We start from the raw sequence: 55587 nt of genomic DNA on the forward strand, positions 1-55587 counted from the left end.
CGGATAAGAAGCTGTTTTTTGCACAGCCATGATAGTGCCAAACGTCGCAACCAATAAAATAACACTTAATGAAAACAAGCCGAAAACCAGTCCTGCCATTCCCCATCCCCCTTTTTAGTTAACATTATGCACAAATAACAACATATATGTACTGATTTCTGTAGAGGAGTGAAATGATGAATCGCACAAAATCTCTGATATTAGGTATTTTAACTGGAGGAATCATAGCCGGTGCGGGGGTCCTTCTATCAGCACCTTACTCCGGCAAAGAATTTCGCTCTCGTTTAGAAAATAAAAAAAGCAAGACCAATGGCTCAATTGCAGATTTCAAAGGGCATACGGCTGATGTCAAACAGCATATTCAAGAAGCGGCTAAAACAAGCAATATTATAGTAAAAAATGTTGTCCAAGACATCACTCAGTCTGTAAAAGAGTGGAAACAAAATACGGCCCCTCACCAGCAAGCCATTCAATCACATCTGAATGAAATTCAGGAGTCTTTAACAAGTCTCGAACAACAAGTACAAAATGTAAAAAATTAAAAAGAATAATAAACACAAAAGAGAAGGAAAATCCTCCTTCTCTTTTATAATTTAAAAATTTTGTAAATTTACATCTTTATAAATTTTTATTTTATTGGCATAATAGAAGATAATAATAATTGAGTAGACTAAAGTAGGTGGAGAGATGAAAAATAAAGAAGAAAAAGAGTTTAATTTAAAAGAAGCATTACTTTTTAGCCAGCGTATGGCTCAAATGAGTAAAGCGCTGTGGAAAACTGTTGAGAAAGATTGGCAGCAATGGATCAAACCTTATGATCTGAACATTAACGAGCACCACATCTTATGGATTGCCTATCATCTAAAAGGCGCCTCCATTTCTGAAATTGCAAAGTTTGGTGTAATGCATGTATCGACTGCCTTTAACTTCTCGAAGAAATTAGAGGAGCGGGGGTTATTGGAGTTTTCCAAAAAAGAAAGCGATAAACGTAACACTTACATCAAACTGACGGAAAAGGGAGAACAGATTTTACTAGACTTAATGGAAAATTACGACCCTTCCCAAAACTCTGTGTTTAGTGGATCTCTGCCTTTAAAAGACATTTATGGTAAGTTCCCCGACTTTATAGAGTTAATGTCTGTTATTCGTAAAATCTATGGTGAAGACTTTATGGATATTTTCGAGCGCTCGTTTCACAATATCGAGCAAGAGTTTACTGAAAAAGACGGAAAATTAGTAAAAAAAGAGGAAAAAACAGAGCTAGAAGAAGAGATTGTTTCCAATTAATCTCGTATCCGCTTAATAATTTCTGAAAATTCCCTCATCAACCCTTTGTATAGCCCTTGTTTGGAAAGTGCATCTACGGCTTCATCCGGGGCTATCTTAGGAGTGAGCATCCCCACAAATTGTATAAGCAGCGGAGTATAATCCAGCAATCCTTCCGCTTTTTGCTTATCATATTTTTTGCTCAGTTCTTCACAAATTTCAAAAATGTCATCGAATTCCTGCTTCGTTAATTCTTTTTTAACTACGAGCTCATAAAAGGGTTGGGAGTTTAAGGCAGTGCTTTCGAGCAAGAGTTGTATATAAAACTCAAGGCGAGCCAATCGAGATTCTAACGATTCCATCAAGCTATTCTTCTCCTTTGTTTACCAGAGCTGAATTTGATCTTGTTATCCGAAGTACTCTTTCTATTCCCCTTTTATCTTCCTTCTATCTATTTCGCAAAATATTTGGTATTGTTAATATAGTAAAGTACGTCTATTTTTAGACTCCTCTCTTTACAACCATTGAGATTGATATAGAACGATAGGAAACCTTTATTTCGATGTTGGGGGAATGTACTGAATGACCGCATTTTTTATAGCGTTTGCTTTATTTATTTTATTTTACATTAATACATTAACAAATACATTATGTATTCAAAAAGAAATTCCGGATGAAAAGCAGCCGAAAGTATTTCGGACGATTAATGTTCTTATTACGATTTTGCTTATTTCATCTTACGTTGAAGTGTTATTTAAATAAGACCTTATAAAAAGCGATGAAGCCGGGCTTCATCGCTTTTTGGGGATTGTCCATTTTCACGAGCCCCCGCAATTAGCAAATCCAACATGCGCCGATGATAATTAACAAAATAAACAATACCACAATCAACGCAAAGTTCTTGCCGTATCCTCCTGACATATCACTCATCCCGCCTTTCCTGAAAGTATACATAGCCGGCCGGCTTTTTTATCGGCTGGCTATGTAAAAGAGATTAGCAAATGTAAGCACAACCAACGATAATTAATAAAATGAACAATACAACGATTAACGCGAACCAGCTGCTATAACCGCATCCTCCAGACATAAAGAGCACCTCCTTTGTGGACTGATACTCCATCATATGCAAAAGTCTAAAAGTGCGACTAGGCGAATGTCTTAGATAGGGCTGAATTCCCTTAGGAACGGGCACCCGTACATGTGATTATTGAAATACTTTCATTTTTGGGACCTTTTCGTTAAAATGAGAGAATGTAATATATTAATTGTTGTCATATGGGCATACTGTCAGTAAAAATTGAAAGTAGGAGTTGTTTAAACAATGAAAAAAGGCTTAATCGCATTAACAACAGCAGCAAGTATGATTGCTCTTACAGCTTGTAACGGTGGAGGGGGCGACTCTGAAGTTGTCGTAGAAACAAAAGCCGGAGATATTACGAAAGATGAACTTTACAATGCATTAAAAGAACGTTTAGGTGACGAAACAATCCGCGATCTAGTAGATGAAAAAGTTCTAAGCGAAAAATATAAAGTATCTGACAAAGAAGTTAAACAAGAGCTTGAAAATTTAAGAAAGCAGTATGGCCAACAATTTGAAGCCGCTATCCAGCAAAACGGCGAAGATCAAGTAAAGCGTATGTTAAAAATCGATCTTCTTCGCGAAAAAGCGGCAACAGCTGACATTAAGGTTACAGATAAAGAATTAAAAGAAGCTTATGAGGCTAAAAAACCTGAAATTAAAGCAAGCCATATCTTAGTACAAGATGAAAAAACAGCAAAAGAAGTAAAGGCGAAATTAGATAAAGGAGAAGACTTTGCGAAGCTTGCAAAAGAATACTCACAAGACCCGGGTTCTGCCCAAAAAGGCGGCGACTTAGGATACTTTGGACCCGGAAAAATGGTCCCTGAGTTTGAAAAAGCGGCTTATAAGCTAAAAGTGGGCGAAGTAAGCGAACCAGTTAAGTCTTCATTCGGTTACCACATTATTAAAGTAACCGATAAAAAAGAAGTAAAACCGTTCAAAGAAATGAAGGGTGAGCTTGAGAAAGAAATTAAACGTTCAAAGCTTGATCCGGAAAAACTTCAAAAAGCAGTTGAAAAAGAAATTAAAGCCGCAAAAGTAGAAGTAAAAGACGAGGATTTGAAAGACGCTTTCGAAACGCCAAAAGCTCAAAAATGATAAAGAAAACTCGCTGATTCGCAAACCTGTAAATGCGAAGGTAGAGGCGTAGTTATACTTCCTAACGTACAACAAAAAGGATCGGAATTTCCGATCCTTTTTGTTTGTGATGAGCTTCGTTAAAATAAGATTGATGCTTCATATTCCTGAGTTATTGCTCTCAGGGTAAATTGAAAGCGAATGACTCCAAAGTTCACACTAAACTTTAACCCTGCTAAATGATCAAGTTACACAGGGCTGCTTTCTTTCATCCGCTTTTTCTTTTCCCGCTCTAGCTCGATGCGTTCCAAATAAACTTGCCCTTCTTTTTCAATATACACATCATCAATTTCACGTTCTTTTTGTCCTGTACGAATAGCCATAAAACCGCTAAAAAAGATTCCCATGACAACCAAATAGACCCAAAAAGGTAATGTAAACATATCGAACATCCCCCTGATTTCCATCTCTATTTACCATCACTATATGTAACAATAGATCTTTTTATGACAAGCTATTAGTCAATGATTGGCTTATAAAAAGCACGGTTGTCCAGAGCAAATACTCTTTCCGTAAACTCCCCCGGTTTCACCCTTTCAAGTGCACGATCAAGCATATTCATCTTCGCATCAATATTATCAATTAGGTGAAGCATTTCTGCCTCTTTAATAAGAGGGGGTTTAGGGCTGCCCCATTCCGCTTTCCCGTGGTGTGAGAGCACTAAATGCTGTAAAAGCATGACCTCTTCTCCGTAAATGTCCAACTCGTCTGCCATTTTCCCAATTTCGTTAACCATGATGGAGATATGCCCAAGCAAGTTTCCCTCAATCGTATAGCTTGCAGAAACCGGACCAGACAGTTCCATCACTTTTCCTAGATCATGCAAAATGATACCCGCATATAATAAATCCCGGTTCAAGGACGGATAAAGGTCGGCTATTGCTTTTGATAAACGAAGCATTGATACAACATGGTAAGCTAATCCAGAAACAAACTCATGATGATTTTTCGTTGCAGCAGGATATTCTAAAAAAGCTGCCTGATACTTATTTAAAAGTTGTCGGGTAATTCGCTGAATATTGGAATTCTTCATCTCAAAAATGAATTGAGTAATTACCTCAATCATTTCTTCTCTTTTCATCGGGGCAGTTTCTAAAAAATCTGACACCCGAACAGTTTCGTTCGGCTGTACAGGGCGGATATGACGGATTTTCAACTGATTTCTTCCACGATAACTCATAATCTCTCCTGCAACCCTTACAATGTTTTGAGCCCCGTAGTTATCTTCATCTTCCGGCGAAGCATCCCATAACTTCGCTTCAATCTCCCCTGTTTTATCTTGAAAAATCAAAGTTAAAAATGGTTTGCCGTTGCTTGCAATGCCTTTCGTTGATGACTTGACCAGCAAATGTAAATCAATTTGCTCGCCTACCTCATAATATACTATTCCTTTTTTCAAATTGGTCCCCTCCCTGCATTGATTCAATCGTTGTTTACTATTTATAGCATAACGCTTTTAGGGCAATTTACACAATATATGTGGGAAACTACTAAACATTTGCTTTAAAATACGAATATACGGATTCAGTTTTTTAACCTTTATTTACCATACATAATAACACTTACATAAATGATAAATAGCAGAATGTAGACAAGTTCCCTTGCCTGACATGGACGACCGGCTTTCCATGATGCATAATACAAAGACTTTCATACCTTTCTTCCTCTATGCTCCATCCGATGGCTGGAAAATATGATGGTGATCCCCTGTGCCTTTAAATCTAATAATCCTTCTTTCAACAATTCTACATTGATGGGATCCAGCCCGCTGAATGGTTCATCAAGGATGAGCAGCTGAAATGTTTCATAAAAATTTTAGCAGGAAAATGTCTAGTTAGTGAGAATAATGTATTGAACAACAGATGAAGGGGGATAGGGAATGGGAATTTACACATTGACGGTATTTGAAAAAGATGGGGAGAAGCTGCTCGATGAAACATTCGAAGCAGCAAACGATGCTGAAGCGAAAAAGCTGGGGGAAACTCGCTTGCACGAACTTCAGTTTGCGGATAAAACACATCGCTGCACATCCCCAAGCGGAAAACTGCTGCTGTTTCACCGCTAAAAAAACTTACTTATAAGTTCGGGTAAAGAGCTGTAATATTATTTTAAAATGAAAGGGGTTGTCCCCAAACGATAGGTATCATGTCGTTTGGGGACAACCCCTCAAATGAAGCGTTATGAAAAATCCACCAAAATCAAGGGTTTTCCTGACGCTTCATTTGCTTTAAAAACAGTTTATACTTCTAGGAGAGGACTTTTGAATCAGCTCCTTCATGTGTCTTATCTTCCTGCAAATGTTGGGAGACGTTTTTCCAAGAAAGCCTGTATGCCTTCCCGATGATCTTTCGTATCCCTCATTTTAGCTTGTCCCTTTGTTTCCATCTTTAAAATATGCTGAAGCTCTGCAGCCGTTTGCTGCATATAAAGCTGTTTTGTTTCTTTCATGGCAAGCACGGGCTTACGGGCCCATTCAGATAGCTTTTGCTGCAAAGCCTGCTCAAGGTCTGCCGTCGCCTCGTCTACAACCCCGATACGCTGCGCCTCTGCTCCTGACAGCACTTCTCCCTTCCAAATGAGATGCTTCGCTTGATGAGCACCTAAACGTTCCTTCAGAAAATAATGTCCTCCACCGTCCGGAATTAAGCCGATGCCGATGAAATTCATGGCTACCTTCGCCTGCTCTTCGGCAATGACATAATCGCAGGCAAGCGCCAGACTAAGGCCGAGTCCTGCCGCAGAGCCGTGAATGGCTGCAATTGTTAATTGAGGCATTGTATATAAAGTTAATACCATTGCGCCAATCGTTTCGAGAATTTGCGGGAACAGTTCCCCTGTTTCCGGCATTGTCATCATTTTAATATCTCCGCCTGCTGAAAAAGCCTTGCCGCTTCCCTTTAAAACAAGAAAATCAGCCGAACTCTTTTTGACCTCCTCCAACGCCTCAACCATTTCTTTTAACATTTCTTGATTCAAAGCGTTATAGGATTGCGGACGATTCAAGGTTAATGTTGCCACCCGGTCTGTAAATGCTAGCTCAACCAAACGATTGTTCATGTTGACGTTCACTCCCTTTTATTCTGATTGATAATGAGTCAATATTTGGTCACGCAATGTTCGCTTCAAAAATTTTCCTACAGATGTTTTAGGGATTTCATCTAAAAATAAAATATCATCCGGCAGCCACCATTTAGCAAATTGCGGTGCTAAGAACTGCATTAATTCCTCTTTTGTTACATGGTTTTTGGCGCTTTCCTTTAACACCACACAGGCAATCGGACGCTCTTGCCATTGTTCATGGGGTACAGGTACCACTGCCGCTTCAAACACCGATTCGTGTGCCATTAACGCATTTTCCAGATCGACTGAAGAAATCCACTCCCCTCCGCTTTTAATCAAATCTTTTGTTCGGTCCACAATTTTAATGAATCCCTCTTCATCCACCGTGACAACATCTCCCGTATAAAGCCAGCCATCACAAAAAGCGCCATGGCTGCGGTCGTCTTTGTGGTATTCAGAGGCAATCCATGGACCTCGTAATAGCAATTCACCCATTTCTTTTCCATCCCACTTCACTTCTCCGTCTTTTCCCATGACTTTCATTTCGACACCGGGAACAAGTAATCCTTGTTTCGCTTTATACTCGTATTTTTCTTCATCCGTTATATTAGATTGATAGCTTTTTAGGCGAGATAGCACAACAAGCGGACTTGTCTCGGTCATGCCGTATGCATGCACAAACGGGATGTTAAACTTCTTTTCAAACCGTTCAATGACTCCTTTCGGTGCAGCGGAACCGCCGCATAAAACTGCCCGCAAGCTGCTTGTGTCATATTCCTTTTCTTCTAACTCTTTCAACAAGCCCAGCCAGATGGTCGGTACCCCTGCAGCGATGGTCACTTTCTCACTTTCAATCAATTCTGCCAGCAGTTTTGGGGTAAAAAATGGTCCCGGCATCACCAGGGTAGTACCGAACCAGACCGCCGCAAATGGCAACCCCCAGGCGTTTACGTGAAACATCGGGACAACAGGCATAGCAATATCCGATTCTGATACCGCTGCATTATCGGCAAGGCCCAATGCCATGCTGTGCAGAACAATCGAGCGATGAGAATATAACACTCCTTTTGGATCGCCTGTAGTCGCAGACGTATAGCAAAGCCCGGCTGGTTCCTGCTCATTTATTTCTTTGTAAAACTCGTATGTGGGATTTCCTTGTTGAAGGATTTTCTCATAGTGGTGAACAGGATACAGGCTTGTTGGCGGAAGCTCTTCATTGTCAGTCATGATGATATAGGCTTTAACAGTTTTAAGGTCGTCTTTGATTTGTTCAAAAAGCGGTAAGAAGCAATCATCAATGAGAAGAACCCGATCTTCTGCATGATTAATGATATAGGCAATTTGGTTCGGATCAAGACGAATATTAATCGTATGTAAAACGGCGCCCATGCCGGGAATAGCGAAATAAGCTTCTAGATGGCGATGGTGATTCCACGCAAACGTTCCGACTTTATCTCCTTTTTCTACTCCGAAATCAACGAGTATGCTGGAAAGCTGTCTTGTTCTGCGGCCGATTTCACCATAAGACAACCGTTGAATTCCATTAGCTGTACGGGAAATCACTTTCTTTTTCGCGAAAAATTTCTCGGCCCGTTCCATCATGAGCGGGACGGTTAATTGAACATCCATCATCTCCTATCACCCCTTAAACATTTTGGCAAGCGCTTTCGAATTTAGTTGTCAAAATGACCATATATATTATTTCGACACACCTTTTTACATCCCTTTTCCCAGCCTTATCATCCAGAAAAAGTTTTTCTTGATATCGCGGCGTTTCCATACCTGTATTTTTGCCCTTTAGTCAAAGCAGCCGTCTGTTCCTCTCTCTATCAATAATGAAAAAGTATTCGTTAATCAATTTGTATGTATGGGAATGGCCAAAATCTCCAAAGATGCTAGTAAAACCAAAGTCTTTGCGTACAAAGCAAAATAGGAGGGGACGCATGGATTTAAATCAGGTAGTCAATAAGCGAAGAATCTATCAGCGGGATAACAAATGGTATGTATTAGATGAAGGGTTTTCATGGAATCTTTCCACTTTAAAGAAGGAAATATTCGCTTGTATGGAAAAGAAGTTTGATTTACCTGTCATTTTTTGCGATGCGTGTGAGGCAAACAAAATCGTTTCCGAGTTGGGAAAAGAAGAAACGGAATATTTACAGTATGCTTCCGGCGTTTACTGGAGAGAGGTAGGAATTGTTTTTATTTTTCGTTTCAATGAATATCTTCCTCTCCTTCAAACTTTATTTCATGAATTACGACATGTCATGCAGGAAGATATACCAGAGCTGGAAACACACTTTGAAACAGACAAAACATTACCTTATGAACAAAGAATGACAGAAAGAGATGCTTTTGACTATGCCAGGAGACACTTAGACAAATATATCAAGCAACACCGTTTGATTATGTAAACATGAAGAAGTAACAAAACGTTCTTCCTTAACAAAGGATAAATCAAGCAGAAACCGTCACAAAGAATTCTTAGTTTTAGCAGAATTCCCGTGACGGTTTCTTTTGGGAAAGAGGGCGCCCCAAGTACAAAGAACATACTTTTGGGACACCCTCCTATGATGGACCGCCATTAAAAACTCAGGAAAACCAAGCATTGCGATGAAGGCCCATCACAGAAAAAATGGATGATTGCCGTCATCTGGAGGCTTTTGAGTCAGCCCCTCCCTTTGAATAATTCGTTTAAAATGTTAATTTTTTCTTCTGTATAATGCTTAAATCCATCATTATATGATTTAGGATCTTTCGGATTGGCAAAACGCGTAATTTTCCCTGTTTTCGGATGAACAAATTTACTGGAAGCTCCGCAGCCTAACCCAATGATCGATTGTTGCTCTTCCATAATCATAATGTTATAGATGCTTTCTTGCCCCGGAAGTGAATAACCGACGTTTTCTAAATTTCCTAAAATGTTTTTCTGACGGTATAAATAGTACGGAACATAATCGTGCTCTTTCGTCCACTCTGTTGCCATATCCATCATTTTGCTTACTTCATCGCGGTCTGCCACTTTATATTTTTGCTTATTTTTTGTCATTTCGGACGCTCGTTTAAATGACAATGTGTGAACTGTCAAAGATTCCGGCATTAATTTTTCTGTTTCATCCAATGTGTGCTGAAACTCCGGTACTCCTTCACCCGGTAAGCCGATAATCAAGTCCATGTTAATATTGTTCATCCCCATTTCACGTGCCAAGTGGAATTTTGTCACGGTCTCTTCAACGGTATGATGACGCCCAATAGCTTTCAATGTTTCTTGAATATAAGACTGTGGGTTGATACTAATACGGTCAATATTCCATTTTTTCAAGACTTCCAACTTTTCCGGCGTAATCGTGTCAGGTCTGCCTGCTTCTACGGTAATTTCACGAACATTGGCTACATCCGGGAATGACTCATACATTTCCTCATATAACATGTCCATTTCTTCAGCCGTAATGCTTGTCGGTGTTCCTCCGCCATAATAAACTGTCGTGATTTTTATGCCATTTTCTTTGAGCCAGCGCCCGACTTCACGCATTTCGTAATGCAATCCTCCCAAGAAAGAATCCACTGAGCCCTGGCGTCCATTGATCGCATAAGCCGGGAATGTACAATACGCGCATTTCGTCGGACAGAATGGAATCCCTATATAAATACTTACTTCGTTTGATAAATCATATAAATCTGGCACGACTGCCAACTGGCGATCAACAATTTGCTGCATTAACTGGATTTTTTCATCTGTAATCAAATATTCTTCTTTTAATTGTTTGTGAGCTGCTTCCTGGATTTCCCCTGCATGCAGTTTCTTGTGAAGAAGCTTAGTCGGGCGCACCCCCGTCAAAATCCCCCACTTTTGTACAATTCCTGTAAAGTCCTGCAGCACGGTCAAATAGACATGTGACACCACGTTTTTCACTTGTTTAAAACGCTCTTTTTCCGTTTCCATGCCTAATAAATCCTTTTCAAATGAAGCAGTATGTGTAAGGCCTGTCTTCTTATCGGTTAATACAGCCTTGGCTGCCGCTTTTCCCTCTATGCTTAACTCGAATACTACCTCGATATTTGAATTTTCAATTGGTTGTTGTGACACAACGCTTTCTTCGAAAAACAAATCCGCGATTAGCTCCAACGGACGTTGAAAACGCTCATCACCTAAACCTTGAATATATATGTTCAATGATATCACCTTTCAAATTAGCGTATATGAAACTTCTATAAGTTTACAGAACATATATTATGAGGTCAATCTCTTAAAGGGATTCGCGGAGTTGCAGATTGTTCCATTTTAGGTGTCCTTTGTATAAAATTACTACACATTCTGATTGTATCGATGTAAACTTGAGATACATTCACCAATTTCTCATAACGGATGTCACGGTGACTAAAAATGAAAAGGTTAGGTTTTGTCAAATTAAATACAGTTCACTGCTTTTGTAGAGACTCACGTTATTTATTCTAAGTACTTCTTTCATTTTTGCTTGAGTTATATCGATGTTGTTAAACTAATAGTCACAAAAAATATTAAAATTGCCATTGGGAAGGTTAGACTTTGTAGTTATTTATTATTTAATTCCCAATAGCGTAAGTTATCATAACCATTTATAGCCTTCCAATGTGGATCATATATTCCAAAATGCAAATGTGGAACAAATTTCCCAGTGGTTCCTTGAGGACCGTATCCACTATCCCCAACATAACCAATCATTTGCCCTTTTTTCACAGAAACTCCAACACCTAAGCCGGTTGCATACTTACTCATGTGCGCATAGTATAAGGAGTATCCTTCATTTGTTTTTATTGTAATTCTCCAACCACCAAGTTGGTTCCAACCGTAACTTACAATTCTCCCATCTGTTGAAGAATAAATCGGCGTGCCCTTGGCCGCAAAAATATCTGTCCCTTCATGTACTCGATCTCCGCCGTATTGACGAGAAGCACCCCATGTATCTCCATACGGTTGATATGTTCCTTTAGCTAAAGGAAATATTCCGTCCCGTAAAAAAGACGGAGTAGCCGACGCCGGTCTTGCACCTTCTGTTACCTTTAATTCTTGGCCTACATAAATCGTATTAGATGTTAAACCATTTAGACTTTTAATTTTTTCAACAGTTGTATTATATTTTGGGGCAATTACACTTAGATATTCGCCTGCTTGAACTTTATGGATAGTTGCATATGTTGACGCTGATGTTTCCGATTTGTCCGGAAATAATGTTCGATTAGCATCAGTTACATTCACTTTCGTTGACGAATCTCTCGAACTATCTATCCCTTTTTCTGTTGGAATAAGTAGTTTTTGACCAACATAAATAAGATCACCAGCTAGATTGTTTTTACGTTTGATATCTGCAATTAACACATTATGTGCTTTTGCAATCAAAAATAAAGTATCTCCCGATTTCACCGTATAAGTTGCTTCATGTGAATGAGGAGCTAAAAGCGTCAAGGTTTGACCAACATAAATATTGTCGTTTTTAAGGCCATTCCACGTTTTTAAATTTTCAATAGAAACACCATTTTGCCTCGAAATCTTGTAAAGTGAATCCCTTGATTGAATAGTATATATTTTTTCATGAGCAGACGTTTCGTTTGCCCCGGTGACTAAAAGTGCAGCCATTGTCATTCCTATTACCCACTGCTTTTTTTTCATGATGCGTATCCCTCCCGATTTTTCTATTTTTATTATCGGACGGTACGAATCATTATAGAGAGCAGTTTTCGTATTTTCGCATGTAAATTATTCCTATATTTCCATTTGTTTTTCTTACAAATAATCAAACATTATAAATCTGATCGGTTTCAGCAATAAGCTTACGAATCTCTGCATCTGTTTTAGAATCCACATTCCATAATGGGCTGAATTTAATTTCCCATTCTACGCTATCGGGATTAATGGCCCCCTAATTCATCTGAGGACCACAACATTTTCTATTGGTTGTATTTTGTCGAAATATTTCATATTTAGCATTTTGATATATTTCTGAGCCCAGTGGGATTCCACTAGGAGCAAAACTAACGGACGATGAAATAGCAAATGGTGTTTCACTTAAAATGGCGACAGCTATCGTGAATTGTGCTACTGGACAAGCACAGGCTATTCGAAACGACCTAGGTAACATTTGGGTAGAATTTCAAATTGAAATGCTAACATTTGGCACTACCCTCAAAACTCTTATGAGAAAAAGAGGTTGGTTAAGGGTTCCTCCTTACTACAATCCATCCGGAGCACCAGGCAGATAAGGGTGCTCTTTTTGGTATCAAATTTACTCTTGTGTTTCCTTCATAAAATTCCAATTCCATCTACAAAAATACGCATTGGGGTCACCTTTATAAGCTTGTCCATTCCCCTTCCGGCAAAGGGCTGAAGCCCGATGCTCCATATATCCCTAAGCATTCCCTACTTGATTTTGATCACTTATATCTGCGTCATTAACATTGGTTACACTTTTTATATTGTCCACCCTGATAAATTCACCTGTATTAACAGAACCAGGACCTAAATATGCCTTTGTGTAGTTTTCGGTGAAATGGTAACAGAGTCTCCAAATCTTACCACTCCACTGTCACTAACACGATTCACACTTACTGCCCCTACCGCACTTAGCATAAAGAACCCTCACTTCCAGCTATGATTATCGATTTATCATACTCCGAAATTAAAGAAAGGAATCTTTTCCACACATAAAATTATTATTTTATTGCGATTTATAAACGTACTACGCATTAAGTTTCATCATATTGCTATATCTTGTATATTCATTGGATTTTTTGTAGAAAATATTTAAAATGAGACAAATATCCTATATACTAGCACTGGTACTATTTTCACGAAAGGAGTCTTAATTATGCTTTATAATGATGAGATACTCTTATTTATTGAAGAACTTGGCCGTTTATTAAACGATTATAATAAATGTGAAGAAGGAACCATCAAACAGGAAATTTACAAAGATATCTTACTTTTAAGTGATGTTATTTGCTCCTATCAATGATTCCTTCCTCAATAAACAGAACTATCATTTTGTTTAGAGCCTTAACTTCCAAAAAAAGTTCAAAAATCATCAAAAAATGCCAAATAAACCCTTCTATTTTATTGAATTAATGATAAAATTTATCATGTTAATTTTAACCATAAATGGAGTGTACCACCTGTTATGTTGAACCTTTATAAATTTAAATCCGAATCAAAATCCCAACAATTATTGAATCATATTAATGAGATGAAGCGGATTCTGATTGATCATGCTTTAACATATGGATTGTCAAACCCATCAACTGTGAAACTAAGTCAAGAGCTAGATAAGCTACTTAACGAGATCCAGACTGACAGTAGATAACCAATTTAATTTAAAGTAAAATCCAGCATTCCTGATTAGGAATGTTTTTTTATGAAACAAACTTGCTCTTTTGGTTTATCTTTGTAAAAACCACCCAAGGTAAATATATTTACATCGCCAAGTAATTTTTGGTAAAATTCATATTTGCCGTTACTTTATACCTACAAGGAGTCTTTCATAATGTTAAAGTTACTAATAGATAACGATATAGATGAAAAACAACTTCTAGATCGGATTGAAAGTTTAAGAAAGATCCTTATAGAGATCGGGATCCAAAAGGGGCTCAATAGTAATGAGGCTTTAGAAATAGGCCAAATACTTGATGTATTTATAATTGAATATCAAAAGAGGACTCATCGTAAGTAGGAACTACCATACAATTTTTTTGTCTAATCCCTAATCCCCGGAATCTCCTCTCCACCAAACCGTGTGCAATCCGTTCCCGTTCTTGTGGAGCACCTTTTAAAAAGTGAACAGCGTGTTCGGCACGCCATCCACTGATCTTCTTTTTTCATCCAATCTTTGTGAGTATCCACAATCACCACATCATGCAGCACCATGAGCTTGGCCATCGACATCACAATGAACATTTATGTGCTCACATGATAAAAAACTTAGAAGAAAAAGCCTCACAAAAATTTAGCGAATTAATGAGAGGCTTTTCCAAGATTCTATAGTTTTGGTCAAAATGCGGTCATTCACCTGTATACTATCTTCATAATGTTGATTTTTAACAGACATCCTCATCTTCTGGTCTAGCTATTTAAATGATACAAATATCCAATTCTTTGTTGTTTTCGGAATAACTCTTTTACCATGTAGGCCACACCGTTCTCACTATTTGAACGTGTTACCCAACCGGCTACTCGTTTTAATTCATTAGGCGAATGCCCCATCGCTACTCCCATACCCGCCTGCTCTACCATCTCGATATCATCAAAATAGTTTCCGATAACAACCACTTCATTCATCGGAATGGATAAATGCTGAGCTACCAAACGAAGGCCGGATGCCTTTGTGACCCCTCCTGCTGTAATGTAACAACGGTCTTCATTCGGGTACGTAAACCACTCGGTTCCTTGAAAAGCAGAAGCAATGGTTCGCTCGGCCTGCTCTTTCTCTTTTTCACTTGAAAAATACACTTCAATCTTTGGTGTCGCCACCGGCTCATCTCGCAATGTGTCTCCCAAAGAATCTACAAATTGAATCGGATAAAAAAGTGGTTCTCCTGAGCGCAAAACCGTTTTTGCGACCGCATTTCCTTGCAATTTCACACGATTCGCCACCGAAAAACGTTCATGAAGAATACGGATGTGACAATCGAAGTTTTCTAGCACTTGCACTAAATTAAACGTTTTTTCTTCACTAATTCTCTTTTCGAATATCGGCTTATCGACAGTTGAACCGATAAAGCCGCCGCTGTGAGTAATCAATAAAGAAGATTGAACTCTCAGTGCTTTAGCAATTTTCTTAGCGGATAAAAAGTGGCGGTTGGTCACCAATGTGATGTATACCCCTTTATTTTTGACATATTCGATTGCTTCTTTTGTCTCACGCGTTAAGCGTCCTTGACTATTTAAAAGAGTTCCATCAATATTGAGCGCTAATAATCTATAAGCCATGTGAGGATCCCCTCTCCCTTTGATGTCTAAATGCATCTATTACACCCTTATGACGGTTTGCCCCATTTTAGAACTTTTGTATATCAATATCTTTTTAAACAGCTTATATAACTCCAACTTAATAATTTAACGTCAAGTTGTTGTCTTTGAACTTCTTTACATGGATTTATATATAAGTCCTATTTAATTTTTTAACCTCTGTCACCGGACTTTCTTCTATTTGCGCCTTTCTGTTCTCTCATCTTGAACGAGCTTTCAAAGGTTCTCGTATAAGCGGCTGACAAGAACCCGTAAGGGAGATTGGCAGCCGCTTATGCGTAAATAATTTGCGTGGATGTTTTTTATCCACGTCAAATGATTTATGTGGATTTATATAAATCCACCAATAAGAAATATTCATCAAAATAAAAAAATAAACGCCCATCATATGAAAGACGAGCGTTTGCTAACCATATCCAGTATTGTACAAGTACTCTGTTTAAGCAGTCATTTCCCGCTTATTCAGCGTTTGGAACTCCGTATAATTCTTCAAGCGGCTTTGTGATGATTTTGTTTAACTCCATGAATGTTGTGTTCATGCGCTGTTCCGCTTGCATCAATTGCGCGATTTTTGGATGTTGCTGCACGACTGCCACTGTTTTCTGTGCTTCTTCTACTTCTCGCTGGGTAATTTCTTGTCCCATCATTTGCTTTTGCTGTAATTCAATTTGTATATTGCGGAACTTGTCAAACAACTGTTGTGCCGCCGGGTCTGCACTTACCTCACCATACCATTTTTCTAACGTTGTATATTCATCGCTTTGACGCAATGCCTTTTCTAAATTATAAGCATAATCGTATAAGTTTATAGACATAAAATTCCTCCTAACGTGAATTAAGGCTATGAAAACGCCTTTTCCTCTTTCACTATAACAAACTATTCAAAGTAGTGCATCTTCAGAACAAGAAATCCTTTAGATGAACAGGGCAACCACACCTTGAAACGCTCCGATGAGAATCATCATTATGACAACCATAAGTTGATCCATTTTTTCCTAACCTCTCACACTGAATTTATCGCGTTCTAACAGAACGGTAAACTCTCCCTTTAATGGACATTTTATTTTATTTCACCGTTTTGTTTTTTTCTCATACGATACATTATAAACATTCGCCTAATAAAAAACGAGGACTATGAACAAGATGATCATAAAAATTAAACCATCCGAACAAAAAGCTGCTGACAATGTATTGTTTGTAAGCAAACCTTTGATTCAAGCATTATCGCTTCCGCCCCAACTCATCATTCAATGCGGTCGGCGCGAATATCAAGTAATCATCTCTTCTCTGCAAACAGACGAAAACATCTTTGAGTGTTCACTATCCTGTTTGAATTCCTTGAGCTTGCCTGTCGAAAACTTTATGATTCACGCCTCTGTTACGAACAAAAACAAACTTATGCTTAGCCCGGTCATTGCCGTTTTGACGGAAATCCGCAAGGAGGAAGAAAACTTATTATTCGGCCCCATTACCGGTTTTTGCGAGGAAATGGCCCAGTACTGCCAGCGGCATGGATTTTTCTTTTATGTCTGTTCCTTGAAAAGTTTCTTGCGCTCTTCTATCAAAGGCTATATTAGGCTGCATGACTGCTGGACCCTGGCAGATGTCCCGTATCCTGACGTAGTTCATAATCGTCTTCATTCTCGCAAAGTCGAAAAAACAATGCTGTTTCAAAAGGCGGTTGAGAGAATGAAAAAAGAAGGAACTCCTTATTTCAATGCTCATTTTTTAGATAAGTGGTCAATATTTACGTTGTTATCGAGTTTCGATCATCTATGCCCATACTTACCTGAAACTTATCAACTTCATAAAAAGGAGGACCTAATTGATGCTCTATCCTCTCATTCTGCTATTTTCCTGAAACCCATTCATGGAAGTCAGGGTAAGCATATTTTTCGCATCAAGCAAGAGGACCAGGTCTATCATGTTGATTACACAACCTTTTCGCAGCCCTATGAAAAAGAGCATCTGACTTTTCACAGCCTATTTCAGTCGCTATACACTCAGTTTACAAAACAAAGTTTTTTAATCCAAAAAGCCCTTCCATTGCAAACATACAAAGGCTGCCCTTTTGACTTTCGTATTCTCTGTCACCGTATAAAGGAGACGGAGTGGAAAGTCACATCTCTCGTCGCTCGCGTTTCCCAGCAAGGAAACTTCGTATCCAATTTGGCCAGAGGCGGGGAAATAGTGAATGTTCATGCTGTATTGCAAGAAACATATGATCGCCGAACCACAAAACAAGTGATCAAACTGCTTAAGGAATTGTCACTTGATATTTGCCATTGCATTACGGTTTCTACAAACGGGCTGTTTGCTGAACTTGGAATTGACTTGGCCATTGACACGGATGGACATCCGTGGATTATTGAAATCAACACAAAGCCATCCAAACAGCAAAATTCCATTACAGACAAAACTTTTCGACCCTCTACAAAGGCTATTGTTCAATATTGCGCCTATTTAGCAGGGCATTCGATTGAGGAGGTATAAATTGATGATTTCTTTCGGCTTTTTAACCATTCGCCCCCAGCAGGAACATCAATACGTGACAGAAATGGCCAGACGTGCTCACCAATATGGAATTACGTGTTACCGATTTACTCCATTCTGTATTCGTCCTGAGGATGAACTCGTATATGGAGAAGAATATGATACAGCAACGAATGAATGGAAGGAGGCAGCTTTCCCTCTTCCATCTTTTATATATGATCGTTGTTTTTATAAACATGATTCCATTTCAAAACGTGCCAAACCAATTGTCCAGTGGCTGAAGATGTCCCCTCTTACCACTTTTTTAGGACACGGTTTACCAGGAAAAGCAGAAGTTTATGAAGCATTGCTTAACCACCCTGTACTGTCTTCCTATATTCCTAGAACAGAAATGGCTCAGTCCTCTTCTCACATCTTTCAAACGCTGCTAAAAGAAAAGGCCATTCTATTAAAACCGAATAATGGATCCCAAGGAAAAGGAATTATGGCTGTATCCATTTATAAAAAACAAGTAAAAGTCCAGTCCCAATTTGGTAAAGATCTATCCGAAATAAGCTTCCACGACGAAGCTTCCTTCCACAAATGGATATCGCGGAAATTGGAAAGAGTTCCTCTTCTTATACAGCCGCTGTTGAACATTTGCAACTACGAAGGAAAACCATTTGATATTCGGGTTCTACTACAAAAAGAAGAGAGCGGCTTATGGAAAGAAGCTGGAAGGGGCATTCGTCAAGCAAAAAACGGTCATATATTGACGAACATCAGCCAGGGAGCAGAAGTGCTTTCTTTTGACGAGGGGCTGCATGGATTTCCTTCATCTCAACGAAAGTTTATATGCGAAGAAATCGATAGCCTCATCCCACTCATACCTGCCGCATTGGAAAAGGCTTTCTCACCGCTTTTTGAATTAGGAATCGATATCTGCATTGATCGCAGAGGGGCCATTTGGATTTTAGATATGAACTCAAAACCAGGACGAAAAATTGTACTTGGCACCTCCCCGGAAAAAGAGGAAGAATTATACTGTAGACTGCTTGCCTATTGCCGTTATTTATCTCAAAAGGCTTTGACCGTGTAAGAAGGAGGAGATTGTGACGATGAACTTATCGTTAATAGACGAAAAACAACATACGATATACCTCCCTGCCCGATATGAACATAGCGATCTTCGCTCCATCTCATTTGGAGCGCGGACTTTTCCTTGCACGATCATATTTTCATCTCAGTTAGAGCAGGAAGTCCTAATGTCCACCTCTCTCTTTCATGAATTAAGCATACCCTTTTGTCAGTCGGTTCATCTCTTCTTCCGAGATGATACCGTTCATATAGGGCCGTTAATCGGCATTTTTTCTGCAGGGTTTACCGGTTCAAAGCTGCGCCCAATCGGGCAACGCTCCATCTTCTTTTCAAAATTATTATCTACCGTTAAATCGACCGGAGGATATGCTTTCTTGTTTGGTGCCCATCATATTAACTGGGACAGCGGCACCATCCGCGGATATTTTTATACAAATGATGGCTGGAGTCAGGCAGATGTGCCTTTTCCTCATGTCGTTTATGATCGTTTGCCAAACCGCCAAACAGAAAACCATGAACTCTTTACAACCATTAAAGAAAAACTGCAGTCTCAATATTTAATTCCCTGGTACAATCCAGGATTTTTCAACAAATGGGATATTTATCAGCGCCTGCAGACAAATGAAGAAACTCAAAGCTTCTTACCTGAAACCTTTAAAAATCCTTCTATTAAACACATACGATCCTTACTCGAAAAACATCAAGGTGTCTTTTTGAAACCCATTAACGGGAGTCTTGGTAAGGGAATTTTTGAAATTATCTATTCTCCTTCTTCTGAAAGTTATTATTGCCGTTATCATGATGGAGAAAAAAAGGTACTCCGCAAGTTTTATCAATTGCCGATTCTTCTGTCTCACTTATTTCAAGAAAAAAAACTCGATGACTATATTGTTCAGCAACGCATTCCCTTAATCCGCTTCCAAGGAAGGCCGCTCGATTTCCGTGTTCATACAAATAAAAATGAACATGGAAAGTGGCAGTTGACAGCAGTGGCAGCAAAAGTAGCCGGAAGGGGCAGTGTCACTACCCATCTAAATAATGGCGGTATGATTAAAACCATAGAAGAAATTTTCCCTTCTCCAGATCGATGCCGTGACATCAAGCAACAGTTAGAACAAGCTGCTTTATTGATTAGCGAGACAATTGAACGAGATGTAGCGGGATTTATCGGAGAGATTGGATTTGATTTTGGTATGGATGATCAGGGACGTGTATGGATATTTGAGGCAAACTCCAAACCAGGACGCTCGATCTTTAAGCATCCGAAACTATTTGAACAAGATATGTTAACGAGAAAACTTTCCTTATCGTATGCCATTCATCTGGCAGAAAAAAGTATTCATGCGCCTGAGGAACTATACACATGATCACCATTCACTTTGATTCTTTAAACGAGACGTGGTATCATACACATTCCCATCGATCTTTGTCGTGGGGCCATCAGCGAGTGGATCTCCCCTTCCAATCAAAGGACCATCCATCTCTCTCCTTTACCATGCGTATTCATAAAGATAAAGCAGGACCCATAGTGGGCGTGTTAACCAGCCGAAAAACCACCGACTCATTAAACCAAAAACGTTATGAACATTTTATTCAATTACATGATGCCTTACAAAAACAAGGAGGGCTCCTCCTTGTTTTCTCTCCTGAAAATATGTACAACACTTGTGTAAAAGGAAAAATTTACGACAGTACGAACGGGAAATGGATAGATGTCCTCACTCCTCTTCCAGATGTTTTATATAACCGTTTCCCGGGTCGCAGGCAGGAAAGAAAAGGACATTGCAAAAATGTGCTGAAGCGATGTCAAAGAGAAAGCATTCCTTTATTCAACCCCCACTTTTTTTCAAAATGGTGCCTTCATCAGCTTTTCTCTCAGCACACTCTATTAAAAAAGCATCTTCCATACACCATCCGATACGAAAGCAAACAATCAATCGAGAAGATGCTTGAGCATCATTCCTTCGTTTATGTTAAACCTTCAGAAGGAAGCAAAGGAAAAGGAATTTATCGATTGAAGAAAATAGCAGAAGAACAACTTCTTGCAGAAACGATTAAACAGTCCCAGTTGTACCAGAATATCGAAGAGTTCCTCAACAGCTCTCTGCTGGATGAAAACTGGCTTGTCCAACAAGGAATTGATTCAGATTGTATCAACGGAAAGCGGTATGATTTACGAATCATTGTCGTTAGAGGGCAAGGTGACTATCATATCAGCGGCATTGGCATTCGCCAGTCCGGCATACAAAATGTAACAACACATGTACCAAGCGGCGGTATGATTGTACCGTTCTCCCACGTGAGCCAGCGCCTGAACATCCCTCTTATTAGATTGATCGCTTCAGCTTGCGGCCACCAATTAGAAACAGCATATGGTTTGATCGGTGAATTTTCTATGGATATGGTAAAATCAGCGGATGGCCATTACTATATTCTTGAAATAAATGCGAAACCCATGATTTTTGATGAAGCAGAAATTCAGCAGGAACGCCTTATGAATCTCTGCTCTCTTTTTTATCAATTAACCAAATTTCCCTCTCCCTCTATTACAACGAACAATCACATGATAAACTAGTCTTGAAGATTGAAAATTCAAATATTTGAAAGGAGGAATAAGCATTGATTTCACATTTTCAGTATCGTCCTTTATATGAACATGACAACATACCTGGCTGGTCTCTTTCCTTTTATTACGGAGGTCGGGTTTATCAAGCTCTCTACCACAGAAATGGTCAAATTGAATGGGTCAATCTTTCTCCTCCCGAATCAACCATTCACGACGTTTCTTCGCAAATTCACGAATTGATGTTGTTTCACGTCTATGAATGACGAGAAAAGCGGAGCTAGGAGGCGTGGCTGGACAACAAAGAAAAACGGAAACGGCTCTTCCAAGGACGAAACGCGCTGGAAGCTTCTTCACCGGAAGCGCTCTTTGCTTCTGAGGAAGAAGGTGAAGCGACGCGAGTCTCTAGCCGCTACAGCTGGACAATTTCGCCGCGTCTTCTGTCATTCACCGCCTTTCTGTTCTCGCATCTTGAATAAGCTGTTCAAGAATTTAGCATGAGCGTTTTTTGCTTATGCTAAATTCTTTATCTGAATTCATATAATTATGATAAAATAGTGATTAACATTTTGTTACTGGAGAGATTTATAATGATTGACCGTTTAAAAGCTTACTATGGCGACCATATCACTTTTGTCGATACCCCTCATTGCGCACCCCATCTCGCTTGGTTTCAAACAAAAGACAATAATTATATTGGAATTGACAAGAAAGCCCTTTCTTCCAAAGATTTCGAATTGCTCTCAATCTTTTTAACACCCTATCAAGTCGAACTTGACCATGTCCCTCCTGAAAAAGCATATTGGCACAAACTACTGTTTCAAAATCATCATGAAGTGCTGCATGAGGAGATTGATGCCTACATACAGTTTATTCATTTCTCCTTGGCTCACCCTATTCAAGCTAAGCATGAGTTCGAAGAAACATTAAAAGGGCTCTATCATTCGAATGTTGTCATCGTGTGGGAGAATGATTACGATGGTGTCCTCATTGAAAAGTTTGAACACCTTACTCCCCATGAACATAATCTCGATGTTGTCATTGATGTGCTAATAAGTGATTTCAATTCCAAAATGCAATTTTTTGAGGGACAAACCCATCGCTTGCCCATCGCACCAGGCAGCCAGTTTCAGCTGGAAAAAAACTGGTTTCATTTATGCAAACAAGTGCTCCATCACAAAAAAATGATTCGAATCACAGATGTATTCGCGTATTTACTACTCACACACACACCTGATTCTTTGAAGAAAGAACTTCAAAATGCCGTTAGCCAGGTAGCACAAGATGAAGAGTTGCTCAAAACGGTCAAAATGTATCTTGAGTGTAATTTGAATGTATCCCTTACCTCCAAAAAATTATATATGCATCGCAATAGCCTGCAGTACCGCATCGATAAATTCATTGAGAAAACCGGAATAGATATTAAACATTTTCAAGGAGCGGTTGCTGCTTATTTGTCGATTTTGGCAAAAGAAGCGGAAGAAAGTTAAAGTTCTGGCATATGGAAGGTATTATTGCACCATCTTCGCGATCCATTCCCGGTTGTAGAACACTTCAAACAAGTTGAGCCCGGCTGAATGTAACGTTGTGACTTAACAAATTTACGATAAAAAGAAAGGGATTTCGTCAACATGCATGAAACACCTTTCTTTTTTTTGTGCACTTCGTCCATTTACGTAAAACATAAAGCGTTTTAAACTTTAATCAATAAAGAAATCGCTTTCAATTAGGAGGGATATAAATGGCAGAGTTACGCTTGGATCACATTTATAAAATCTATGATAAAAACGTTACAGCCGTTCAAGACTTCAATCTTCATATTCAAGACAAAGAATTTATCGTATTCGTAGGTCCATCCGGTTGTGGTAAATCAACAACTCTTCGTATGGTAGCAGGTCTCGAAGATATCTCAAAAGGTGACTTCTATATCGATGGCAAACGTGTAAACGATGTAGCGCCAAAAGACCGTGACATTGCGATGGTCTTCCAAAACTACGCCTTATATCCGCATATGAGCGTATATGACAACATGGCATTCGGTTTAAAACTACGCAAATTTCCAAAGGATGAGATCGACCGCCGCGTAAAAGATGCAGCACGCATTCTCGGTCTTGAGCAATACTTGGACCGCAAGCCAAAAGCCCTTTCCGGAGGTCAGCGTCAGCGCGTTGCCCTGGGCCGTGCGATTGTCCGGGATGCAAAAGTATTCTTAATGGATGAGCCTTTATCAAACCTGGATGCAAAACTTCGTGTACAAATGCGCTCTGAAATCGCAAAATTGCACCAACGTTTACAAACAACCACTATTTACGTAACGCACGACCAAACGGAAGCGATGACAATGGCTACTCGCCTCGTCGTGATGAAAGATGGAATCATCCAACAAGTTGGTGCTCCAAAGGAAGTATATGAAAAGCCTGAAAATGTATTCGTTGGCGGCTTCATCGGCTCACCTGCGATGAACTTCTTTAAAGGGACACTAAAAGACGGTATGTTCCAAATCGGCGAAGTAAATATCGCTGTACCGGAAGGAAAAATGAAAGTATTGCGCGATCAAGGCTATGTAAATAAAGAAATCATTCTTGGAATTCGTCCTGAGGATTTCCACGATGAACCTGTATTCATTGAAGCATCACAAGGTACAAAAGTAAGCATCAAAGTGGATGTAGCTGAATTAATGGGGGCTGAAACGATGTTATATGCCCAAATCAACGGCCAAGACTTTGTTGCACGCGTAGATGCTCGCACAGAAGTAAAACCGGGACAACAAATGGACTTGGCTCTAGACATCAACAAAGCCCATTTCTTCGATGCAGATAATGAAAGACGCATTCGTGCTGAAAAAGAATGATAAAAAAGGAATCCTCATATACGGGGATTCCTTTTTTCATCTTATTACTATTCTTGAATTAATTTTACTTCCTCATGATGACACACTGGACAATAAAGTACATGGGCACACTGATGCTGGCTTAGTGTTGTGGGGATTCCGTCTATTAATTTTAAATGATCAATCTCCATATACGCACTGTAAGGACCGAAATAGTCAATGATTCTTCCCATATCTTCCTCGTGGTGCCCGCATTTTGGACAAGTATAATGAGACTGCTGGAATCCGTTGCATAAAGGACATATTTGACTCATGCTTTTCACCCCGCTCAAACATTGGGTATTTCACATGAATAATATATGTTAAACATTGAAATTCTAAACAGCGGATGCCATTTATATCTTGGTATAACTTACCATAAAAGCGTATAAAAATCACATAACACGGCTATCGTGCCCCCGGCATGCTGTCTGGGTGCCCATTTATGAAAATATATGCTGTCCCAATAGAAAAGGAGGTTATAAACATAACCTCCTTTTCTATTGAATCATATTTAAGAAACGGCGTGTGCGTTCTTCTTTTGGGTTTGTAAAGATGGCTTCCGGTTTGCCGCGCTCTATAATGTTCCCTTGATCCATGAAGATCACTTCATCTGCTGCTTCCCTAGCAAATCTCATCTCATGTGTCACAACTACCATTTCACCAAAGTCCAATGCTTTCGCATCGATTTCAACCGTTCCGCTCGTTGGTGTTTCAAGGATGTTCAAACAGCGCAAAAAGGTTGTTTTCCCCGAACCGGAAGGTCCAATGACCACTACAACCTTCCCTTGTTCAATTTCTAAATCAATACCCTTTAATACATGCAGGCTGTCAAACGACTTATGAAGATTTTTTACTTTAATCATTGTCTAAAACTCCTTCTCCATCACGCCTTTTAGTTGGATACATACCGATCTAAGCGCGCTTCAATTCTACCCTGGATGACAGAAAGCACGAAACAAAGAATCCAATAAAGCAATGCTGCCTCACTGTATAAAAGCAAAAACTCATAATTGGTAGCGGCGATTTCTTGCGCTCTTCGGAACATTTCCGTAACAAGAATAAGTGAAGCAGGTGAAGTATCTTTTACAAGACTGATAAAAGAGTTGGATAATGGCGGAATGGATAAAATGGCAGCACGAATAATCTCAGATGCGTAGGCTCCCACACTCAGAGAAAATCCAATCACAGCTGACGGGAACGGATCGATGGTAAGACCGAGATTAGGCAACCCGTAAAAAATAATAAATAATTGCACAAGTAAAGGTGTACCGCGAATAATGGAAACATACACACGTGCAATTATGTTCAATGCTTTTATAGTTGATAAGCGGGCAAGCGCTGTTAATACAGCAATGATAATTCCTAAAACGAAAGTAATAAGCGTTAGCGGAATCGTATATTTAAGAGCTCCCTCTATCATCGGATAAAGGGAACTCTTTGCAATTGTTGTGAGGTGTTCTAAACGTTCTGGATCTTGAAAAATATTATTTAGGAGATACATCTTCACCAAACCACTTTTCAGAAATCTTTTTGTATGTTCCGTCTTCTTTCATTTCTTTTAACGCTTTATTTACTTCTTCTACTAATTTGCCGCTGTCTTTTCTAAACATTAAGCCGCTTTCCGCCGCATCTTCTGCTTCGTCCGCAATTTTAATTGGTGCGTTCGGCTTTTGTTTTGTGTAATCCAGTACTGATAATTTGTCATTAATGGTAGCATCTACACGTTTAGAAGCAATCAATTCAGTGGACGTAGAGCATAGCTTGCGGAGCTGGACAATAAGAAAAGCACAGCAAGCTATGCTTTCTTGCAGAATGAAAAAAGCTGCCAGCGGCAGCTTTTTATCATTTTGATGCATCAATAATTGCTCTTAATTCTTTCGCTGATTGCCGAGGAGATTCTTGCAGTGAAATTGCTGAGATTACAGCCACCCCATCAGCACCAGCCTCTATCACTTCATGGGTATTTTGAGCGTTTATCCCCCCGATTCCCACAAGAGGAAGCGTTAACCCGTGAGCCCTTATAGCTTGGATGACATCAGGGCCGCTTACTTCACGAATATCTTCTTTTGTCGTGGTGTAAAAGATGGGCCCAACTCCAAGGTAATCTGCTCCTAATGCTTCAGCCTGTTTAGCTTCCTCAACATCGTGAACGGATACTCCTAAAATCTTATTTCCGATTTTCTTTCGTACAAACTCGATTTGTTCATCTTCTTGACCAATATGAACACCGTCTGCTTCAATTTCGATCGCCAAATCTACATCATCATTGACAACAAACGGTACACCATGCTTTTTACAAATATCCTGCAACGCTTTGGCTAATCTTTTCTTTTCTTCCCCTTCCAAACTTCCCGTTCCTTTTTCCCTAAACTGAAAAATGGTCACTCCGCCTTCAATCGCTTCTTCTACCACTTCTTCTGGAACGCTCTGGCAATTTGGGCTTCCCATCACAAAATATAAAGCCAACTGCTCTCTTAACTTCATCATATCATCACTTCCTGTTTTCGATAAGCCCAATGGTTAGTCGGCCCATGCCCGCTTCCAATATTTAATGTGTGTTTAATGGCAGCATGAACAAATTCAGATGCTGTGTCAACTGCCTGTAAAACGGAAGCTCCTTTAGCTAATTCAGCCGCGACACATGCTGAAAACGTACAGCCGGTTCCATGTGTGTGTTTTGTAGCAATGCGCTCATGTGTAAATTCCGTAAACCTTTGCCCATCATACAGCAAATCGATGAGTTCATTTGTATGTGAATGTCCGCCTTTAATAACGATATGCTTGGCGCCTAAGTCGGATAAGTATTTTGCCGCTTCCTTGCGGTCTTGCATTGTTTCGATTTTCATCCCCGTTAACTCTTCTGCTTCGGGAATATTCGGCGTAACCACATCACATAAAGGCAAAAGCTTTTCCTTTAACATGTTTACTGCACTTTGCTGCAATAGAGAGGCTCCTCCCTTTGCGATCATGACCGGGTCTACCACCACATTCTGTAAGCTGTGTTCTTCTATTTTGTTCGCCACAAGCTCAATAATCTCAGCACTAAACAACATCCCTGTTTTAAGCGCAGAGGGACGTAAGTCAACAACAACAGAGTCTATTTGTGCCGCGATGGCCTCCGGCGAAAGCGGGTATACACCTTGTACCCCTGTCGTGTTTTGGGCCGTAACGGCCGTGATGGCCGACATTCCAAACACAAGGCGCTCCTGGAACGTTTTCAAGTCTGCCTGGATTCCCGCTCCGCCTCCGCTGTCAGAACCTGCGATCGTTAATGCTTTTGCAATGGTCATGTTTATCACTCTTCCTTTTAACCTAAATAACGATGATACAATGTTTTTGCTAACATTATATCATTTGTTCCATGCACAAACACACGGCCATCCTTAAATAAAACAAGACGATGTTCACCGACTGTGAAAGAAACAAGATACGGGTTTTTTTCTACTTTCCCATGTTGTTTTTCTAGCAGCTGTGCGGTCTCCTCCAAATGCCGGTTTTGTCCATAAGGAGGACGAATCTGAACCGTATTTCGTCCGCATAGAACCGCTGTCTTCACTTGGTTGTCATACTGCAAAAAAGGATAAGTTGGATTCGTGCCGCATGATGGACAATCCATTCTCTTTAGCTTCTCTACTGCAATCATCGTATGTTGATTCTTCCATAAATCGAAAGAAACCAGCTTGTGACGTAATGAATCTTCATCTCCTACCATCAATTTTATGGCTTCAGCTACTTGATAGGCGACAACCATCCCGACAGCAGGGCTGATAATCCCTGCTGTATCGCATGTTAAACCATTCATCGGAACCGTTTCTAATAAACACGATAAACACGGTGTCTTCCCCGGAATAATCGTATAACTGAGGCCGTAACTTCCTACACATGCTCCGTATATCCATGGAATGTTATATTTTTGTGCAAGGTCATTGATGACAAAGCGGGTATCAAAATTGTCCGTTGCATCTATGATGACATCTACGTCTTTTAAAAGTTCCTGTAACTCATTTGCATTGGCATCCATTACATGGACATGTATGTCAACCGTAGAGTTGATGTTCTGTAAGCGTTGTTTTGCCGCAATCGCTTTCGGGACCCTCTTCGCTGCATCTTGCTCACTGTACAACTGCTGGCGCTGCAAGTTGCTCCACTCTACATAGTCACGGTCCACAATCGTCACCTTACCGACTCCTGCACGCACAAGCGCTTCAGCGCTGCCTGTACCTAACGCTCCTGCACCCACAATCAGCACATGCTTCGATTCAATTTTCTTTTGGCCCTCTTTTCCAATCGGTGCGAATAATTCTTGGCGTGAGTAGCGCTCAATCAAACGACGCTCATTCCTTCGATTGGGCTGCTTGCTGTTGCATAACGTTTTTTCGGTATTCTTCCTGATTCGTAAGCAAGACGGCCAGCTTCGATCGCAAGCTTCATTGCTTTTGCCATACTTACAGGATCTTTCGCACCGGAAACTGCTGTATTCAGTAATACTCCGTCAGCTCCCAATTCCATCGCCAGTGCGGCATCAGAAGCCGTTCCAATCCCGGCATCCACGATGACGGGTACATTTGCTTGTTCGATGATGAAGCTAAGGTTAAGGGGATTGATAATGCCTTGCCCGCTCCCGATCGGTGAAGCGCCCGGCATAATTGCATGAACTCCCAACTCTTGCAATCGACGAGCGAGTACGACATCATCTGACGTATAAGGCAAGACAATAAATCCTTCTTTCAATAACTCCTCGCTCGCCTTCAAGGTTTCGACAGGATCAGGAAGTAATGTTTTATCACAGCCGATAACCTCTACTTTTACCATGTCGCAAAGACCAGATGCTTTTGCGAGCTTTGCAATGCGTACTGCTTCTTTTGCCGTTTTGGCTCCGGCTGTATTTGGAAGCAGCGTAAATCTATGAACCTCCAATGCTTCTAATAAATTGGGCTGTGAAGCATCAAAAATATCCATTCTCCTTACCGCAAATGTTAAAATATTCGTTTCAGATGTTTCTACCGCTTGTTTTTGAATGTCATAGCTCGTGAATTTTCCTGTTCCCAACAACAAACGAGATGTGAATTCATATGGACCAATCTTTAACATGTTCAACCGCCTCCTACAAATGATACAAGTTCAATATGATCTCCATCTTTCAGCTTTGTACTTGCATGTTCTTCTTTTTGCAAAATCTCTTCGTTTAATTCAACAATGACAACACGATTACCGAGTTGGTAAAATTCCAATAACTGCTCGACCGTTTCGACTTCTTCAGTTATTCGCATCGTCTCTCCATTAATGATCAGCTTCATGTAATGCCCCCTTTATGTATGGATGTGGTGCCGATTCGCTCGAAACGCTTCAAGAAAATACGGAGATACCGGTCTTCCTTGAATGAGATCAGCCATAAAGATTCCTGTTGCAGCACTTAATAAAATGCCATTCCGATAATGCCCAAAGGCCATATACAATCTTTCATACTCCTCGTGCTTTCCTAAATACGGCAACCCGTCAGCCGTTTGCGGTCTCAATCCTGCCCAATGCCGCTCGAATACCGCCTCTCCAATAGATGGAACAATTTCCTTTGCCTTTTGTAAAAGATGCATGACTCCATGTACTGACACATCCTTATTAAAGGAATGAGGGATTTTAGTCGCTCCAATGACAATGCGTCCCCCCGTTTTTGGGACAAGATAAAACCCTTCATCCAAAAAAATGGTGCATTCTATCACTTTTTTTCTTGTTGTAACAGATATACACTCACCTTTCACGGGATAAACATTGCATTTTGGCAGTAAACCGCCCATTAGCTGTTTAGCCCATGACCCCGTTGTCACGATGACCTTGTCGCTGTGTATGACTTGATTGGCAGTGATTACTCCCTTTATTTGATTTTCTACATAAATAAGAGAGCGCACATCACAATATTCATTTATGATCGCACCATGATAGGAAGCAGCCAATGCAAGAGCTTCCGTTAATTTGGCAGGATTCAGTTGACCGTCATTCGGTATGTACATTGCTCCCGCGAGAAATGGTGATAGTCGTTCTTCCTGTTCGACTGCCTCTTGTTGTGTCAGCCAGGTCACATCCCTATCCCATCTTTGATGCTGCTTTACTTTTTCTCTTAGCAAAACTGCTTCTTGCTGAGATCGGGCGGGTTTTAGCACTCCTTTTTGAATGAGTTCTACATCGATTCCCGTTTCCTCTTTTAACTCTTCCACCAATTCAGAAAACTGACTGCGGCTTTGTAAAGCAAATTCCAATAGCGGCCCTTCCTCATCAATTTCTGCCTGGGCGCCTAAAATACCGGCTGCTGCACTTGAAGCTTCACTGCCGATTTTATTTCTTTCTAGCACCATAACTTTTACTCCATTTTTCGCCAATTGATAGGCGATCGAGCAACCGATGACCCCGCCGCCTACGACAATGACATCAACATGTTCCTTCACACAACTCATCTCCATTTTGTAAAAAGAATTGATAACGCTTTACAGCTTCTGGCGGATCATCCGATAAAAAAACCCCGGACATAACTGCTATTCCGGAAACACCTGTCTGCTTCAACTGTTGCATATGCTCCGGACGGATACCTCCGATAGCAACAACCGGAATTGAAACAGCCGTTATAACTTCCTGCAGTGCCGGAATCCCTCTAGGCGTCTGTCCCGCTTTAGACTGGGACGAATAAATATGACCGTATAAAACGTAATCTGCTCCCTGTTTTTCTGCTAAACGAGCTTCCCCTACAGAGTGAACAGATTTTCCAACCAGCAAAGAAGGAAACCTCGATTTAACTTGTTGGACCGGAAGACTGTGATAAGCTAATTGAACTCCAAGCGCGCCCATCGCATAGGCAACATCTACACGGTCATTGACAATGATTTTAGAAAGGGGGACATCATAAAGCTGCAACCGCTCCATAATTTGGACTAATTCACTCGCGGTCTTTGTCTTTTCCCGTAAATGAATCACATCAACATGACGATGAATAGCTGCAATAACCTTAACAAGCTCTTCTTGAGACTGTTTTCCTGTGGAAATAGCATGAAACGCAAATGATTTTTTCATTTTTCAAGCCTTTCATATAAAGTGAAACTTCCATCAGGGGAAGTACTATCCCCCTGATGGTTAGTTGAACTTATCGGGCTCTTACGGACAGTTGCTCTTTCCCGAAGATCACCAGAGCTTAACGACCGTTAGAGCGGGACAAAATAAAAACCCACTCTGCACGCAGAGTGGGTTAAATATAACAACTACAACAATATCGTTACGCCACCACTTCCCTACGCTGGTATAATCCAGATCAGGTTCAAAGGGTCCGGAAGTATTTCCGTCTCAGCCCATAAGGACTCCCCTAGTGAATTTTCGGATTATTTGGTTTTTACGATTTTAGTATAACACACTTGATTTTTTTTACAACCAGTAAATATGCAAACGAACTTACTCAACATAGACAGCTGTGCCATAAGCTATAATTTCCGAAGCATTTTGCATCACACTAGATGTTTCCAGCCTTATCGCAATAATAGCGTTTGCTCCTTTGTGCTGCGCATCCTCCACCATACGTCCGATTGCTTGCTGACGGGCTTCATCCATCATCTCCGTATACTCTTTAATTTCTCCTCCTACAATCGTCTTTAAGCCTGCCATAATATCTTTACCGATATGTTTTGACTGCACGGTACTTCCTTTTACAAAACCTTTTAACTCTTTAATTTCTTTTCCCGGCACGAAATCAGTAGTCACGATAATCATGTTCATCTTCCTCCTTCTTTTCTTTTTTCCGTTCTATCATTAGAACAACTAATAACAATACTAATCCTATTCCATAGATGATAAAAAATCCCAACGCTTTTTGTTTATCGATAAAAAGCAACACGATGCCTGCCAATTGCCCAACGATGGCTATGATGAAAAAGATATATTTAAGTAACTGCACAACATGCTCCTTTTCCAGTTATGATACCTTTTATGTATTTCTTCCCCTTTTATGTCATATCCTTCTATTATTCATGTTTTTTATATTTATTGGTTATGCTAATGAACAACGATGGAGGCTTAACTTAACCGCACTCATATCAAGAAACCAATTTTAACCCTATAGCCGTAGCAAGAATTAATCCGATAAAGAAAATACGGCGCCGATCTTTAGATTCCCCGTATTGCACCATCCCTAAAATCGCACCGCCTGATGCCCCTATTCCTGTCCAAATCGCATAGGCCGTTCCCATCGGCAACGTCTTCATGGCAAGCGACAGAAAGAAAAAGCTTGCGGCAAATCCGGTGAGTAACATTATAAGCGATATACTGCTGCGATCTTGATGCCATTTATTAATCATCGTAACTCCAATCATTTCAAACATTCCTGCCAATACAACATACAACCAAGCCATTATGATTCATCTCCTTCCGAACACGACTGCGGCTCTTTCGTCACCAGTTTCAATCCCACCACTCCAATAAGCAGTAAAAGAATAAAAAACACTTTCGCCAATTTAAAAGGCTCCCCGAAAAACACAATCTCGGCAAAAACGGTACCTGCTGTTCCCATTCCAACGAATACCGCATATACAGTCCCTATCGGCAATGTCCGGCCAGCCATAATCATCATATAAAAGCTAATAAAAATGGAAATCACCGTTCCAATCCATTCCCATACGTTATCAGCATGCTTTAACCCTATCACCCAAAACACTTCAAAAAAGGCTGCGATGAAGACTTTTAACCAGTTCGAATTCATTTTCATTCTCCTTTCTGATCCTTCTTAGTATTTGCCAAAAAACATAAAAAGCCCGGGAGATCATCATTCAAACGATATCTCCCGGGCTTTTATCCCTCCGTGTAACACAGTAACTGTGCGTTTTCTCTCGGACCAGACCAGCCATCAACTGCGGAACCCTAGAAAACTTCTGCCGTGTTTTCTTGTCACTTCATTTTTAAGCCATTTTAGAAGAATTGTCAATATATTTTATTCCCAGTGAATATATCTATCAACAAGGAGGCCCTAACAAAAAAGTTTATTCGCTCACCCGCGAAGGAAAAAAAGAATGGATCAGCTGGATGATTGAGAAAGAATCCATAAGGAGGGACATTTCGTAAGCCGGCTGCCGCTTATCATCTCATATAAAGGAGAGAAGAAACAATGAGTAACCATCAACACTTTCTTAACCTAGCTTTGAAACTAGCGGCTGAAAATGCAAGGAATGGAACCGGGGGACCATTCGGAGCCGTTATTGTTCGAGATGGCAAAATTATCGGAACGGGGGCCAATCAAGTAACAACCTCAAACGATCCTACTGCCCATGCAGAAATTCAAGCGATCCGCCACACTTGCCATACCCTTTCAACCTTTCAGCTGCAAGACTGTATCCTCTACACAAGCAGCGAACCATGCCCTATGTGCATGAGTGCCATTTACTGGGCTAGAATCAAGGAAGTTTATTATTATCATAACCGCACCAGAGCGTCCGCCATTGGATTTGATGATGATTTTATTTACCATGAAATTCCTAAGTCCCCCGGCGAGAGAAGCATCTCGGCGAAACAGGTTTCATTTTCTATTTCTGCCGAAGAAGATCCTTTTTACCTCTGGAAAACGAATCCTAATGTTGTTCATTACTAGTTTCTATTGCGCGTCAGAATGATTGTGCGCCTATAGTACTAAAGAAGGGCAAAAAGCTGTCAAACGACCGGGAGCTTTTTGTCCATTTTTCCAACTCATTGTATAATGCCTTTCTCTTATTAGTAAACAAAGTATATTCATTTTATTCCATCAATCAAAAATATATCCAATACTCTTGCACCCGCCCCCGTATGCCATTGTTTTTTCCAAAACATTTCACATCTCGTTCAAGGCTTTCACGCCCCTCCTTTAATCCCTATTTCCTGTTGTGAATAAATTCCTTTACTGACCACAATATACGAAAATCCCCCTGATTTCCGTACTGGTTAATTAATTTCACATGCCTTCCTATCTCTGATCGATCGAGATGACCTCTGATTTCTCCCATAGCATTATTATCGTACTATTAAATTTTTAAGTCAAAGGAAGCAGTATATCACAGACCGACAGCTACTATCTAACTATGTCGAAATTTGTAACAAAAATGTAACAATACTGAATATAAATTGTAATGTTTGATTGTTAGTATGTAAACATTGTTACGTCAGGTATAAAATGATTATGGAGGAAATTATTGTGAAAAAAATACTATATTCTGTTGCTCTTTGTTCGTCATTAACAGTATTACCAACGATCAGTCACGCCGCGCTAGGCGATCAAATATTAAAACAAGGCATGAAAAACAACGATGTACAAGAACTCCAAAATAAACTAAAGCAAAAGGGATATTTCAACCACACTTCGACAGGTTATTTCGGATCTTTAACGAAGAGTTCGGTACTTTCTTTCCAACGTGCCAACAACTTGGCAGCAGATGGAGTCGTCGGACCAAAAACTGTACAGGCTCTTGAACATTCATCCGCTTCCAGCCACTCTACTATTTTAAAATTGGGCATGAAAAGTAATGATGTAAAAGAAGTACAAACACTACTGAAGAAAAAGGGTTACTTTAAATCGACTGTTACTGGTTATTACGGCTTTATCACTAAAGATGCGGTAATGGCTTTTCAACGTGCCCATAACTTAACGGTGGATGGAATTGTGGGACCTAATACATATCGCGCTTTATTAGGTATGCAATCTACTTCTGCTGGTTCTCAAACGTCTGTAAGTACTAGTACGGTGTTAAAGCTCGGAATGAAAGGCACAGCGGTCCAACAGCTTCAACAAGCATTAAAAAATAAAGGATACTTCACCGCAAATGCAACTGGTTACTATGGATCTATTACTAAAAACGCCGTAATGGCCTTCCAACGTGCTAATCATTTAGCTGTGGATGGAATTGCCGGCCCTGCTACTCTAAGAGCATTATCATCAAATCAAGCCGTTTCTGCATCATCGCAAGTGGCTGGAGTTTCGAGCATGAGCGTGGCAAATGAAGTGGTCTCTCTTGCTAAGAAATTGATCGGCAGCCCGTACGTATGGGGCGGTACGTCTCCTAGCGGTTTTGACTGCAGCGGTTTCCTTAAATATGTATATGAAAAAGCAGGAATCGGCTTACCGCGTACAGTAGCAAGCATTTATGCAGCAGGAACGAAAGTAAGCAGTCCAAGTGTCGGAGATATTGTATTTTTTGAAACATATCAGCCCGGAGCTTCTCATGCTGGCATTTACATCGGTGGAGGGAACTTTATTCATGCTTCCTCTTCAAGAGGTGTTATGATTTCATCACTAAGCAATTCTTATTGGAGCCCTCGCTACCTAGGAAGCAAGTCGTTTTTTTAATAGATTAAAAGATTACAACGAGACTCGTTCTTTGTTTAACCGAAAATATTTTCTTTTAAACAAGTATTTATAAAAGGGACGGTGAAAAAAGGGGTCCTTCTTTTTTCACCGTCCCTTTTCAATTTGAGTTTATACACTTTTAAATGATTTTATTATAGCGGTAGCCGGAGAAGAAAAAAGCTTAACTTTTTATCACTTTTTCAATAAATCCTCAAATTTGCTGTATTGAGATCACCATGAATTAGAAGAATAGAGAATATTGTCCTCTAAAAAAGAAAAGCCCATAAGGATGCTGGCTTTTTCTCATGAACATGTGTACTTTCCGGCAAATTCTCCTTTATCGAATAGAGGACGATGGAATTATTTTATCTTGGCTTGACATGCCAAACGGAAATTCGCGTCCCTACACTTTTTTAGCTCAATTTCATTTGGCGGATGCAATAAATTATGTCCCTCAAGAATCTCGACAGCACACCTTCCGCATGTTCCTTTCCTGCATTTATAATCTAATGGGATATTTTGTTTTAATGCACTATCTAACAATAATTCGTTAGGGGCAGGGGTTAACTTAAATGATTGATTATTTTGCTTAATTTCAATAAAGGTTTTTATCGGATTCTTTTCCGGCTCAATGATCAAGTCTCCAACTTCGATTGAATATTTTCCTTGTATTAATGAACCTACTGTTAATTTTCTTTCCACTTAGCCTCCTCCTCTCACTCCATTTATTCCCATACCATTTTGAAAACGAATCTCATTTACAACACAATTGAGAACTGTTATCATATAAAAAAAGGGGGACAATCTATGGGGTATCAAATTAATGGATTAAGAGATATTAATGCTGTTTTAACTAATCATAGAAAAATTGGCGGGGTTATTGAAACCTCATTTATCCGCCTTCGCTCAGGAGAAAAGTATGAACATGCATGCATAGTCCATATTGATCATTTAGGTTCGAGCTATTATTCAATTGGATTCGTGACCACCAAAGGTGAAAAAGTCATTGTAAATGTAAATGAAATCAGTGTTATATCTTCACCGGAACATAAAAAAGTACTAGAATTAAAAAATTCAACTTATAAAGATACAATTACTAAAGAAAAATTAAAATACTTAACTCGTCTCTTTGAAATCCATCAAGGGAGTTACACCATCCATTTCCTTAAGGAAGTAAAAATGATTATTGATGACATCGGTTTTGATATCGAAGATCATGATTTATCTTTAAACATTTCCAGGATAGAGGCCAAGTTAAAGCACATCGCTTAAATTTCAATATAAACAGCAGTTGCTGTTTATATTGAAATTAGTCGCCATCCGGATCTTCTAACGTACAGATTGCAGTTGGACGCTTTATTCTCGGCACAATAGACTCATAAACACGGAAGATATGGTTCATATTTTCATCATCAAAAAATGTTGTTTGGAAGTCTACCGCTATCGCTAAGTCTATATTTTGCTTCCCTGAGTCAATAACTACACCTTTCCTGCCTTTAATCATAGGTGTTTGGTAAATGCCTGCAGTCATCAACTCTCTAATATGCTCAATTTCCAGCACATGTGTGCCTTCGTGAACCCTATGAATAAGGGCATATAATTCCGGTGAGAGCACTAATGCATAGGGACCTGTATGTCCTGATTGCAGCAATTTGTTTCGGGCTTCCACAACATCAGCAAAAGCATTCCCTGATTTCATCCAATCATTGCGTATATGGGCAATTTTTCCTTTTACATTCATAATTCCAGGAAGATTGAATTGAGCAGACCCATTAAAAATCAAATCATCTTCCAACAATGCACACTGCTGGGCAGCATTTGCGGCAGCTGAAAAATCAATAGGACTAGCGAGTTGCCTTGCTTGTTGAATATCACGCCAATACAAAATAAAATCCTTATATATAAACGGAATCGTTAAATGCACTCGACGTGTCGGCTCAGAAAGATCCAGTTTTTCACCATGAAAGCTGATTCCCCCATTTTCGGGTTCCTCATAAATATCATTTGCAACTGACTGGACCCCTTCTCCCAACGGCCCATATATGTCGATGAATCTTCTGCCTACTAGTTGTTGGCGGGCAGTTTCAATCACTGTTTGGTCTAACTCTCTCCATTGTTGATTATTCAATGGGGAATCAGAATAAATCACTGATTTATCCATGAGTCTTCCTCCTTTACACTCTTTTTAAATTGCCTACAGTTAAAGATGTTTTCAAAAAAACAGTTTGTTGAGGAGGAGTTTGACTGTCCTGGGTATAAGTCTCAATTTTTAGACTTTTCGATATATTTTCTTTCTCATCTGTAGGTACCGATGCTTCAAGGTGAACGGGCGTGTCCAATTCTTTGTTTAATTCTTCAAATGTATATTTTAATGTTTGATAATCCGTAGAAGTCATGTTTCTCAGTGGTTCAATTATTCCTTGATACTCAGTATCCTTGTAGTGAAAAAGTGACAAGTCCAGATGTTCCAAAAAATTATGTAAACCAAATTTTTCTAAGCTAATATCTTGTAATAAACGGAGGAATTCTCCATTTTCCTTAGAAAGAGTTGACTTATTTTGAATTTGTGAATGTAGCTTTGGCAATAACGCCTCTAATCGATCGAAGCGATGCTCTTCCTCTTCATAAATATGGTGCCAATATAAGCGTTCATGTTCATCTTTTGCTTGTTCAATAGTTGGAACCAAAATTTCCTTAAACGTATTCAATGCACCTTTGGATCGAAGTAAAATTTCTTGAACATTCATCAGATTTTCAATCAATAAAATCCCCTCCTATCTTTATTATTTTTGAGTCAACTTTTCCCTAAACATCTTTTCCATATTAAAATGAATATAAACCTCAAAAATAACAAAACATATAAGATTAAAGCTTGATTATGATTGACTCTTCTCCTTACTAAAAACCGGAAGATACAACTATTGGAAACGTGAAGAAGATTGGCTTACTCTATTGTTATGTTAACTAATAAAGCGGCAGCGATTAGCTGCCGCTTTATTAGTTAACTTATGCTGATTGTACAATATCATTTTCTCCCCTAAATTAATTAAACTTTTCCCTTCTTACCTTTTAATGACTTCATTTAGTCAACCAGCATTTTTTATATTTTCTACTTTAGATTTTGACTTAAAAAGCCATTTCATCATTGGTGGAGTTACAATCGTTGTCACAAGAATGACTACGACAATAACAGCAAACATATCTTGGCTCAATAGCTTAGTTTCTAAACCAATAGCTGCGATAATTAATGCTACTTCACCACGGGACACCATAGCTGAACCTATCCCCAACGAGCTATTCCAAGAGAATCCGGCCACTTTGGCACCGATTGCTGCACCGATTAATTTCGTAAGGATAGCTAAAATACTTAACAGAACAATAAGGCCTAAATTTTTAGTAATCCCACTAAACTGAGCAGCGACACCAATGGATGTAAAGAATACAGGAACAAAAATAGAATAACTGATCGTTTCCACCTTTTCGAAAACTTCGTGTTTGTAATCTGTTAAACTGATGGCTACTCCTGCTATATAAGCTCCGATAATCGCAGCAACCCCTGTGTATTCCGCTAGATAGGCATAAACAAAACAGATAATTAAAGCAGCGGAAATAACAGATTCAGTCACTCTTAATGGTGCAAATTTTTTCAAAAACCAGGGGACTACTTTCCACCCCACAAGGATGGCTCCTGCAAAAAATAATACTTTCTTTAATACGACCGTGCCTAAATTGACATCCCCGCCAGCTAGGCTCATTAAAAATGCCAAAGCAATGATGACTACAACATCATCAATAACGGCGGCCCCTAAAATGGTTGCCCCTTCACGGGATTTTAATTGATTCATCTCTTTAAGGGCTTGAACAGAGATACTTACACTGGTAGCTGAAAGTAATAACCCTAAAAACCAGGACTGTATAGCTGTAAGGTTCAACATCATTCCAGCGAAATATCCTAAAACAAGAGGAACAATAATCCCCCCAACACCTACAAAGGCGGAAGCTTTTCCAGTCCTTTTAAATTCATCAATGTCCGTTTCTAGTCCTGCAATAAACATAAGAAGTATGACACCGATTTGACTAAATTCTGTTAATGTTTCTGTCTCGGTCACCAATCCTAAAACTGACGGTCCCAGTACAATTCCAATCAGAAGTTTACCAAGAACTGAAGGCTGCCCCAATCTTACGCTTATGTCTCCTGCAATTTTAGAGGCAATTAAAATAATGGCTAATTGAAGTATTAACACCTAAATACCACCTTTCTCTATTTTATAATGTGTTTCAAGCTAAAAAATGAAAAAAGAGCCTGTCACCATAAGGACATACGTATCCCTTGGTGACAGGCTCCTCCAAAAAGTAAAATGATTCTCGATATGATAAGGCATCTGTTTATTTCTTATTTTATATACGATTAAAAGTCTAAAAGGTTTCATTTTATTATAGTTTTACTATCTACTCATTATAATTTATAAGTTTTAAAATTGTTTCTTCCATTCTTCTTCGCTTCGTATAAAGCGATATCCGCATATTTCATCAGTTCATTCTTTGTAATTCCATCTTTAGGATAAAAGGCAATTCCGATACTGGAAGTGGTTTGGAAGCTATATTCTCCAAGGTTCCAAGGTTCCTGAAGAGATGTAAGAATTCGTTCAGCTATTTGTAAATCCTCCTCCTCTCCCTGAATATTAGGAAGAAGGATAGTAAATTCATCTCCACCTTGTCGTGCAAAGGTATCGCTTTCTCGAAGACAACTTTGTATCCTCTTGGAGAATTGCTCGAGAAGTTCATCCCCTACATCGTGACCCAAGGTATCATTGATGTCTTTGAAGTTATCCATATCCATATCCATATACATGACTGCCATCTTACGCCTATATCGCTCTGCCTCTTTGATGGATTGTTTCAATCGTTCTTTAAATAGTCTCCGATTCGGTAAACCCGTCAACGCATCATGATACGCCATGTGGGTTAGTTTTTCTTCATACATTTTTCTTTCTGTAATTTCTCTTGATACCACAAGAAAATGCTTAAAATCACCTTCTTCATCAAAAACAGGAGTTGCTTTCGCCTCGAACCATATCCATGGTGATTCCTGTTACTTCTAAATCAATCACAGTCCCATCCAAACGTACTAATTTTTCTTCCGTAGGAGCAACAACCATGCCTATTCTTTCTACTTGCTTGATTCGATGTTCAATCAAACGAACGGAATCAGGATGAAAATAATCCATAATGGATTTACCTATCAACTCTTCTAATGACGATACTCCTATCAGTTTGATACAAGATGGATTGGCATATTGGATTCGTCCATTTTGATAAACGATGATGGGTTCAGGAGACAGTTCTACTAATCTTCGATAACGCTCTTCACTTTCTTTTAATGATAGTTCCAATTGTTTTTGTTTGGTAATATCTCTGGTAATACCCGAAATTCCCACAATGTTCCCGTTCGCATCTCGAATCGGGGAGAGGGTTAAGCTCACCTCAACGGGTGTCCCATCCTTTTTGATACAAGTCGTTTCAAATCCTTTGATATGTTTACCTAATTTCACTTGTTCCACCATGTCGTCTTGTTGAGAGAACCGATAGGAGGGGATAATGGGTAATCGATTTCCAATTAACTCCTCACGTTTCCATCCATAGATTTCTTCAAATGCAGGGTTTACATCCAGGACATTCCCATCCAAATCCAAGATGTCGATAGCATCACCAGTGGAGTTGAAAAGGGCTTTTACCCTTTCTTCCATCTGGTTTAAAGATGCTTTTGTTTTATGCAGCTCTGTCACGTCTTTCGCCACACCAAAAATACCGACAATTTCACCGCTGACCATCAAAGGTACGTTCTTTACCTGCAAATCGATAATTTCTCCACTTTTATGAATAGCCTGCGTTTCATACTCACAAGGAGTTCCTTGTAACGTTTGTGCAAAATACCGATTGGTTGCTTCTACATGTTCAGGAACGATGATATCTTGATAATGGATTCCTTGAACTTCTTCCTGCGAGTATCCAAATATCTTTGTTACCACTTGATTCACTTCCATGACTTTTCCATCCACGGAGAGAACAAAAATCGCATCAGGATGATATTCAATGATAGATTTATAGACTTCAATGGATGATTCACTCAATAACAAATTCATTTTTATTTTCTCCTTCGGCAACCCAGCTTTCATAATAATTCGCCTTAGACCTGTGGCTTTGCGTCCCTGACTTTCGTTCAGGTTTGCCATTTTTCGGTAGGTATTCTTCGCCTTAGCATACCTAATTCATGGATTGAAATAACTTTTTTCATCCCAATTCTACCTAAAAGTAAATATCAATGTGGTTCTGGTGCAAAAAGAATCAGATAGCAAAATCTAAATGAACATTAACTAATAAATGCGTCCGTTTTATTCGCAGTTAAATCCTTTATGGTGAACTTTTACGATGAAAACCATCTATAACGTTCGGTATTTACACTATATTTTTATGCGTATTTTGACAACATTGGAGGTTTGAACCAGAACCTTTTCTTTAACAATTTAATAAGGCAGGTTTTTTAAGCATCTGCTCCATTTCATGAGCTGGCAATGGCGGACTAAAGAAGTAGCCTTGAGCTTCATCACAGTGAATTCCTTGCAAAAAGGACACTTGCTGCTCCGTTTCCACTCCTTCCGCAATAATTAAAAAACTTAAATCTTTCCCCATTTCAATAATCTTTTGTACAATGGAGGTTGTATGGGGTTGGCTAGTGACGTCTTTTATAAAAGATCGATCAATCTTTATCTTATTAACGGGTAAATGGTTCAGAACACTTAACGAAGAGTAGCCTGTTCCAAAGTCATCGATGGAAACATTCACTCCCAATGCTCTTAGTTCATTAATGATATAGGTAGATTCTTTTATATCTTGCATGATTGATTCCGTAATTTCCAACTCAAGCAATCGGGGATCCATCCCTGTTTCCTCTAAAATTCGTTTTACCTTTCTGGTAAAATACGGAGATTTAAACTGGGCAACCGAAATATTAACAGCCATGCGTAAAGACGGCATTCCTTCTTGGCGCCATAATTGGCTTTGTTTGCATGCCGTTTCAAGAACCCAGTTTCCTATCGGGATAATCATGCCGTATTCCTCTGCCAATGGAATAAACTCCATCGGTGAAATCAGTCCTAATTCTGGATGGTTCCATCTTATTAAAGCTTCCACTCCGGTGATTTCACCTGTTCGTATATTCACTTGGGGTTGGTAATGAAGGATCAACTCGTTACAATCAATCGCTTTGCGTAGCCCCTGTTCTAATCTCATTTTTCTATAATGGTTTTTATGGGAATCAGCTGTATAAAAATGAAACGTATTTTTTCCTCGTTCTTTAGCACTATACATCGCCTGGTCGGCAGCTTTCACCAACGTTTCCGCATCAGTGCCATCTACCGGATATAAGCTAATCCCAATACTTGGAGAAGTGTAGAAAAATTCATTCCCCAATAAAAATGGACTAGAAAACCCATAAAGGATGCGTTCGGCAACTTCGACAATTTGAGTGTAATCTACATTTTCGAACAAAATAATAAACTCGTCCCCTCCTTGCCGGGCCACAATATCTTCCTCACGGACAGATTGGTTGAGTCTTTTCGTCACCTGCTTTAATAGCATGTCCCCCATCGCATGTCCCATCGTGTCATTAATGGTCTTAAACCCATCTAGATCAATATACATAATCGCAAGTTTACATTTAGTTCTTTTACCTCGTGCTATTGCTTTTTGAATATACTCATTTAACAAATAACGATTCGGTAATCCCGTCAACGAATCATGAAAGGCTAGTTTTTCCAGGGCTTTTGATTTCTCCTCTAAAATTTGATTCATGATTTTAAATTCCATTTTTTGATTATTAATCGCATTGAGTATAAGGTTCAATCCAACTATAGAGATTATTTTAATAAAAGTCATCTGCAGAAAGATTTGACCATCATGGACATCAATTCCCTGTTCTTTCACATATTCTCCAAATTCCCACGCGCCATGAAGAAACACCGAAACAAAACAAAGAATAATCCCGCCAGAAAGTCGTGAAAAATGAGTAAAAATATATATTGGTATAAGATGTAGACACCAGACTACTTCTAAAAATCCGTTAAAATAGTCATCTAATAGAAGTGGCATCAACATACAGACTATTGATATAAACCAAACTTTTAAAGGAACTTCCATAAACAAGGAAAATACATCTCCTTACCCTAAAGATTCTGCTAATAAATCAATACGAACTTATAATAACTGGGCACCGCAATTATGGCACTATGGGCTCAATTTCTCCGTTTAATTTATCTTTTTGACATAATCAGTCCCATCATTCGTTGCAAGGCAATTATCACATCCTATAATAATGTATAAATGGGTTTTTTTGTTGGTTTTTGTCGAATTTTAATGTATTTTTTTTGTAAATTTAAATACATAGCTCTACATTTAATGATTGTTGTCACTCCATATGGTGAATTTCTTTGCATGAAAACGAACCAGCGCAACGCTCAATCGTTTTACACGTTTCTTCGCTATACATTGGCACAATCGATAATATTCAAAGGTACATAAAAACTTTTCCATTCTCTAGTTTATTTATAATGAATACACTTACTATTCGACTTTTAATCATTAGATGCGTCATTAAAATTTTTTAAAGCGTATTGTTAAAAAATAGAATGAAATTGATTTTAAAAAAGCAAGTAAAGTTATTCAAAAAAAAATATATTTTATGTTATTATAATATATTTTAGCGTTGATTATGTAGGTGTTTGTGAGTATTATTATACTGGCATTAGAAATTAATACTTTCTGGAGGGATTTTATGTTAGTGAAAAATAATATTAAAATGTTAGAGCTTACAATGAATTCTATGGGAGAGGCTAATGTCATTCATCCTACCTTAATATGGGATGAAGAGAATATGATTTTAGTTGATACAGGTTTCCCTGGACAATTAAATGATATCCGTGAATGTATTGAAAAAGCAGGTGTTTCTTTTGAAAAACTTAATAAAATATTCATTACACATCAAGATATAGATCATATCGGGAGTTTACCCATAATTTTAGAAGAATCTCAAAATAAAATAGATGTATATGCTAGTGCAATTGAAAAACCATTTATCCAAGGTGAAAAAATGATTCTGAAAATTACACCTGAAGCGATATCCAAAGCTTTGGAATCCTTACCGCCTGAAATACCAGAAGATTTCCGTAATGCGTTCAAATTTAGATTAGAAAATCCACCAAAAGCGAAAGTTGACCATGTTATTAGGGGCGGAGAAGAGTTACCCTTTTGTGGTGGAATTATCGTGATAGATACACCTGGTCATACCCCAGGACATTTAAGTTTTTATCATAAAGCAAGTAAAACCCTAATAGCTGGAGATGCATTAATTGTAAATAACAGGGGATTATATCCATCTGATCCAAAATATACATTGGATATTGAAAAATCAATTAAATCAATCGAATTATTATCAACATTTGAAATAGAAAAAATTATTTGTTACCATGGTGGTTTATTTGATGACAATGTTCATGAACGTTTGCTTGAAATTATAAAGCTTTAATTCAATCAAATTAAGTTAGCAATGTTTTGGTGTAATCCATGTGCAACTAACGCATGCGTTAATTCAATTAAAACGGTATTTTAAAGCATCAATTGGCACTCGCGGTTGGTCGTACAATGATCTCGTTAACATCAACGTCCGCAGGTTGCTCAATCGCAAATAGGATCGTACGAGCAACAGCGTCCGGTGAAATCGCAATTTTCCGATACTCCTTCATCACCTGACGAGCTTCTTCATCCGAAATACTATCAGCGAGTTCTGATTCGGTTACCCCCGGTGAGACGATGGTTACGCGGATATCATCGCCAACTTCCATACGCAGCCCTTCAGAGATAGCCCGGACAGCGAATTTAGTGGCGCAATACACAGCCGCAGTAGGCGAAACGACGTGTCCGCCAATTGAGGAAATATTAATGAATTGACCAAATCCTTGTTCCTTCATAATCGGAAGCCCTGCTGCAATGCCGTGAAGAACGCCGCGAATGTTCACGTCGATCATACGATCCCATTCGTCAACCTTCAGAGCTTCAAGTTTTGAGAGCGGCATCACACCTGCGTTATTCACAATTACATCAACTCGTCCAAATGTGTTTTTCACATAGTTGATGAATTCTTCCATTTGATCCCTTTTGGTGACATCCAGTGCCCTATAATCGGCTGAGCCATCTTCTGAACGAATTGCGGATGTAAGAGCCTCTAGTTTTTCCGTGCGCCTTGCACCTAATACAACATGGGCACCGCTTTGGGCAAGAAGACGTGCCGTAGCTTCACCGATACCGCTGCTTGCCCCCGTAATTACTACTACTTTCCCTGCAATGTTAGACATGTTTTTTCCCCCTTAGATTTTCACATTTTTTCTCAAGCATCAAAAGGCAACCTGATTCTTCTTTGCATATACGAATCAACCTTTATGGCCTCCGATTGTTTCAGAGGCCAATACGAATTTTAGATTTGCGGGTTACTTTTTTTCTTCTCGATAGAGAACCATTCCCGCATGATAGAGAATTCCGTTTCGAAAATCGCCATCTGCAGTAAAACCAGTATCATCGACATAATCGATATGATTGCCTGTAATTGTGTAACTGCCTCGGTAAGCACTTTTTCTGTTGCCGCGAGCCTCATCGTAGCGGCCGTTAGGCAGGAGTTCATGACGGATGTACCCGTCTTTCGTGACCCACATACCGACATATGGATGTTGTTCTTTGCTTATTTGTTTCGCCATTTCGTTCTTCCCTTTTGTGTATTGTTTTTTACAACCGTTTCCCAATGTTTTGCGTGATATATGAGTTCATCTTTTTCACACACTATAGCAAAAGAGCTGAGAATAAATAAAAAATTGAATTTGCTTGTAAAAACATTCACGTTTATTTTCACCCGTTGATTGTTCTCCCTCCCGACTGATTGTTTTTGAGGACAGATTCATTATCGCGCAACCAGGACTTTATAAGGTAGCCAATTCGCGGAGAATCATTGCCTAATCCTCTAAATTTTCATAAAATGGGGCTATCCAAGATTGGAGAGGTCATACTCTATCGCAAGTATTCTTACATCGACGAAAGGAGTCAATATGATGGGAGAAAAAATGATGGATAATAGAGTCATGGAGCAGCAAAAGGAATTAGCGCAACGCATTGAACGATTTTGTGATGAAGATGGGGTTCACTCTACTGCTATTTCTTCGTTGCATTTCATTCGCGCTTCTCATAAATCAGAACCAATACATTCAATCCATGAGCCAGCCTTATGTATCGTCGCCCAAGGAACAAAACTAGTTATGCTGGCACAGGATGGCTATCAATATGATCCTGTTCATTATCTCGTTGTGTCTGTGGATCTGCCAATTTCAGGAGAAATAATCCAGGCGACACCAGAATCCCCGTACTTGTGTCTTCGATTAGATTTTGATCCGAAGCAAATCTTCGACATTATTAAGGAATCTGATCAAACATCGAGCAAAAAGGGAGATTCCCGACGAGGCTTGTTTGTAAGTAAAACGAATTCATTTCTGCTTGATGCCGTATTAAGACTTGTTCGTCTTTCGGAGTAGGGAAATGGAAACTTTCCATTATTGAATCTAAGCTATAACCAAGAGGTAGCATTTAATAAGGGATGCTGCTTTTCTTATGGAACGGGGCAGGATAGCTTAATAGCAATGTATAAAAAAGAGAGCTACATATAGCAAATAAAGTGCCATACGCAGCTCTCTAGAGAAAATAAAATAAAGATTATTTATTTACAAGAAAAGATTACTTAAAAAGGAAAGAAGTAAAAATTAGAACGTGTTTGCAACTGTAGCTGCTTTTTTAATTCCTTCTCCAATAATTTCTTCTGCTTTATCAGGGAATTGATTATGTCCTTCTACAATCACTGTTGTGATATCTTTTACACCCCAGAATCCCAAAGCTGCTGTTACAAAATTAACAGCCATTTCTAAGGATTTTGCAGGTCCTTCGGAATAGATGCCTCCTCGTGCATTTAAGAGGGCAACCTTTTTATCTTGAAGCAAACCAATTGGTCCTTCTTGTGTATAACGGAATGTTTTTCCTGCTTGGCTTAAATAATCAATATAAGTATGCAGTACGGCAGGAACGGTAAAATTCCAAAGTGGGAATGCAAATACGACTTTATCAGCAGAAAGGAATTGATTTAAGTATTTATTGACGAGATCGGTAGCTTCTTTTTCTTCCTGAGTTAGTTCGATGCCTCTTCCAAGTTTAAACATACCGTTAATCTTATCAGTATCATAATACGGTAAATTTTCTTTAAAAAGATCAAGTTCTATGATCTCATCCTGTGGATGGGATTCCTTATAACTGTTAAGGAATGCTTCATATAATTTTACACTAACTGCTTGCTCAATTGGACGAGAATTTGCTTTAATAAAAAGAACTTTTGCCACTGTTCATTCCCCCATTTATTTGTTTTGTAATTAGTTGTTATAGCAACTTCATTGCGAAAAAAATGCCTTGTGTCCTATTCGACATTGGCACGCATCTTGGCAAGTATTCTTCTAACTTCTATAAGCTCTTCATTTGAAATTCCTTTACATACCAACTCATTAAATTCTTCAGTAATAGGAATAATGAGATCACCAAGTTTTTTTCCTTCATCAGTAAGATAAACTCTTGATAAACGCCGGTCTTCTTCACCACTTACTCTTTGAATAAATCCCTTTTGTTCAAGATTATAAACCATACGAGCAATATTCGTTTTATCTTTACCTAACTTTTTGGCAATTTCATTTTGAGTTAGACCATCTTGCTCCCAAAGAACCATCATAATCAAATTTTGTTCTGGAGCCAGATTGTTAGGAGCTAATTTGTTTTTAATATGATTTGTAAGGGTTAAATCTGTCTGATGAATAAAAATGCTTATATAATCACTTAAAGATAATTTCAAATAACCCACCTCTAATATGTTGCTATAACAACTTTTGTTATAGAGACATTATAAAACCAAATTTTTTCAAATGTCAAACATACAGCCAATCTCGAGAACCATTTAGGTTCTAGTGTAGATCTTGCTTAACTAAAATCCCCAACCAAAAAAGGATAGAAAAAGCGTGTGCTTTCTCTATTCTGCCCTGAAGTTTATTTAAATTTACCAAAACTTGATGTTAAAAACTGAATCTAGAGATAAAGAACCAGGACCTGTCAACATAAATCCTAATGCAATGGCGATTAATACCAAATTATATTCAATACCACCTTTGTCTGAAAACAAGCCATTTTTCCCGTGTACAGTTATAATGGCAACAATCATTGGGATTATGATTAATATAGCAGCCAAAGGCGTTAGGAATCCTAATACAAATAAGATTCCCCCAACAAATTCACCTATTCCAGCCAATAAAGCCATAGTTGTACCTGGTTTTATACCAATTTGTTCAAAGAACGCACCCGTTGCTTTAGGACCACCACCTCCAAACCATCCAAATGCTTTCATAGACCCATGTGCGGCATAGTATAGACCAACAACAAGTCGGATAATTAAAAAACCAACAGCTTCCATAATAAAAACCTCCATATTGTATTTTTAATTAGGTTGCTATAACAACCATATGAATTGAAGATGTTTTCTATCTTAGCATAAAGTAGTTGCTAATACAACTAAATACTTACTTAAATTTAACTTATATATTTTTCCGGACAAGCTGAACTCCCTTGGCGCCCAAGGGGGTTATTCTTGTTCAAGTTTTGGTAAGAACTATTATGTTAACTTGACATGAATATGATATACACTTAAGAATGAATCGACTAAATGCGGAGTGATACTAGAATGATAAAGGCTATAGTAGTATTTATCCTTGCTGGATTAGGTGAAATCGGTGGGGGATATCTGATTTGGCAATGGTTACGTGAAGGAAAAACAGGATGGTTAGGTTTGATTGGAGGAATCCTTTTATTTTTATATGGTGTAGTGGCGACATTACAAGTGTTTCCTAGTTTTGGCCGTGTATATGCTGCTTATGGTGGAGTATTTATTATCATGAGCTTATTTTGGGGTTGGTGGATAGATAAAAAAACACCAGATTCATATGATTGGATTGGAGGATTAATCTGTTTAATCGGTGTAATGGTTATGTTATGGCCAAGGAGTTAACTTCCTGGTTTTAGTGTTATGTTAACTAAAGATGAATATGGTTCTGGTGTAAAAATCTTAGACTTATTGTAAGTAATGAAAAAACGGGTTGGACTCCAACCCGTTTGCTTTTAGTCCGGCGATGCCGGTCAACTGTACTATTTAATTTTTACAGCATGGCTTTCGTTTACAGGAATTTTGACATACAGAACTTTTTCTCCCGCATCGAAGTAGTAGCTTCTTTCTTGTTGGTTCAGTTCTTCCATGCTGCCTGCTTTAACATATTTATTGTTAGCGGCTTGCACTTCCTTCGGTGCCTCTGCATCATGCAGTTTTAGTGTGTAGAACTTAATGTTGGACGCAAAGTTTTGAGTCTTTTTTTCCTGCTTGAACTCGATAAAATTACCTTTTTTTTCACTCGGAAGTCGGTAACATTGAATTCTCCTTTTTGGAAAACAATGAGCCTGCAGCCCATTGGGAGGACATTTCCAATCGCCCTACCTCGCTACAGACGATTAAAACATATATCGATTTAGCCCACGAACGAAACATGAAAACGATGGCGTATAACCTCTTATACGGCGCTTTTGCGGAAGCTGAAAAAGATGGCGTCAAAACAGAATGGCGTTTATTCAAAAATCAGCAGAAAAATGCTCACGACTACCATCCTTTACCTGATGAGTGGAAAAGTGACGTGTTTCTAGTCAATCCGGCTTATGCTGAATGGCAAACATATTTAATTAATCAACAAAAAAAGTGTACGAGTCTCTTCCTTTTGACGGCTGGCATATTGATCAACTTGGTCCACGAGGAAATGTATATGACTATAATGGGAATCCAGTAGCATTGGACGAGTCCTTCCAATCGTTTATAGCAAATGCAAAAACAAAAATGCCGGATAAACGTTTAGTCATGAATGCCGTAAACCAATATGGACAAAAACAACTTGATGAATCTCCTGTTGATTTCTTATATACGGAAGTATGGGATTCATACAAATATTATAGCGATTTAAAACGTATCATTGATGAGAACAATCAATACTCAAAAGGAAAATATAATACGGTCTTAGCCGCTTATATGAATTATGAGTTTTCCAATCAGCCGGGAACATTTAACACACCTGGTGTTTTACTAGTTTTCGAACTTATGGATTATCATTTTTTACATTCATAAAAGTACAATGGAGCTCTTCACTTCCTCTAACAAGGTTTATGAGTCTAAAAAGCTTTATAACAACAATAAGCGACCTTGTTCATTCTTACCAGAATAACAAGATCGCTTATACTGTTTTCTTTATTCATTCAAAGTTTTACTTGAGGGAAAGGCCAAACTACTAGGTTTTACTTTGCTAGTGTGGTACCTAAATCATTATTTAAGATTATTTTGATATTTTTACCTAAATGGATTCTAATCATAATACCTATGAACATGATTATTAGAAAAGAATATTAAGGGTCGGCAAAATATCCGAAACAATCAACTTATTTTAGAGAATGTGAGAGCTCAGTGAAAATCACTCCTAGACCGTAAGCCCCTGCGTCAGGATAACCTAGGCTTCTTTCTCCTACCGTACCAGCACGTCCCATTCGAGCCACGATTCCCTTTGTTTTTTCTGCCCCTTCGACAGCAGCCGCCGCTCCTTTTTCAAATGCAGTCTTAAAGTTTTCGCCCGCTGCTGCGCTTTCTAACCATGAATTAACACAAGGTACTAGTGCATCCACGAGGGTTTTATCGCCCACCACTGCTCCCCTTCCAAATGAGCGCTCTCCAGTGGCCTGTATACCTTTAACAGCTGCCTGCAGCATGTCTGCAAACTCTCCGACAGATAATTCAAGTTTCCCGTCAGCAGCTTTACCAGCAGCACGGAAGGCCGAACCCCAAATTGGACCAGACGCACCTCCGCAATATTCCATGATGACCATTGAACAATCATTTAGAAAAGTTCCGATATTCATTTGAGGCTGACTTAGTATTCCGCTCCACTCTCGCTTTAATTGCTTGAATCCTTTGGCGACGCTCATACCAAAATCTCCATCACCAGCATGCGAGTCCAGTTCACAGAATGGTACTTCATTCTTGATAATTACTTCGCTCATTTTATCGACAAGATAGATCATGTTATCTAAGGAAAATACATCATCTTTGATTACAGCATATTCTTCCCTTGTCTCTGTCTCAAAAGAAACAGGCTTTACTTCATCGTTATCAAAAATATCGACGTACTCTACACTCTCTACTGGCCCTTCCACTTTGAATGCTGGAGTTTTACATTCTCTAGATAACAACGTCTTGAGTTCTTCGTCCAGTTTCATCACTGTCAACGAAACTCCTGCCATATCAATGCTCGTCATGTAATTGCCGACAAAGGTTCGGCAAATTTTAATATTTCTGCGATGCATTTCTCGGATAACCGAATTATTAAAAAGATAGAGTTCTTGTAAAGGAGTTGAACCAAAGCCATTTACTAGTATGGCAATTTCCGCTGTTCCATCGCCATCTATTCCTAAATCCTTCAGAAGATCATTAGTCATTCGTTCTGCCAGTTCATCAGCAGAGATCATTTTTTCCCTTCTGATTCCTGGCTCTCCATGAATACCGACACCGTATTCGATCTCGTCCTCCCCTAACGTGAAAGTAGGTGATCCTTTAGCGGGAACCGTACAGGAAGTAAGTGCTACACCAATGCTTCGTACATTTGCGGCTGCTTTTTCCGCTACTTCTTTGACCTGCATTAGGTCCCTGCCTTCTTCTGCCGCAGCTCCAGCGATTTTATGAACCAACACAGTTCCTGCGACACCGCGGCGTCCTACGGAGTACAGACTGTCTTCTACTGCGATATCGTCATCCACCCGGACGTATTCTACCTGAATGCCATCTTCTGATGCTAATGCCGCACCATTTTTAAAGTTCATCATATCTCCACTGTAATTTTTTATAATCATTAGAACGCCTTTGTGACCAGTAGTTGCTTTGATCGCCTGATACACTTGTATCTGAGATGGAGAAGCAAATACATCCCCGCATACTGCAGCATCCAACATTCCTTTCCCCACAAACCCCGCATGTGCCGGTTCATGTCCGCTGCCGCCACCGCTGATTAAGCTTACTTTGTTTTCGTCAATTGCTTTCTTCTTTATAATTTTATATTTTTTCAGAAACTCCAGTTCCGGATGAGCCATGACCATTCCGTTGCACATTTCCATTACGAGATTCTCGGGTTTGTTAATGATTTTTTTCATTTGTGTTGCCCCCTCATTTTTTAAATTTCTTACGGATTTGTGTTTAATAGTTTTCATACGGATTTAATAAAATTCTTTTTGGACGTTATTTTATAACTCAATTATAACGATATAGTTGATTTACATAGGCTTTTCATCAATCCATACGATCATGCTAAAGAATGTTTGATAATGGACGAAATCCTATTTAAATATTATTTTCAATAACTATATTAAAATGTAAGCGTTTTACAGTAAACGGACAAAAACATTCATCTGTCAAAAATGATCATGTTTATTTAATAATAGATTTTGATATTATAGAATTAATATTGTGGCAAGGATGGTTTGAATGACCTCATCTATCATTACAAAAAAAATTATTGCTAAATCATTAAAAAACTTAATGGAAACCGAATCTTTTCATAAAATTTCGGTGAGCGACATAATGTTAGACTGTCAAATGCGAAGGCAAACTTTTTACTATCATTTTCAAGATAAATATGAATTACTAGGTTGGATATATAAAGAAGAAACTAAGGAGAATATTACTGACTTTATTGAATATGAGAAGTGGGAGAATATTTTCAATCAGTTATTTGAGTATTTTTACCAAAATCAACGATTTTATCGAAATGCGTTTAAAGTAGTAGAGCAAAATTCATTTAACGAGTATTTATTTGAGCATACAAAGAACTTATATAACAAGATTATCGACGAACTATTAGTTGGCAGTGGATTAGTTGTTTCTGAAGAAGGAAAAAGTTTAATTGCCTCTTTTTATAGTCATGGGTTTGTGGGAACTATAAAAGATTGGATCGAGAATGCTTGCATTGTCGATTCGTCTATTATGTCGTCCTTGATGAAAAATATGATTAATGATCAGTTATTACTATCACTGCAGCAATCAGCAAATAACAAGGTGGAGAAATTATGAAAAAAATTACCAATGATGTTCAAAATGTTGTCTGGGACATGTTACATGGTTTTTATTTTGAACATAAAGATAGGATTTCTTATGACTCCAAACACAATATTATTTATCGGAAAGACCTAGCAGAAATTCAACAAGACGTTGTTATCTTAAGCGGTGGTGGGAGTGGCCACGAACCAGCACATTTCGGTTATGTTGGAGAAGGAATGCTCTCCATAGCGGTTAGTGGACAAATTTTTATTCCGCCAACACCAGAACAAATATTAGCCGCCATTCGTATGGTAGATAAAAATAAGAGTGTCCTATTAATTATCAAAAATTTCAAAGCAGACGTTGATTGTTTTTTAGCTGCTGAATCCATTGCAAAAAAAGAAGGTAGGTCTGTTGATCATGTCATTGTTAACGATGATGTTTCCATTGAAGATGACGTAACCTTTAACAAAAGAAAACGAGGAGTAGCTGGCACCATTTTTGTTCAAAAAATCCTTGGTGCAGCAGCAACTGAAGGTTATTCTTTGCAGCAATTAAAGGAGATTGGCTCTTCTGTAATTAGTAATCTACACACATTAGGCGTTGCGCTAACCCCTGCAAACAACCCAACTCAAAAAGAGGTTTCATTTACTTTAGAAAATAACGAAGTTTATTATGGAATCGGAATTCATGGCGAGAAAGGATATCGCAAAGAGACTTTCGTTTCATCTGAAAAACTGGCTATTGAATTAATGAATAAGCTCAAGAGTATTTATCGTTGGAAAAAAGGAGATAAGTTTGCCATACTAATCAATGGATTAGGCGCAACACCAACAATGGAACAGTATATTTTTGCAAATGACATTAGGCGTTTAGCCCAACTAGAAAGCATCGATGTTAGATTTTTTAAAGTCGGCTCACACCTGACGTCCATTGATATGAAAGGTATTTCATTAAGTTTACTAAAAATAGAAGATCCAAACTGGGAGAAATGGTTAAAAGCAGATGTTCGTGTATCAAGCTGGTAGTATTTAACGAAAGGGATTGCTCGTGCTTCTTTATATCTTTGTTCAATGAACTTGAAAAATGGTTATCCCAATAATTGCAGCCCCCGATGTGCAGCTTTCCAACATTCGAGGGCTTTGACCTTTACACCTAATTATCCTAATTTTAAGATATGAATAGAAAAATTCCATTTGTTATACCGCTTTTTGCTTTCTTACCTCAAATCTTTTATTTGAGCTGGATACTTTTATAGTCACCACAATCGCTGCTAATATACCAATTAAAATATAGAGCGCATTGATTGACCCATTATCAAATAGTGCATGGTGAAATTGAGCTCCTAATACACCTCCTACAAGTGGACCAACAACTGGAATCCATGCATATTTCCAATTGGAAGACCCTTTTCCTTCTATA

At 38.9% G+C, this 55587-nt stretch carries 67 protein-coding genes, 4 pseudogenes and 3 riboswitches (2 of these 74 only partly in view); of the genes and pseudogenes, 26 read left to right on the forward strand and 45 right to left on the reverse strand.

From position 1 onward, the window contains the following. A protein-coding gene (locus ACFOU2_RS09845) for a hypothetical protein (RefSeq protein ID WP_377914635.1) crosses the window boundary here: on the reverse strand, positions 1-99 show its 5' portion. 93 nt of this gene lie to the left of the window's left edge; only the first 99 of its 192 coding nucleotides appear in the window; the start codon lies at positions 97-99; the stop codon falls past the left edge of the window. A 77-nt stretch (positions 100-176) separates the two neighbouring features. On the opposite strand from ACFOU2_RS09845, the gene ACFOU2_RS09850 reads away from it, so the two are divergent. Next, positions 177-542, forward strand: a complete 366-nt coding sequence (locus ACFOU2_RS09850; protein ID WP_377914637.1) for a YtxH domain-containing protein — start codon at positions 177-179, stop codon at positions 540-542. A gap of 145 nt (positions 543-687) precedes the next feature. Beyond that, positions 688-1287 carry an HTH-type transcriptional regulator Hpr gene (locus ACFOU2_RS09855; protein WP_377914640.1) on the forward strand — a complete coding sequence of 200 codons (600 nt, stop codon included), beginning with the start codon at positions 688-690 and terminating at the stop codon, positions 1285-1287. On the opposite strand, the gene ACFOU2_RS09860 is transcribed toward ACFOU2_RS09855, so the two are convergent. Next, positions 1284-1628, reverse strand: a complete 345-nt coding sequence (locus tag ACFOU2_RS09860; protein WP_377914892.1) for a DUF1878 family protein — start codon at positions 1626-1628, stop codon at positions 1284-1286. The two genes, ACFOU2_RS09855 and ACFOU2_RS09860, sit on opposite strands and share 4 nt — an antisense overlap. Before the next feature lie 220 nt (positions 1629-1848). On the opposite strand from ACFOU2_RS09860, the gene ACFOU2_RS09865 reads away from it, so the two are divergent. Further along, on the forward strand, positions 1849-2028 hold the full coding sequence (locus ACFOU2_RS09865) for a hypothetical protein (protein WP_377914642.1): 180 nt from the start codon (positions 1849-1851) through the stop codon (positions 2026-2028). Positions 2029-2100: 72 nt separating this feature from the next. On the opposite strand, the gene ACFOU2_RS09870 is transcribed toward ACFOU2_RS09865, so the two are convergent. After that, positions 2101-2196: a YjcZ family sporulation protein gene (locus ACFOU2_RS09870; RefSeq protein ID WP_377914644.1), complete on the reverse strand. Its 96-nt coding sequence runs from the start codon at positions 2194-2196 to the stop codon at positions 2101-2103. A 64-nt stretch (positions 2197-2260) separates the two neighbouring features. Next, positions 2261-2353, reverse strand: coding sequence for a YjcZ family sporulation protein (locus ACFOU2_RS09875; protein WP_377914646.1), 93 nt, complete (start codon positions 2351-2353; stop codon positions 2261-2263). Positions 2354-2587: 234 nt separating this feature from the next. Here ACFOU2_RS09875 and ACFOU2_RS09880 point away from each other — a divergent pair, with 234 nt between their 5' ends. Continuing rightward, positions 2588-3445 (forward strand): peptidylprolyl isomerase, encoded by an 858-nt coding sequence (locus tag ACFOU2_RS09880; protein ID WP_377914648.1) that lies wholly within the window; start codon positions 2588-2590, stop codon positions 3443-3445. Between the two features lie 227 nt (positions 3446-3672). On the opposite strand, the gene ACFOU2_RS09885 is transcribed toward ACFOU2_RS09880, so the two are convergent. From ACFOU2_RS09885 to ACFOU2_RS09895, 3 genes and pseudogenes are all read right to left on the reverse strand, one after another. After that, entirely contained in the window at positions 3673-3867 is a 195-nt protein-coding gene (locus tag ACFOU2_RS09885; RefSeq protein ID WP_377914650.1) for a sporulation YhaL family protein, read from the reverse strand. Positions 3868-3941: 74 nt separating this feature from the next. Beyond that, complete coding sequence (gene yhaM / locus ACFOU2_RS09890) at positions 3942-4883, reverse strand: 3'-5' exoribonuclease YhaM (protein ID WP_377914652.1); 942 nt, start codon at positions 4881-4883, stop codon at positions 3942-3944. 211 nt (positions 4884-5094) lie between these two features. Next, positions 5095-5281 (reverse strand): annotated as a pseudogene (locus tag ACFOU2_RS09895) (sodium ABC transporter ATP-binding protein); the annotation flags it as partial. Between the two features lie 82 nt (positions 5282-5363). Here ACFOU2_RS09895 and ACFOU2_RS09900 point away from each other — a divergent pair. Continuing rightward, positions 5364-5549: a YhzD family protein gene (locus ACFOU2_RS09900; RefSeq protein ID WP_377914654.1), complete on the forward strand. Its 186-nt coding sequence runs from the start codon at positions 5364-5366 to the stop codon at positions 5547-5549. Positions 5550-5767: 218 nt separating this feature from the next. Here ACFOU2_RS09900 and ACFOU2_RS09905 read toward each other — a convergent pair whose 3' ends face one another. After that, positions 5768-6541 (reverse strand): enoyl-CoA hydratase, encoded by a 774-nt coding sequence (locus tag ACFOU2_RS09905; protein ID WP_377914656.1) that lies wholly within the window; start codon positions 6539-6541, stop codon positions 5768-5770. An 18-nt stretch (positions 6542-6559) separates the two neighbouring features. Beyond that, positions 6560-8176, reverse strand: a complete 1617-nt coding sequence (locus ACFOU2_RS09910; protein WP_377914658.1) for a long-chain fatty acid--CoA ligase — start codon at positions 8174-8176, stop codon at positions 6560-6562. A gap of 311 nt (positions 8177-8487) precedes the next feature. On the opposite strand from ACFOU2_RS09910, the gene ACFOU2_RS09915 reads away from it, so the two are divergent. After that, a complete protein-coding gene (locus ACFOU2_RS09915; protein ID WP_377914660.1) occupies positions 8488-8958 on the forward strand; it encodes a DUF3920 family protein in 471 nt (156 codons plus the stop codon). 254 nt (positions 8959-9212) lie between these two features. Here ACFOU2_RS09915 and ACFOU2_RS09920 read toward each other — a convergent pair whose 3' ends face one another. Both ACFOU2_RS09920 and ACFOU2_RS09925 read right to left on the reverse strand, forming a co-directional pair. Continuing rightward, the gene (locus tag ACFOU2_RS09920) at positions 9213-10718 is read right to left on the reverse strand and encodes a coproporphyrinogen III oxidase (RefSeq protein ID WP_377914662.1); all 1506 of its coding nucleotides are present in this window, start codon (positions 10716-10718) and stop codon (positions 9213-9215) included. Between the two features lie 378 nt (positions 10719-11096). Beyond that, positions 11097-12191, reverse strand: a complete 1095-nt coding sequence (locus ACFOU2_RS09925) for a LysM peptidoglycan-binding domain-containing protein (protein WP_377914664.1) — start codon at positions 12189-12191, stop codon at positions 11097-11099. A gap of 344 nt (positions 12192-12535) precedes the next feature. On the opposite strand from ACFOU2_RS09925, the gene ACFOU2_RS09930 reads away from it, so the two are divergent. Further along, a complete protein-coding gene (locus ACFOU2_RS09930; protein WP_377914894.1) occupies positions 12536-12781 on the forward strand; it encodes a DUF3231 family protein in 246 nt (81 codons plus the stop codon). 146 nt (positions 12782-12927) lie between these two features. Here ACFOU2_RS09930 and ACFOU2_RS09935 read toward each other — a convergent pair. Next, a pseudogene (locus ACFOU2_RS09935) lies at positions 12928-13148 on the reverse strand (spore germination protein). A gap of 238 nt (positions 13149-13386) precedes the next feature. Here ACFOU2_RS09935 and ACFOU2_RS09940 point away from each other — a divergent pair. The 3 genes from ACFOU2_RS09940 to ACFOU2_RS09950 all read left to right on the forward strand — a co-directional run bounded on the left by ACFOU2_RS09940 (position 13387) and on the right by ACFOU2_RS09950 (position 14244). Beyond that, the gene (locus tag ACFOU2_RS09940) at positions 13387-13533 is read left to right on the forward strand and encodes a hypothetical protein (RefSeq protein ID WP_377914666.1); all 147 of its coding nucleotides are present in this window, start codon (positions 13387-13389) and stop codon (positions 13531-13533) included. Positions 13534-13695: 162 nt separating this feature from the next. Then, complete coding sequence (locus tag ACFOU2_RS09945) at positions 13696-13878, forward strand: Spo0E family sporulation regulatory protein-aspartic acid phosphatase (RefSeq protein WP_377914668.1); 183 nt, start codon at positions 13696-13698, stop codon at positions 13876-13878. A 180-nt stretch (positions 13879-14058) separates the two neighbouring features. Next, on the forward strand, positions 14059-14244 hold the full coding sequence (locus ACFOU2_RS09950; protein ID WP_377914670.1) for a Spo0E family sporulation regulatory protein-aspartic acid phosphatase: 186 nt from the start codon (positions 14059-14061) through the stop codon (positions 14242-14244). Between the two features lie 23 nt (positions 14245-14267). Here ACFOU2_RS09950 and ACFOU2_RS09955 read toward each other — a convergent pair whose 3' ends face one another. From ACFOU2_RS09955 to ACFOU2_RS09965, 3 genes are all read right to left on the reverse strand, one after another. Then, positions 14268-14468: a hypothetical protein gene (locus ACFOU2_RS09955; RefSeq protein WP_377914912.1), complete on the reverse strand. Its 201-nt coding sequence runs from the start codon at positions 14466-14468 to the stop codon at positions 14268-14270. A gap of 165 nt (positions 14469-14633) precedes the next feature. Next, complete coding sequence (locus ACFOU2_RS09960; protein WP_377914672.1) at positions 14634-15500, reverse strand: Cof-type HAD-IIB family hydrolase; 867 nt, start codon at positions 15498-15500, stop codon at positions 14634-14636. Positions 15501-15997: 497 nt separating this feature from the next. Next, positions 15998-16354 carry a YlbF family regulator gene (locus ACFOU2_RS09965; protein WP_377914674.1) on the reverse strand — a complete coding sequence of 119 codons (357 nt, stop codon included), beginning with the start codon at positions 16352-16354 and terminating at the stop codon, positions 15998-16000. Positions 16355-16682: 328 nt separating this feature from the next. Between ACFOU2_RS09965 and ACFOU2_RS09970 the strand changes: the two genes are divergently transcribed. The 7 genes from ACFOU2_RS09970 to ACFOU2_RS10000 all read left to right on the forward strand — a co-directional run bounded on the left by ACFOU2_RS09970 (position 16683) and on the right by ACFOU2_RS10000 (position 24523). After that, positions 16683-18032, forward strand: a complete 1350-nt coding sequence (locus ACFOU2_RS09970) for a YheC/YheD family endospore coat-associated protein (protein WP_377914676.1) — start codon at positions 16683-16685, stop codon at positions 18030-18032. A 4-nt stretch (positions 18033-18036) separates the two neighbouring features. Next, positions 18037-19110: a YheC/YheD family endospore coat-associated protein gene (locus ACFOU2_RS09975; protein ID WP_377914678.1), complete on the forward strand. Its 1074-nt coding sequence runs from the start codon at positions 18037-18039 to the stop codon at positions 19108-19110. Positions 19111-19129: 19 nt separating this feature from the next. Beyond that, positions 19130-20476 (forward strand): YheC/YheD family endospore coat-associated protein, encoded by a 1347-nt coding sequence (locus tag ACFOU2_RS09980; RefSeq protein ID WP_377914680.1) that lies wholly within the window; start codon positions 19130-19132, stop codon positions 20474-20476. 161 nt (positions 20477-20637) lie between these two features. Next, the gene (locus tag ACFOU2_RS09985) at positions 20638-21684 is read left to right on the forward strand and encodes a YheC/YheD family endospore coat-associated protein (protein WP_377914682.1); all 1047 of its coding nucleotides are present in this window, start codon (positions 20638-20640) and stop codon (positions 21682-21684) included. 44 nt (positions 21685-21728) lie between these two features. After that, positions 21729-21938, forward strand: a complete 210-nt coding sequence (locus tag ACFOU2_RS09990; protein ID WP_377914684.1) for a YheE family protein — start codon at positions 21729-21731, stop codon at positions 21936-21938. Between the two features lie 324 nt (positions 21939-22262). Beyond that, the gene (locus ACFOU2_RS09995; RefSeq protein ID WP_377914686.1) at positions 22263-23162 is read left to right on the forward strand and encodes a PucR family transcriptional regulator; all 900 of its coding nucleotides are present in this window, start codon (positions 22263-22265) and stop codon (positions 23160-23162) included. Between the two features lie 251 nt (positions 23163-23413). After that, positions 23414-24523 carry an ABC transporter ATP-binding protein gene (locus ACFOU2_RS10000; protein ID WP_377914688.1) on the forward strand — a complete coding sequence of 370 codons (1110 nt, stop codon included), beginning with the start codon at positions 23414-23416 and terminating at the stop codon, positions 24521-24523. A 47-nt stretch (positions 24524-24570) separates the two neighbouring features. Here the strand turns inward: ACFOU2_RS10000 and ACFOU2_RS10005 are convergent, their stop codons facing one another. The 15 genes and pseudogenes from ACFOU2_RS10005 to ACFOU2_RS10075 form a co-directional block, all read right to left on the reverse strand. Beyond that, the gene (locus ACFOU2_RS10005; RefSeq protein ID WP_377914690.1) at positions 24571-24816 is read right to left on the reverse strand and encodes a hypothetical protein; all 246 of its coding nucleotides are present in this window, start codon (positions 24814-24816) and stop codon (positions 24571-24573) included. 225 nt (positions 24817-25041) lie between these two features. Beyond that, on the reverse strand, positions 25042-25407 hold the full coding sequence (locus ACFOU2_RS10010; protein WP_377914692.1) for an ATP-binding cassette domain-containing protein: 366 nt from the start codon (positions 25405-25407) through the stop codon (positions 25042-25044). 29 nt (positions 25408-25436) lie between these two features. Beyond that, positions 25437-26045 (reverse strand): amino acid ABC transporter permease, encoded by a 609-nt coding sequence (locus ACFOU2_RS10015; RefSeq protein WP_377914694.1) that lies wholly within the window; start codon positions 26043-26045, stop codon positions 25437-25439. Beyond that, positions 26029-26286, reverse strand: a pseudogene (locus ACFOU2_RS10020) (transporter substrate-binding domain-containing protein); the annotation flags it as partial. The gene ACFOU2_RS10015 and the pseudogene ACFOU2_RS10020, both read right to left, overlap by 17 nt. Positions 26287-26386: 100 nt before the next feature. Then, positions 26387-27031 carry a thiamine phosphate synthase gene (thiE, locus tag ACFOU2_RS10025; protein ID WP_377914696.1) on the reverse strand — a complete coding sequence of 215 codons (645 nt, stop codon included), beginning with the start codon at positions 27029-27031 and terminating at the stop codon, positions 26387-26389. After that, positions 27028-27834: a bifunctional hydroxymethylpyrimidine kinase/phosphomethylpyrimidine kinase gene (gene thiD, locus ACFOU2_RS10030; protein WP_377914698.1), complete on the reverse strand. Its 807-nt coding sequence runs from the start codon at positions 27832-27834 to the stop codon at positions 27028-27030. The genes thiE and thiD overlap by 4 nt, the downstream gene beginning before the upstream one ends. 17 nt (positions 27835-27851) lie before the next feature. Beyond that, complete coding sequence (locus ACFOU2_RS10035) at positions 27852-28871, reverse strand: thiazole biosynthesis adenylyltransferase ThiF (protein ID WP_377914700.1); 1020 nt, start codon at positions 28869-28871, stop codon at positions 27852-27854. Beyond that, positions 28868-29641, reverse strand: a complete 774-nt coding sequence (locus ACFOU2_RS10040; protein WP_377914702.1) for a thiazole synthase — start codon at positions 29639-29641, stop codon at positions 28868-28870. The genes ACFOU2_RS10035 and ACFOU2_RS10040 overlap by 4 nt, the downstream gene beginning before the upstream one ends. Continuing rightward, on the reverse strand, positions 29638-29841 hold the full coding sequence (thiS, locus tag ACFOU2_RS10045; protein ID WP_377914704.1) for a sulfur carrier protein ThiS: 204 nt from the start codon (positions 29839-29841) through the stop codon (positions 29638-29640). The genes ACFOU2_RS10040 and thiS overlap by 4 nt, the downstream gene beginning before the upstream one ends. A gap of 12 nt (positions 29842-29853) precedes the next feature. Then, the gene (gene thiO / locus ACFOU2_RS10050) at positions 29854-30981 is read right to left on the reverse strand and encodes a glycine oxidase ThiO (RefSeq protein ID WP_377914706.1); all 1128 of its coding nucleotides are present in this window, start codon (positions 30979-30981) and stop codon (positions 29854-29856) included. Continuing rightward, entirely contained in the window at positions 30965-31600 is a 636-nt protein-coding gene (gene tenI, locus ACFOU2_RS10055) for a thiazole tautomerase TenI (protein WP_377914708.1), read from the reverse strand. Before tenI ends, thiO begins: the two co-directional genes overlap by 17 nt. A gap of 195 nt (positions 31601-31795) precedes the next feature. Further along, positions 31796-31898: riboswitch (TPP riboswitch) on the reverse strand. A gap of 74 nt (positions 31899-31972) precedes the next feature. Next, positions 31973-32287: a YbjQ family protein gene (locus ACFOU2_RS10060; RefSeq protein WP_377914710.1), complete on the reverse strand. Its 315-nt coding sequence runs from the start codon at positions 32285-32287 to the stop codon at positions 31973-31975. Beyond that, positions 32268-32471 (reverse strand): hypothetical protein, encoded by a 204-nt coding sequence (locus ACFOU2_RS10065; RefSeq protein WP_377914712.1) that lies wholly within the window; start codon positions 32469-32471, stop codon positions 32268-32270. Before ACFOU2_RS10065 ends, ACFOU2_RS10060 begins: the two co-directional genes overlap by 20 nt. Positions 32472-32610: 139 nt before the next feature. Further along, positions 32611-32925, reverse strand: a complete 315-nt coding sequence (locus ACFOU2_RS10070) for a DMT family transporter (RefSeq protein ID WP_377914714.1) — start codon at positions 32923-32925, stop codon at positions 32611-32613. Further along, on the reverse strand, positions 32925-33272 hold the full coding sequence (locus tag ACFOU2_RS10075; RefSeq protein ID WP_377914716.1) for a DMT family transporter: 348 nt from the start codon (positions 33270-33272) through the stop codon (positions 32925-32927). The genes ACFOU2_RS10070 and ACFOU2_RS10075 overlap by 1 nt, the downstream gene beginning before the upstream one ends. A gap of 76 nt (positions 33273-33348) precedes the next feature. Further along, positions 33349-33445: riboswitch (guanidine-I (ykkC/yxkD leader) on the reverse strand. A 229-nt stretch (positions 33446-33674) separates the two neighbouring features. On the opposite strand from ACFOU2_RS10075, the gene ACFOU2_RS10080 reads away from it, so the two are divergent. Both ACFOU2_RS10080 and ACFOU2_RS10085 read left to right on the forward strand, forming a co-directional pair. Beyond that, entirely contained in the window at positions 33675-34154 is a 480-nt protein-coding gene (locus tag ACFOU2_RS10080) for a nucleoside deaminase (RefSeq protein ID WP_377914718.1), read from the forward strand. Positions 34155-34730: 576 nt separating this feature from the next. Beyond that, positions 34731-35879, forward strand: coding sequence for a C40 family peptidase (locus ACFOU2_RS10085; protein ID WP_377914720.1), 1149 nt, complete (start codon positions 34731-34733; stop codon positions 35877-35879). A gap of 360 nt (positions 35880-36239) precedes the next feature. Here the strand turns inward: ACFOU2_RS10085 and ACFOU2_RS10090 are convergent, their stop codons facing one another. Beyond that, positions 36240-36581 (reverse strand): 2Fe-2S iron-sulfur cluster-binding protein, encoded by a 342-nt coding sequence (locus ACFOU2_RS10090; RefSeq protein ID WP_377914722.1) that lies wholly within the window; start codon positions 36579-36581, stop codon positions 36240-36242. 105 nt (positions 36582-36686) lie between these two features. Between ACFOU2_RS10090 and ACFOU2_RS10095 the strand changes: the two genes are divergently transcribed. Further along, positions 36687-37151 (forward strand): hypothetical protein, encoded by a 465-nt coding sequence (locus tag ACFOU2_RS10095; protein ID WP_377914724.1) that lies wholly within the window; start codon positions 36687-36689, stop codon positions 37149-37151. Positions 37152-37188: 37 nt separating this feature from the next. On the opposite strand, the gene ACFOU2_RS10100 is transcribed toward ACFOU2_RS10095, so the two are convergent. The 6 genes from ACFOU2_RS10100 to ACFOU2_RS10125 form a co-directional block, all read right to left on the reverse strand. Then, positions 37189-38040: a family 1 encapsulin nanocompartment shell protein gene (locus ACFOU2_RS10100; RefSeq protein ID WP_377914726.1), complete on the reverse strand. Its 852-nt coding sequence runs from the start codon at positions 38038-38040 to the stop codon at positions 37189-37191. Positions 38041-38053: 13 nt separating this feature from the next. Next, positions 38054-38641: an IMEF encapsulin system ferritin-like cargo protein gene (locus ACFOU2_RS10105; protein ID WP_377914728.1), complete on the reverse strand. Its 588-nt coding sequence runs from the start codon at positions 38639-38641 to the stop codon at positions 38054-38056. 324 nt (positions 38642-38965) lie between these two features. Further along, on the reverse strand, positions 38966-40123 hold the full coding sequence (locus ACFOU2_RS10110; protein ID WP_377914730.1) for a cation:proton antiporter: 1158 nt from the start codon (positions 40121-40123) through the stop codon (positions 38966-38968). A 212-nt stretch (positions 40124-40335) separates the two neighbouring features. Further along, entirely contained in the window at positions 40336-40956 is a 621-nt protein-coding gene (locus ACFOU2_RS10115; RefSeq protein WP_377914896.1) for a diguanylate cyclase domain-containing protein, read from the reverse strand. Beyond that, positions 40922-42022, reverse strand: a complete 1101-nt coding sequence (locus tag ACFOU2_RS10120; protein WP_377914732.1) for a PAS domain-containing protein — start codon at positions 42020-42022, stop codon at positions 40922-40924. The genes ACFOU2_RS10115 and ACFOU2_RS10120 overlap by 35 nt, the downstream gene beginning before the upstream one ends. 13 nt (positions 42023-42035) lie before the next feature. Then, a riboswitch (cyclic di-GMP riboswitch) is annotated at positions 42036-42120 on the reverse strand. Between the two features lie 275 nt (positions 42121-42395). After that, entirely contained in the window at positions 42396-43862 is a 1467-nt protein-coding gene (locus tag ACFOU2_RS10125; RefSeq protein WP_377914735.1) for a putative bifunctional diguanylate cyclase/phosphodiesterase, read from the reverse strand. An 847-nt stretch (positions 43863-44709) separates the two neighbouring features. Here ACFOU2_RS10125 and ACFOU2_RS10130 point away from each other — a divergent pair. Beyond that, positions 44710-45459, forward strand: a complete 750-nt coding sequence (locus tag ACFOU2_RS10130; protein ID WP_377914737.1) for an MBL fold metallo-hydrolase — start codon at positions 44710-44712, stop codon at positions 45457-45459. Between the two features lie 88 nt (positions 45460-45547). Here ACFOU2_RS10130 and ACFOU2_RS10135 read toward each other — a convergent pair whose 3' ends face one another. Next, positions 45548-46285, reverse strand: coding sequence for an SDR family oxidoreductase (locus ACFOU2_RS10135; RefSeq protein ID WP_377914739.1), 738 nt, complete (start codon positions 46283-46285; stop codon positions 45548-45550). Between the two features lie 132 nt (positions 46286-46417). Further along, on the reverse strand, positions 46418-46681 hold the full coding sequence (locus tag ACFOU2_RS10140) for an Atu4866 domain-containing protein (protein ID WP_377914741.1): 264 nt from the start codon (positions 46679-46681) through the stop codon (positions 46418-46420). 348 nt (positions 46682-47029) lie between these two features. On the opposite strand from ACFOU2_RS10140, the gene ACFOU2_RS10145 reads away from it, so the two are divergent. Beyond that, on the forward strand, positions 47030-47506 hold the full coding sequence (locus ACFOU2_RS10145) for an AraC family transcriptional regulator (RefSeq protein WP_377914743.1): 477 nt from the start codon (positions 47030-47032) through the stop codon (positions 47504-47506). A 225-nt stretch (positions 47507-47731) separates the two neighbouring features. Here ACFOU2_RS10145 and ACFOU2_RS10150 read toward each other — a convergent pair whose 3' ends face one another. The 3 genes from ACFOU2_RS10150 to ACFOU2_RS10160 form a co-directional block, all read right to left on the reverse strand. Beyond that, complete coding sequence (locus ACFOU2_RS10150) at positions 47732-48358, reverse strand: FMN-dependent NADH-azoreductase (protein WP_377914745.1); 627 nt, start codon at positions 48356-48358, stop codon at positions 47732-47734. Positions 48359-48432: 74 nt separating this feature from the next. Then, positions 48433-48867 carry a MarR family winged helix-turn-helix transcriptional regulator gene (locus ACFOU2_RS10155; RefSeq protein WP_377914747.1) on the reverse strand — a complete coding sequence of 145 codons (435 nt, stop codon included), beginning with the start codon at positions 48865-48867 and terminating at the stop codon, positions 48433-48435. Between the two features lie 192 nt (positions 48868-49059). Further along, positions 49060-49470 carry a DoxX family protein gene (locus ACFOU2_RS10160; protein ID WP_377914749.1) on the reverse strand — a complete coding sequence of 137 codons (411 nt, stop codon included), beginning with the start codon at positions 49468-49470 and terminating at the stop codon, positions 49060-49062. Between the two features lie 267 nt (positions 49471-49737). On the opposite strand from ACFOU2_RS10160, the gene ACFOU2_RS10165 reads away from it, so the two are divergent. After that, entirely contained in the window at positions 49738-50061 is a 324-nt protein-coding gene (locus tag ACFOU2_RS10165; protein ID WP_377914751.1) for a YnfA family protein, read from the forward strand. 137 nt (positions 50062-50198) lie between these two features. Here the strand turns inward: ACFOU2_RS10165 and ACFOU2_RS10170 are convergent, their stop codons facing one another. Continuing rightward, positions 50199-50345 carry a hypothetical protein gene (locus ACFOU2_RS10170; RefSeq protein ID WP_377914753.1) on the reverse strand — a complete coding sequence of 49 codons (147 nt, stop codon included), beginning with the start codon at positions 50343-50345 and terminating at the stop codon, positions 50199-50201. 143 nt (positions 50346-50488) lie between these two features. On the opposite strand from ACFOU2_RS10170, the pseudogene ACFOU2_RS10175 reads away from it, so the two are divergent. Continuing rightward, a pseudogene (locus ACFOU2_RS10175) lies at positions 50489-51216 on the forward strand (glycoside hydrolase family 66 protein). A gap of 308 nt (positions 51217-51524) precedes the next feature. On the opposite strand, the gene dhaK reads toward ACFOU2_RS10175, so the two are convergent. Beyond that, complete coding sequence (gene dhaK, locus ACFOU2_RS10180) at positions 51525-53282, reverse strand: dihydroxyacetone kinase subunit DhaK (protein ID WP_377914755.1); 1758 nt, start codon at positions 53280-53282, stop codon at positions 51525-51527. Positions 53283-53613: 331 nt separating this feature from the next. On the opposite strand from dhaK, the gene dhaS reads away from it, so the two are divergent. Beyond that, positions 53614-54198: a dihydroxyacetone kinase transcriptional activator DhaS gene (dhaS, locus tag ACFOU2_RS10185; protein WP_377914756.1), complete on the forward strand. Its 585-nt coding sequence runs from the start codon at positions 53614-53616 to the stop codon at positions 54196-54198. Beyond that, positions 54195-55193, forward strand: coding sequence for a DhaKLM operon coactivator DhaQ (gene dhaQ, locus ACFOU2_RS10190; RefSeq protein WP_377914758.1), 999 nt, complete (start codon positions 54195-54197; stop codon positions 55191-55193). The genes dhaS and dhaQ overlap by 4 nt, the downstream gene beginning before the upstream one ends. Before the next feature lie 171 nt (positions 55194-55364). On the opposite strand, the gene ACFOU2_RS10195 is transcribed toward dhaQ, so the two are convergent. Beyond that, positions 55365-55587 carry the 3' end of an MIP/aquaporin family protein gene (locus tag ACFOU2_RS10195; RefSeq protein WP_377914760.1) on the reverse strand. 599 nt of this gene lie beyond the right edge of the window, so 223 of the gene's 822 nt are visible here — the last part of the coding sequence; the start codon falls outside the window, past its right edge; its stop codon occupies positions 55365-55367.

The sequence above is a fragment of the Bacillus songklensis genome (assembly GCF_042649685.1).
GTDB lineage: Bacteria > Bacillota > Bacilli > Bacillales > Bacillaceae_H > Bacillus_BA > Bacillus_BA songklensis.

Excerpts from the sequence above, each read along its gene's own strand:
- ACFOU2_RS10120 (WP_377914732.1), bottom strand. The coding sequence starts at position 42,022 with ATGAATTTGTTATTGAGTGAATCATCCATTGAAGTCTATAAATCTATC.
- ACFOU2_RS09965 (WP_377914674.1), bottom strand. The coding sequence starts at position 16,354 with ATGTCTATAAACTTATACGATTATGCTTATAATTTAGAAAAGGCATTG.
- ACFOU2_RS09955 (WP_377914912.1), bottom strand. The coding sequence starts at position 14,468 with ATGTTCATTGTGATGTCGATGGCCAAGCTCATGGTGCTGCATGATGTG.
- dhaK (WP_377914755.1), bottom strand. The coding sequence starts at position 53,282 with ATGAAAAAAATCATTAACAAACCCGAGAATCTCGTAATGGAAATGTGC.
- ACFOU2_RS09905 (WP_377914656.1), bottom strand. The coding sequence starts at position 6,541 with ATGAACAATCGTTTGGTTGAGCTAGCATTTACAGACCGGGTGGCAACA.
- ACFOU2_RS09900 (WP_377914654.1), top strand. The coding sequence starts at position 5,364 with ATGGGAATTTACACATTGACGGTATTTGAAAAAGATGGGGAGAAGCTG.
- ACFOU2_RS10015 (WP_377914694.1), bottom strand. The coding sequence starts at position 26,045 with ATGTATCTCCTAAATAATATTTTTCAAGATCCAGAACGTTTAGAACAC.
- ACFOU2_RS09995 (WP_377914686.1), top strand. The coding sequence starts at position 22,263 with ATGATTGACCGTTTAAAAGCTTACTATGGCGACCATATCACTTTTGTC.
- ACFOU2_RS09980 (WP_377914680.1), top strand. The coding sequence starts at position 19,130 with ATGAACTTATCGTTAATAGACGAAAAACAACATACGATATACCTCCCT.
- ACFOU2_RS09850 (WP_377914637.1), top strand. The coding sequence starts at position 177 with ATGAATCGCACAAAATCTCTGATATTAGGTATTTTAACTGGAGGAATC.
- ACFOU2_RS09860 (WP_377914892.1), bottom strand. The coding sequence starts at position 1,628 with ATGGAATCGTTAGAATCTCGATTGGCTCGCCTTGAGTTTTATATACAA.
- ACFOU2_RS09870 (WP_377914644.1), bottom strand. The coding sequence starts at position 2,196 with ATGAGTGATATGTCAGGAGGATACGGCAAGAACTTTGCGTTGATTGTG.
- ACFOU2_RS09855 (WP_377914640.1), top strand. The coding sequence starts at position 688 with ATGAAAAATAAAGAAGAAAAAGAGTTTAATTTAAAAGAAGCATTACTT.
- ACFOU2_RS10000 (WP_377914688.1), top strand. The coding sequence starts at position 23,414 with ATGGCAGAGTTACGCTTGGATCACATTTATAAAATCTATGATAAAAAC.
- ACFOU2_RS09875 (WP_377914646.1), bottom strand. The coding sequence starts at position 2,353 with ATGTCTGGAGGATGCGGTTATAGCAGCTGGTTCGCGTTAATCGTTGTA.
- ACFOU2_RS10145 (WP_377914743.1), top strand. The coding sequence starts at position 47,030 with ATGGGAGAAAAAATGATGGATAATAGAGTCATGGAGCAGCAAAAGGAA.
- ACFOU2_RS10130 (WP_377914737.1), top strand. The coding sequence starts at position 44,710 with ATGTTAGTGAAAAATAATATTAAAATGTTAGAGCTTACAATGAATTCT.
- ACFOU2_RS10060 (WP_377914710.1), bottom strand. The coding sequence starts at position 32,287 with ATGATTATCGTGACTACTGATTTCGTGCCGGGAAAAGAAATTAAAGAG.
- tenI (WP_377914708.1), bottom strand. The coding sequence starts at position 31,600 with ATGAAAAAATCATTTGCGTTTCATGCTATTTCCACAGGAAAACAGTCT.
- ACFOU2_RS09865 (WP_377914642.1), top strand. The coding sequence starts at position 1,849 with ATGACCGCATTTTTTATAGCGTTTGCTTTATTTATTTTATTTTACATT.
- thiS (WP_377914704.1), bottom strand. The coding sequence starts at position 29,841 with ATGAAGCTGATCATTAATGGAGAGACGATGCGAATAACTGAAGAAGTC.
- ACFOU2_RS09880 (WP_377914648.1), top strand. The coding sequence starts at position 2,588 with ATGAAAAAAGGCTTAATCGCATTAACAACAGCAGCAAGTATGATTGCT.
- thiD (WP_377914698.1), bottom strand. The coding sequence starts at position 27,834 with ATGACCATTGCAAAAGCATTAACGATCGCAGGTTCTGACAGCGGAGGC.
- ACFOU2_RS09975 (WP_377914678.1), top strand. The coding sequence starts at position 18,037 with ATGATTTCTTTCGGCTTTTTAACCATTCGCCCCCAGCAGGAACATCAA.
- ACFOU2_RS10075 (WP_377914716.1), bottom strand. The coding sequence starts at position 33,272 with ATGAATTCGAACTGGTTAAAAGTCTTCATCGCAGCCTTTTTTGAAGTG.
- ACFOU2_RS09910 (WP_377914658.1), bottom strand. The coding sequence starts at position 8,176 with ATGATGGATGTTCAATTAACCGTCCCGCTCATGATGGAACGGGCCGAG.
- dhaS (WP_377914756.1), top strand. The coding sequence starts at position 53,614 with ATGACCTCATCTATCATTACAAAAAAAATTATTGCTAAATCATTAAAA.
- ACFOU2_RS10005 (WP_377914690.1), bottom strand. The coding sequence starts at position 24,816 with ATGAGTCAAATATGTCCTTTATGCAACGGATTCCAGCAGTCTCATTAT.
- ACFOU2_RS10010 (WP_377914692.1), bottom strand. The coding sequence starts at position 25,407 with ATGATTAAAGTAAAAAATCTTCATAAGTCGTTTGACAGCCTGCATGTA.
- ACFOU2_RS09970 (WP_377914676.1), top strand. The coding sequence starts at position 16,683 with ATGATCATAAAAATTAAACCATCCGAACAAAAAGCTGCTGACAATGTA.
- dhaQ (WP_377914758.1), top strand. The coding sequence starts at position 54,195 with ATGAAAAAAATTACCAATGATGTTCAAAATGTTGTCTGGGACATGTTA.
- ACFOU2_RS10165 (WP_377914751.1), top strand. The coding sequence starts at position 49,738 with ATGATAAAGGCTATAGTAGTATTTATCCTTGCTGGATTAGGTGAAATC.
- ACFOU2_RS09960 (WP_377914672.1), bottom strand. The coding sequence starts at position 15,500 with ATGGCTTATAGATTATTAGCGCTCAATATTGATGGAACTCTTTTAAAT.
- ACFOU2_RS10135 (WP_377914739.1), bottom strand. The coding sequence starts at position 46,285 with ATGTCTAACATTGCAGGGAAAGTAGTAGTAATTACGGGGGCAAGCAGC.
- ACFOU2_RS09940 (WP_377914666.1), top strand. The coding sequence starts at position 13,387 with ATGCTTTATAATGATGAGATACTCTTATTTATTGAAGAACTTGGCCGT.
- ACFOU2_RS09945 (WP_377914668.1), top strand. The coding sequence starts at position 13,696 with ATGTTGAACCTTTATAAATTTAAATCCGAATCAAAATCCCAACAATTA.
- ACFOU2_RS10100 (WP_377914726.1), bottom strand. The coding sequence starts at position 38,040 with ATGGATAAATCAGTGATTTATTCTGATTCCCCATTGAATAATCAACAA.
- ACFOU2_RS10080 (WP_377914718.1), top strand. The coding sequence starts at position 33,675 with ATGAGTAACCATCAACACTTTCTTAACCTAGCTTTGAAACTAGCGGCT.
- ACFOU2_RS09925 (WP_377914664.1), bottom strand. The coding sequence starts at position 12,191 with ATGAAAAAAAAGCAGTGGGTAATAGGAATGACAATGGCTGCACTTTTA.
- ACFOU2_RS09915 (WP_377914660.1), top strand. The coding sequence starts at position 8,488 with ATGGATTTAAATCAGGTAGTCAATAAGCGAAGAATCTATCAGCGGGAT.
- ACFOU2_RS10140 (WP_377914741.1), bottom strand. The coding sequence starts at position 46,681 with ATGGCGAAACAAATAAGCAAAGAACAACATCCATATGTCGGTATGTGG.
- ACFOU2_RS10070 (WP_377914714.1), bottom strand. The coding sequence starts at position 32,925 with ATGGCTTGGTTGTATGTTGTATTGGCAGGAATGTTTGAAATGATTGGA.
- ACFOU2_RS10160 (WP_377914749.1), bottom strand. The coding sequence starts at position 49,470 with ATGGAAGCTGTTGGTTTTTTAATTATCCGACTTGTTGTTGGTCTATAC.
- ACFOU2_RS09885 (WP_377914650.1), bottom strand. The coding sequence starts at position 3,867 with ATGTTTACATTACCTTTTTGGGTCTATTTGGTTGTCATGGGAATCTTT.
- ACFOU2_RS10095 (WP_377914724.1), top strand. The coding sequence starts at position 36,687 with ATGGGGTATCAAATTAATGGATTAAGAGATATTAATGCTGTTTTAACT.
- thiE (WP_377914696.1), bottom strand. The coding sequence starts at position 27,031 with ATGATGAAGTTAAGAGAGCAGTTGGCTTTATATTTTGTGATGGGAAGC.
- ACFOU2_RS09950 (WP_377914670.1), top strand. The coding sequence starts at position 14,059 with ATGTTAAAGTTACTAATAGATAACGATATAGATGAAAAACAACTTCTA.